The organism is Siccirubricoccus deserti, from assembly GCF_014283215.1.
GTDB lineage: Bacteria > Pseudomonadota > Alphaproteobacteria > Acetobacterales > Acetobacteraceae > Siccirubricoccus > Siccirubricoccus deserti.
In genome coordinates this window covers 1-55,546 of sequence record NZ_JACOMF010000030.1, presented here as the reverse complement: position 1 = coordinate 55,546, position 55,546 = coordinate 1, and the positions used below count along the sequence as shown (strand labels likewise).

At 69.5% G+C, this 55,546-nt stretch carries 52 protein-coding genes and 1 tRNA gene (1 of these 53 cut by a window edge); 25 read left to right on the top strand and 28 right to left on the bottom strand.

The features are described 5' to 3' along the window. Positions 1-673 carry the 3' portion of a PP2C family protein-serine/threonine phosphatase gene (locus H7965_RS19810; RefSeq protein ID WP_229682707.1) on the top strand. The gene continues 56 nt to the left of window position 1, outside the view, so 673 of the gene's 729 nt are visible here — the last part of the coding sequence; its start codon lies beyond the left edge, outside the window; it ends in the stop codon at positions 671-673. A gap of 33 nt (positions 674-706) precedes the next feature. On the opposite strand, the gene tagF is transcribed toward H7965_RS19810, so the two are convergent. Continuing rightward, the gene (gene tagF, locus H7965_RS19805; RefSeq protein WP_186772317.1) at positions 707-1,330 is read right to left on the bottom strand and encodes a type VI secretion system-associated protein TagF; all 624 of its coding nucleotides are present in this window, start codon (positions 1,328-1,330) and stop codon (positions 707-709) included. 181 nt (positions 1,331-1,511) lie between these two features. On the opposite strand from tagF, the gene tssA reads away from it, so the two are divergent. The 9 genes from tssA (at position 1,512) to tssH (ending at position 12,343) form a co-directional block, all read left to right on the top strand. Further along, on the top strand, positions 1,512-2,579 hold the full coding sequence (gene tssA, locus H7965_RS19800) for a type VI secretion system protein TssA (RefSeq protein ID WP_186772316.1): 1,068 nt from the start codon (positions 1,512-1,514) through the stop codon (positions 2,577-2,579). A gap of 73 nt (positions 2,580-2,652) precedes the next feature. Beyond that, a complete protein-coding gene (tssB, locus tag H7965_RS19795) occupies positions 2,653-3,174 on the top strand; it encodes a type VI secretion system contractile sheath small subunit (protein ID WP_186772315.1) in 522 nt (173 codons plus the stop codon). A gap of 3 nt (positions 3,175-3,177) precedes the next feature. Beyond that, the gene (gene tssC, locus H7965_RS19790) at positions 3,178-4,662 is read left to right on the top strand and encodes a type VI secretion system contractile sheath large subunit (protein WP_186772314.1); all 1,485 of its coding nucleotides are present in this window, start codon (positions 3,178-3,180) and stop codon (positions 4,660-4,662) included. Positions 4,663-4,724: 62 nt separating this feature from the next. Continuing rightward, positions 4,725-5,276: an Hcp family type VI secretion system effector gene (locus H7965_RS19785; RefSeq protein WP_186772313.1), complete on the top strand. Its 552-nt coding sequence runs from the start codon at positions 4,725-4,727 to the stop codon at positions 5,274-5,276. A gap of 35 nt (positions 5,277-5,311) precedes the next feature. Beyond that, positions 5,312-6,142: a type VI secretion system accessory protein TagJ gene (locus H7965_RS19780; RefSeq protein ID WP_186772312.1), complete on the top strand. Its 831-nt coding sequence runs from the start codon at positions 5,312-5,314 to the stop codon at positions 6,140-6,142. A gap of 3 nt (positions 6,143-6,145) precedes the next feature. Further along, positions 6,146-6,655 carry a type VI secretion system baseplate subunit TssE gene (tssE, locus tag H7965_RS19775; protein WP_186772311.1) on the top strand — a complete coding sequence of 170 codons (510 nt, stop codon included), beginning with the start codon at positions 6,146-6,148 and terminating at the stop codon, positions 6,653-6,655. Further along, complete coding sequence (gene tssF / locus H7965_RS19770; protein ID WP_186772310.1) at positions 6,655-8,532, top strand: type VI secretion system baseplate subunit TssF; 1,878 nt, start codon at positions 6,655-6,657, stop codon at positions 8,530-8,532. The genes tssE and tssF overlap by 1 nt, the downstream gene beginning before the upstream one ends. Further along, positions 8,496-9,674 carry a type VI secretion system baseplate subunit TssG gene (gene tssG / locus H7965_RS19765; protein WP_186772309.1) on the top strand — a complete coding sequence of 393 codons (1,179 nt, stop codon included), beginning with the start codon at positions 8,496-8,498 and terminating at the stop codon, positions 9,672-9,674. The genes tssF and tssG overlap by 37 nt, the downstream gene beginning before the upstream one ends. Next, on the top strand, positions 9,671-12,343 hold the full coding sequence (gene tssH, locus H7965_RS19760; RefSeq protein ID WP_186772308.1) for a type VI secretion system ATPase TssH: 2,673 nt from the start codon (positions 9,671-9,673) through the stop codon (positions 12,341-12,343). Before tssG ends, tssH begins: the two co-directional genes overlap by 4 nt. A gap of 86 nt (positions 12,344-12,429) precedes the next feature. Here tssH and H7965_RS19755 read toward each other — a convergent pair whose 3' ends face one another. Further along, on the bottom strand, positions 12,430-13,497 hold the full coding sequence (locus H7965_RS19755; protein WP_186772307.1) for an alcohol dehydrogenase: 1,068 nt from the start codon (positions 13,495-13,497) through the stop codon (positions 12,430-12,432). A 56-nt stretch (positions 13,498-13,553) separates the two neighbouring features. Next, positions 13,554-13,784 (bottom strand): hypothetical protein, encoded by a 231-nt coding sequence (locus H7965_RS19750; RefSeq protein ID WP_186772306.1) that lies wholly within the window; start codon positions 13,782-13,784, stop codon positions 13,554-13,556. 312 nt (positions 13,785-14,096) lie between these two features. Here H7965_RS19750 and H7965_RS19745 point away from each other — a divergent pair, with 312 nt between their 5' ends. Beyond that, positions 14,097-15,695, top strand: coding sequence for a hypothetical protein (locus tag H7965_RS19745; RefSeq protein WP_186772305.1), 1,599 nt, complete (start codon positions 14,097-14,099; stop codon positions 15,693-15,695). A 164-nt stretch (positions 15,696-15,859) separates the two neighbouring features. Here H7965_RS19745 and H7965_RS19740 read toward each other — a convergent pair whose 3' ends face one another. The 3 genes from H7965_RS19740 to H7965_RS19730 are packed head-to-tail and all read right to left on the bottom strand — an operon-like array spanning position 15,860 to position 17,900. Then, positions 15,860-17,002, bottom strand: a complete 1,143-nt coding sequence (locus H7965_RS19740; RefSeq protein WP_186772304.1) for a toxic anion resistance protein — start codon at positions 17,000-17,002, stop codon at positions 15,860-15,862. Then, positions 16,999-17,748 carry a hypothetical protein gene (locus H7965_RS19735; RefSeq protein WP_186772303.1) on the bottom strand — a complete coding sequence of 250 codons (750 nt, stop codon included), beginning with the start codon at positions 17,746-17,748 and terminating at the stop codon, positions 16,999-17,001. Before H7965_RS19735 ends, H7965_RS19740 begins: the two co-directional genes overlap by 4 nt. Next, positions 17,748-17,900, bottom strand: coding sequence for a hypothetical protein (locus H7965_RS19730; protein ID WP_186772302.1), 153 nt, complete (start codon positions 17,898-17,900; stop codon positions 17,748-17,750). The genes H7965_RS19735 and H7965_RS19730 overlap by 1 nt, the downstream gene beginning before the upstream one ends. A gap of 82 nt (positions 17,901-17,982) precedes the next feature. Here H7965_RS19730 and H7965_RS19725 point away from each other — a divergent pair, with 82 nt between their 5' ends. Continuing rightward, entirely contained in the window at positions 17,983-18,912 is a 930-nt protein-coding gene (locus H7965_RS19725) for a 3-hydroxyacyl-CoA dehydrogenase (RefSeq protein ID WP_186772301.1), read from the top strand. A 70-nt stretch (positions 18,913-18,982) separates the two neighbouring features. Here the strand turns inward: H7965_RS19725 and H7965_RS19720 are convergent, their stop codons facing one another. The 4 genes from H7965_RS19720 to H7965_RS19705 all read right to left on the bottom strand — a co-directional run bounded on the left by H7965_RS19720 (position 18,983) and on the right by H7965_RS19705 (position 22,435). Beyond that, positions 18,983-19,696: a DUF1028 domain-containing protein gene (locus H7965_RS19720; RefSeq protein WP_186772300.1), complete on the bottom strand. Its 714-nt coding sequence runs from the start codon at positions 19,694-19,696 to the stop codon at positions 18,983-18,985. A 76-nt stretch (positions 19,697-19,772) separates the two neighbouring features. Beyond that, positions 19,773-20,516, bottom strand: coding sequence for a CHAP domain-containing protein (locus H7965_RS19715; protein WP_229682708.1), 744 nt, complete (start codon positions 20,514-20,516; stop codon positions 19,773-19,775). Positions 20,517-21,031: 515 nt separating this feature from the next. Continuing rightward, entirely contained in the window at positions 21,032-21,382 is a 351-nt protein-coding gene (locus H7965_RS19710; RefSeq protein WP_186772299.1) for a RidA family protein, read from the bottom strand. Positions 21,383-21,460: 78 nt separating this feature from the next. Then, positions 21,461-22,435 carry a Gfo/Idh/MocA family protein gene (locus H7965_RS19705; protein ID WP_186772298.1) on the bottom strand — a complete coding sequence of 325 codons (975 nt, stop codon included), beginning with the start codon at positions 22,433-22,435 and terminating at the stop codon, positions 21,461-21,463. Positions 22,436-22,662: 227 nt separating this feature from the next. Here H7965_RS19705 and H7965_RS19700 point away from each other — a divergent pair, with 227 nt between their 5' ends. Continuing rightward, positions 22,663-23,826 carry a glycosyltransferase family 61 protein gene (locus H7965_RS19700; protein WP_186772297.1) on the top strand — a complete coding sequence of 388 codons (1,164 nt, stop codon included), beginning with the start codon at positions 22,663-22,665 and terminating at the stop codon, positions 23,824-23,826. A 342-nt stretch (positions 23,827-24,168) separates the two neighbouring features. Here the strand turns inward: H7965_RS19700 and H7965_RS19695 are convergent, their stop codons facing one another. The 5 genes from H7965_RS19695 to H7965_RS19675 all read right to left on the bottom strand — a co-directional run bounded on the left by H7965_RS19695 (position 24,169) and on the right by H7965_RS19675 (position 29,934). Beyond that, positions 24,169-25,431, bottom strand: coding sequence for an MFS transporter (locus tag H7965_RS19695; RefSeq protein ID WP_229682709.1), 1,263 nt, complete (start codon positions 25,429-25,431; stop codon positions 24,169-24,171). Positions 25,432-25,446: 15 nt separating this feature from the next. Then, entirely contained in the window at positions 25,447-25,872 is a 426-nt protein-coding gene (locus tag H7965_RS19690) for a hypothetical protein (protein WP_186772296.1), read from the bottom strand. Positions 25,873-25,956: 84 nt separating this feature from the next. Beyond that, entirely contained in the window at positions 25,957-26,463 is a 507-nt protein-coding gene (locus H7965_RS19685; RefSeq protein ID WP_229682710.1) for a hypothetical protein, read from the bottom strand. A gap of 173 nt (positions 26,464-26,636) precedes the next feature. Beyond that, complete coding sequence (locus tag H7965_RS19680; RefSeq protein WP_186772295.1) at positions 26,637-27,416, bottom strand: arginyltransferase; 780 nt, start codon at positions 27,414-27,416, stop codon at positions 26,637-26,639. 70 nt (positions 27,417-27,486) lie between these two features. After that, positions 27,487-29,934 carry a penicillin acylase family protein gene (locus H7965_RS19675; protein ID WP_186772294.1) on the bottom strand — a complete coding sequence of 816 codons (2,448 nt, stop codon included), beginning with the start codon at positions 29,932-29,934 and terminating at the stop codon, positions 27,487-27,489. Between the two features lie 120 nt (positions 29,935-30,054). On the opposite strand from H7965_RS19675, the gene H7965_RS19670 reads away from it, so the two are divergent. Then, positions 30,055-31,104, top strand: coding sequence for a zinc-dependent alcohol dehydrogenase family protein (locus H7965_RS19670; protein WP_186772293.1), 1,050 nt, complete (start codon positions 30,055-30,057; stop codon positions 31,102-31,104). A gap of 201 nt (positions 31,105-31,305) precedes the next feature. On the opposite strand, the gene H7965_RS19665 is transcribed toward H7965_RS19670, so the two are convergent. After that, positions 31,306-31,557, bottom strand: coding sequence for a hypothetical protein (locus H7965_RS19665; protein WP_186772292.1), 252 nt, complete (start codon positions 31,555-31,557; stop codon positions 31,306-31,308). 234 nt (positions 31,558-31,791) lie between these two features. Beyond that, positions 31,792-33,303 (bottom strand): aldehyde dehydrogenase family protein, encoded by a 1,512-nt coding sequence (locus H7965_RS19660; RefSeq protein WP_186772291.1) that lies wholly within the window; start codon positions 33,301-33,303, stop codon positions 31,792-31,794. A 122-nt stretch (positions 33,304-33,425) separates the two neighbouring features. On the opposite strand from H7965_RS19660, the gene H7965_RS19655 reads away from it, so the two are divergent. The 3 genes from H7965_RS19655 (at position 33,426) to H7965_RS19645 (ending at position 37,580) form a co-directional block, all read left to right on the top strand. Beyond that, positions 33,426-34,904 carry a malonyl-CoA decarboxylase gene (locus H7965_RS19655; RefSeq protein WP_186772290.1) on the top strand — a complete coding sequence of 493 codons (1,479 nt, stop codon included), beginning with the start codon at positions 33,426-33,428 and terminating at the stop codon, positions 34,902-34,904. 198 nt (positions 34,905-35,102) lie between these two features. Continuing rightward, positions 35,103-36,311 carry a CaiB/BaiF CoA transferase family protein gene (locus H7965_RS19650; protein ID WP_456308180.1) on the top strand — a complete coding sequence of 403 codons (1,209 nt, stop codon included), beginning with the start codon at positions 35,103-35,105 and terminating at the stop codon, positions 36,309-36,311. A 195-nt stretch (positions 36,312-36,506) separates the two neighbouring features. After that, positions 36,507-37,580 (top strand): alpha/beta fold hydrolase, encoded by a 1,074-nt coding sequence (locus H7965_RS19645; RefSeq protein WP_186772288.1) that lies wholly within the window; start codon positions 36,507-36,509, stop codon positions 37,578-37,580. On the opposite strand, the gene gltX is transcribed toward H7965_RS19645, so the two are convergent. Then, positions 37,510-38,844: a glutamate--tRNA ligase gene (gltX, locus tag H7965_RS19640; RefSeq protein WP_186772287.1), complete on the bottom strand. Its 1,335-nt coding sequence runs from the start codon at positions 38,842-38,844 to the stop codon at positions 37,510-37,512. The two genes, H7965_RS19645 and gltX, sit on opposite strands and share 71 nt — an antisense overlap. 68 nt (positions 38,845-38,912) lie before the next feature. Here gltX and H7965_RS19635 point away from each other — a divergent pair, with 68 nt between their 5' ends. Then, the gene (locus tag H7965_RS19635) at positions 38,913-39,245 is read left to right on the top strand and encodes a TM2 domain-containing protein (protein ID WP_186772286.1); all 333 of its coding nucleotides are present in this window, start codon (positions 38,913-38,915) and stop codon (positions 39,243-39,245) included. Between the two features lie 137 nt (positions 39,246-39,382). Here the strand turns inward: H7965_RS19635 and H7965_RS19630 are convergent, their stop codons facing one another. From H7965_RS19630 to H7965_RS19585, 10 genes are all read right to left on the bottom strand, one after another. Then, positions 39,383-39,751, bottom strand: a complete 369-nt coding sequence (locus H7965_RS19630) for a hypothetical protein (RefSeq protein ID WP_186772285.1) — start codon at positions 39,749-39,751, stop codon at positions 39,383-39,385. Beyond that, entirely contained in the window at positions 39,748-40,125 is a 378-nt protein-coding gene (locus tag H7965_RS19625; RefSeq protein ID WP_186772327.1) for a hypothetical protein, read from the bottom strand. Before H7965_RS19625 ends, H7965_RS19630 begins: the two co-directional genes overlap by 4 nt. Before the next feature lie 92 nt (positions 40,126-40,217). After that, the gene (locus H7965_RS19620) at positions 40,218-41,873 is read right to left on the bottom strand and encodes an NAD+ synthase (RefSeq protein ID WP_186772284.1); all 1,656 of its coding nucleotides are present in this window, start codon (positions 41,871-41,873) and stop codon (positions 40,218-40,220) included. A gap of 34 nt (positions 41,874-41,907) precedes the next feature. Beyond that, complete coding sequence (locus H7965_RS19615) at positions 41,908-42,492, bottom strand: hypothetical protein (protein ID WP_229682711.1); 585 nt, start codon at positions 42,490-42,492, stop codon at positions 41,908-41,910. A 20-nt stretch (positions 42,493-42,512) separates the two neighbouring features. Next, positions 42,513-43,691 carry a beta/alpha barrel domain-containing protein gene (locus tag H7965_RS19610; RefSeq protein ID WP_186772283.1) on the bottom strand — a complete coding sequence of 393 codons (1,179 nt, stop codon included), beginning with the start codon at positions 43,689-43,691 and terminating at the stop codon, positions 42,513-42,515. Continuing rightward, entirely contained in the window at positions 43,691-45,064 is a 1,374-nt protein-coding gene (locus H7965_RS19605; RefSeq protein ID WP_186772282.1) for a class II 3-deoxy-7-phosphoheptulonate synthase, read from the bottom strand. The genes H7965_RS19610 and H7965_RS19605 overlap by 1 nt, the downstream gene beginning before the upstream one ends. 201 nt (positions 45,065-45,265) lie before the next feature. Continuing rightward, entirely contained in the window at positions 45,266-46,642 is a 1,377-nt protein-coding gene (gene gorA / locus H7965_RS19600; protein WP_186772281.1) for a glutathione-disulfide reductase, read from the bottom strand. A gap of 82 nt (positions 46,643-46,724) precedes the next feature. Beyond that, positions 46,725-47,957, bottom strand: coding sequence for a YeeE/YedE family protein (locus tag H7965_RS19595; protein WP_186772280.1), 1,233 nt, complete (start codon positions 47,955-47,957; stop codon positions 46,725-46,727). A gap of 278 nt (positions 47,958-48,235) precedes the next feature. Continuing rightward, positions 48,236-48,724, bottom strand: coding sequence for a MaoC family dehydratase (locus tag H7965_RS19590; protein WP_229682713.1), 489 nt, complete (start codon positions 48,722-48,724; stop codon positions 48,236-48,238). After that, positions 48,721-50,199: an NAD-dependent succinate-semialdehyde dehydrogenase gene (locus H7965_RS19585; RefSeq protein ID WP_186772279.1), complete on the bottom strand. Its 1,479-nt coding sequence runs from the start codon at positions 50,197-50,199 to the stop codon at positions 48,721-48,723. The genes H7965_RS19590 and H7965_RS19585 overlap by 4 nt, the downstream gene beginning before the upstream one ends. A gap of 118 nt (positions 50,200-50,317) precedes the next feature. Here H7965_RS19585 and H7965_RS19580 point away from each other — a divergent pair, with 118 nt between their 5' ends. From H7965_RS19580 to H7965_RS19555, 7 genes are all read left to right on the top strand, one after another. Continuing rightward, the gene (locus H7965_RS19580; protein ID WP_186772278.1) at positions 50,318-51,265 is read left to right on the top strand and encodes a tripartite tricarboxylate transporter substrate binding protein; all 948 of its coding nucleotides are present in this window, start codon (positions 50,318-50,320) and stop codon (positions 51,263-51,265) included. Next, a complete protein-coding gene (locus H7965_RS19575; protein ID WP_186772277.1) occupies positions 51,262-52,197 on the top strand; it encodes a tripartite tricarboxylate transporter substrate binding protein in 936 nt (311 codons plus the stop codon). Before H7965_RS19580 ends, H7965_RS19575 begins: the two co-directional genes overlap by 4 nt. A gap of 12 nt (positions 52,198-52,209) precedes the next feature. Next, the gene (locus H7965_RS31105; RefSeq protein ID WP_261394313.1) at positions 52,210-52,338 is read left to right on the top strand and encodes a hypothetical protein; all 129 of its coding nucleotides are present in this window, start codon (positions 52,210-52,212) and stop codon (positions 52,336-52,338) included. A gap of 55 nt (positions 52,339-52,393) precedes the next feature. Next, positions 52,394-53,182, top strand: a complete 789-nt coding sequence (locus H7965_RS19570) for a cyclase family protein (RefSeq protein ID WP_186772276.1) — start codon at positions 52,394-52,396, stop codon at positions 53,180-53,182. 68 nt (positions 53,183-53,250) lie between these two features. Beyond that, positions 53,251-53,341: transfer RNA gene (locus H7965_RS19565), tRNA-Ser, on the top strand. 582 nt (positions 53,342-53,923) lie between these two features. Continuing rightward, positions 53,924-54,556: a HupE/UreJ family protein gene (locus H7965_RS19560; RefSeq protein ID WP_186772275.1), complete on the top strand. Its 633-nt coding sequence runs from the start codon at positions 53,924-53,926 to the stop codon at positions 54,554-54,556. Positions 54,557-55,047: 491 nt separating this feature from the next. Continuing rightward, positions 55,048-55,326 carry a hypothetical protein gene (locus H7965_RS19555; protein WP_186772274.1) on the top strand — a complete coding sequence of 93 codons (279 nt, stop codon included), beginning with the start codon at positions 55,048-55,050 and terminating at the stop codon, positions 55,324-55,326. Positions 55,327-55,546 lie beyond the last annotated feature (220 nt).

The window sequence follows — 55,546 nt, the reverse complement described above, 5'->3', positions numbered from 1 at the left end:
CAACGAGGATGCCTTCATCGACCGCTCCGACATCGGCCTCTGGGCGGTGGCGGACGGGGCTGGCGGGCATGGCGCCGGCGATGTCGCCTCGGCCGCGGTGATCGCGGCGCTGGCGGCGCTGCCGGCCGATCTCGCCCCGGCCGAGAAGCTCGCCGAGGTCCGCTCCCGCCTTGCCGAGGTGCATGCCGTGCTGCAGCAGCGGGCCGAGGATTCGGAGAGCGGCATCATCGCCACCACCGTCGTCGTCATGCTGGCGCATGGTGAGCATTTCGCCTGCCTTTGGGCCGGCGATTCCCGTGCCTACCTGCTGCGGGATGGCGCCCTCTCCCGCATCACCCGCGACCACAGCCTGGTGCAGGAGCTGGTGGACCAGGGGACGCTGGCCGAGGAGGAGGCTGAGAAGCACCCTCAGGCGAACGTCATCACCCGCGCTGTTGGCGGCAGCGGCGAGCTGGAGCTGGACAAGGTGTCCGGGCGCTTCGCCGTTGGCGATCTGGTGCTGCTTTGCACCGACGGGTTGTTCAAGGCGCTGGCGGAGGAGGAGATCGGCGCGTTGCTGCGGGACGGGGCGGGGCCCGAGGAACTCCTTGCCAGGGCCATCGAGAAGCATGCACGCGATAATGTTACCGTGGTAACGCTTCGGGCTATGGCCGAGGTACCAGCGGGCGGCTGAGCCGCTGGGCGACCGCCTTCGAACGCCCGCTAGCTACTTCAAGTTGTGATTCTCACCCGCCTCGGCGTCGAGCATGGCGGCGAAGCGCCTGCCGTCCGGCATGGCAGGCAGCACCAGCACCGTGGCCGGCACCAGCGGTGCGCCGGCGGTCCACCAGACCCCCGCGCCGCTGGCGGCGGCGGCGCATTCGGCCGGCGGCGCCGCGGCGGCCTTGGGCGGCTCGGCATCGAGCCGCGCCGCCAGGCCGGCCGGTCCGAGCGCCTCGTCCAGCGCGGCGAAGCCTGCCAGTTCCGCCACCTCTAGCCAGCCCGCGGCGCGGCTGGCGAAGGCTTCCGGGGCGCCTTCGGCCGGGCGGGCGAAAGTCAGCGGGAAGTGCCTTCCGGCGCGGTCGACGCTCGGCATCCAGAGGCCGAGCATGCCGACAGGCCCGCACATCCCGGCGGGCAGCAGGAAGCGCCAGATCGGCGCCTGCATCCAGGCCGGATCCCAGCGCGCCCCGAGCTGCTGCCGGGCGCCGGTCATCGCCACCTGCAGCCAGTCGTCCCAAGGCCGGATGAAGCTGGCCGAGAGGCCGTGGCCAACGAAATCACCCCGCCCGGGCAGCTTGCCGTAAAAACCTGCGGTTGCAACAAACGATGGTGGCACGGGTCCGATCAAGACTCCCCTCCAGGTTGAGAGTGCTGGACAATGTCGCAATGTTCAGCAACGATCCAGCCGGATCGGGGAACCTGTCCGCCAGGAGAAAGACACGCATATGTCCGAGATGGCGCAGCCAAACACGGAGTGCGGCCTGGCGCTGTGCGTTGACCCATGCCCAGGCCGCGGCGGGCAACGCTAGATGGCGGAGTTCGACGCCTACCTCGCCGATTCCGAAACCGGCGACGACCTGGAATTCGACCGCGCCTATGGCGCGCTCCAGGCCGCGGCGCAGGGCAAGCCGGAGCAGCAATTCGGCGACACCATCGTCCCGGCCGAGGATCCCGACTGGCGCGATGTGGAGGCGCAGGCGCTGGCGCTGCTGGAGCGGTCGCGCGACATCCGCATCATTGCCCAGTTGTCCGTGGCCCGGCTGCACACCCAGGGGCTGGTTGCCTTCGCCGCCGGCGTCGGCCTGATCGCCAACCTGCTCGACAGCCATTGGGACACCGTCCATCCGCGGCTCGACCCGGAGGATGACAACGACCCGACGATGCGGGCGAATGCGGTGCTCGGCATCGGCCACCCGGGCCGGGTGCTGAAGCTGCTGCGCGAGGTGCCGCTGGCGCGTTCACGGCGGGCCGGGGCGTTCGGCTGGCGCGAGATCGCCCTGGCGCTCAATCTGATCGAGTCCGACCCCGAGGCGGAGGCGCCGCCGACCGAGGCGGCAGTGACCGCCGCCTTCGCCGACAGCGACCCCGAATGGCTGCAGGCGGTGCGGGACGCTGTCGCCGGGCTGGGTCGCGACCTCAAGGCGATCAACACCGCCTTCGAGGAAAAGGCCGGCTACGGCACCAGCCCCGACCTGAGCCGGCTGGAGAAGCAGGTCGCCGACATGCAGCGGGTGATGGACCGCTTCAAGGCGGTGCCGGCGGAGGCGCCGCTGCTCGAGGAGATGCCGGAGGAGGGTGACGAGGAGGCACCGGCGGATGGCGGGCCCTTCGCGGCGCCGGCCGCCGGCGTGCGCCGCGCCGGCGCTGGCGGCTTCGCCTCGGTGATGGCGCTGCGCGAGGTCGGTACGCGGGAGGAAGCTCTTCACCTGCTGGAAATCGTGTGCGGCTACTACGAGCGCTACGAACCGTCGAGCCCGCTGCCGATGCTGATCCGCCGCGCGCAGCGCCTGGCCGACAAGAACTTCCTCGACATTCTGCGCGACCTGGCGCCCGACGGTGTGCACCAGGCGCAAATGATCGTGGGAATGAACGAGTGACAGACGACATGCCGTCGGACGCCGGCTGGCTGCCGACCCGTGCGAGCAACCAGAGACGATAGCGAGGTAGACTGTGGCCAAAGCGAGCAGCCAGAAGTTCATCGCCCGGAACCGCGCGCCGCGGGTCCAGATCGAATACGACGTCGAGACCTATGGCGCGGAGAAGAAGGTTCAGCTGCCCTTCGTCGCCGGCGTGATGGCCGACCTTTCCGGTAACCCGGCCGAGCCGCTGCCGCCGGTCGCCGACCGCAAGATGCTGGAGATCGACGTCGACAATTTCGACAGCCGGATGAAGGCGATGAAGCCGCGCGTCGCCTTCATGGTGCCCAACACCCTGACCGGCGAAGGCAGCATGGCGGTCGACATCACTTTCGAGAGCATGGAGGATTTCTCCCCCGCCGCGGTGGCGAAGAAGGTCGATGCGCTGAACACGCTGCTGACCGCGCGCACCGAACTTTCCAACCTGCTGACCTACATGGACGGCAAGAGCGGCGCCGAGGAGCTGATCGGCAAGGTCCTGCAGGACCCCGCGCTGCTGCAGGCGCTCGCCTCCGCGCCCAAGGCGGATGGCGGCAACGGCTCTTCGGAGGGTTAGTCGATGTCCGAGCAACTGCAATCCGCCGGCGCCCTCGGCGTCGCCACCGCCGAGCAGAGCGACTTCGCCGCTCTGCTCACCAAGGAGTTCCGCCCGAAATCGGATGCCGCGCGCGACGCGGTCGCGAATGCGGTGCAGACCCTGGCGCAGCAGGCGCTGGCCAATACCGCGCTGATCGGCGGCGAGGCACTGAAGACGATCGAGGGCATCATCGCCGCGATCGACGCCAAGCTGACCGAGCAGGTGAACCAGATCATCCACCAGGAGGATTTCCAGCAGCTGGAATCCGCCTGGCGCGGGCTGCACTACCTGGTCAGCAACACCGAGACCGATGAATTCCTGAAGATCAAGGTGTTCAACGTCTCGAAGAAGGAGCTGTCGCGGACGCTGAAGAAGTTCCGCGGCACCGCCTGGGACCAGAGCCCGGTCTTCAAGAAGCTGTACGAGGAGGAGTTCGGCCAGTTCGGCGGCGAGCCCTTCGGCATGCTGGTGGGCGACTACTACTTCGACCACAGCCCGCAGGATGTGGCGCTGCTCGGCGACATCGCCGCCATCGCCTCGGCGATGCATGCGCCCTTCATCTCGGCGACGGCGCCGACGGTGATGCAGATGGACAGCTGGAGCGAACTGGCCAATCCCCGCGATCTGACCAAGATCTTCCAGACCCCGGAATACGCCGCCTGGCGCTCGCTGCGCGAGAGCGAGGATGCGCGCTACATCGGCCTGACCATGCCGCGTTTCCTGGCGCGGCTGCCCTACGGCGCCAAGACCGAGCCGGTTGAGGAATTCGCCTTCGAGGAGGAGGTCGAGGGCGCCGACAGCAGCAAGTACACCTGGGCCAATTCGGCCTATGCGATGGCGACCAACATCACCCGTTCCTTCAAGATGTACGGCTGGTGCACCCGTATCCGTGGTATCGAGACCGGCGGCGCGGTGGAGGGCCTGCCGGCGCATACCTTCCCGACCGACGACGGCGGCGTCGACATGAAGTGCCCGACCGAGATCGCGATCAGCGACCGCCGCGAGGCGGAGCTGGCGAAGAACGGCTTCATGCCGCTCATCCACAAGAAGAACTCCGACTTCGCCGCCTTCATCGGCGCGCAGTCGCTGCAGAAGCCGCAGGAATACCAGGACCCGGCGGCGACCGCGAATGCGAACCTCTCGGCCCGTCTGCCCTATCTCTTCGCCAGCTGCCGTTTCGCGCACTACCTGAAGTGCATGGTGCGCGACAAGATCGGCAGCACGATGAGCAAGGCGCAACTGACCGAGTGGCTCGACAAGTGGCTCGGCCAGTATGTGGACGGCTCTCCCGACAGCTCCACCGAGGAGTACAAGGCGACCCATCCGCTGGCCGAAGGCAAGGTGGTGGTGGAGGAGAACGAGGAGAACCCGGGCTACTACAGCGCCAAATTCTTCCTCAAGCCGCACTACCAGCTGGAAGGTCTGACCGTGTCGCTGCGCCTTGTCTCGCGGCTGCCCTCGGGCTGAGCAACGGGCGACCCGACGGACCGAAGATCACTGGAACGCTGGATTCCTAGCAGGAGAAGACCATGGCTTTCGACGCCTTCATGCTGTTCACCCCCGCCGATACCGGCAAGGCGCTGGAGGGTGAGACCCAGACCGACTTCACCGTCGGCAGCGACCCGTTCATCAGCGAGTTCAAGGGCACGAAGCCCTTCGAGATCGACGACTTCAGCTTCGATCTTGAGAACGTGCTGAACATCGGCAGCTCCTCCTCCGGCGTCGGCGCCGGCAAGCCGACCTTCAACCCCTTCCAGTTCAGCCGGAAGATCGACAAGTCCTCACCCGACTTCTTCCGCATGTGCTGCAGCGGCAAGCACTTCAAGGATGTCGTGCTGGCGCTGCGCAAGTCGACCGGCGGCGCGACCTCGGGCGAGGTGTTCCTGCGCTTCAACTTCAAGCTCTGCGGCATCAAGACGGTCGCCTGGTCCGGCGCCGACGGCGATGAGGCGGTGAAGGAGGAAGTGACCTTCGAATACGGTTCCGTGCAGCTGCAGTACAAGCCGCAGAAGCCGGACGGTTCGCTCGAGGCATCCTCGAAGGATGCCGGCTGGGATCGCATCCGCAACGTGCAGATCTGAGCCATGCGGGCGGCGCGCGGGGAAAGGGGCAGGGCATGACCACGGATGCAGCCGTGTCGGATGCGCGTGGGCTGCTCCGCTCGGGTGATCCCCGCGCGGCGCTCGAGAGGCTGAAGCAGGAAGTGCGGAAGGCGCCACGCGACCCGCGCCTCCGCACCTTCCTGTTCCAATTGTTCTGCGTCACCGGGGAATGGGACCGGGCGCTGACCCAGCTGACCGTGGTCGGGGGGCTCGACAAGCTCGCGCTGCCCATGGTCACCACCTACCGTGCCGCCATCCGCTGCGAGGTGCTGCGCGCCAAGGTCTTCGCCGGCGAACGCCAGCCGACCTTCTTCGGCGAGCCGGAACCCTGGATGTCGCTGCTGCTTGAGGCCAATCGACGGCTCGTCGCCGGGGCCACCCGGGATGCCTCGGCGCTGCGCGACCAGGCCTTCGACGCCGCGCCGGCCAGCAGCGGCAAGGTCGACGGCACCGAGTTCGACTGGATCGCCGATGCCGACCCGCGGCTCGGGCCGGTGCTCGAAGCCATCATCGACGGCAAGTATTTCTGGCTGCCGCTGCACCGGCTGCGTGGGCTTGAGGTCGAGCCGCCCGCAGACCTGCGCGATTCGGTCTGGCTGCCGGCGCAGCTCACCTTCAGCAACGGCGGTGCCACCGTGGCCCTGTTGCCGGCCCGCTATCCCGGCTCCGAAGCCTCGGCCGATCCGGCCATCCTGCTCGGCCGTCGCACCGAGTGGCGGGACCAGGGGGATTGGTTCCTGGGTCTTGGCCAGCGGATGCTGACCATCGGCGCCGAGGCGGATGTGCCGCTGCTCGACCTGCGGCGGCTCGAGATCACCACGCCGGCCGAACCGGCCACCGATTGAGCCATGGTGGAGTTCACCAGCCGCGAGCATCTGCAGCCGTCGCTCCTCGACCGGCTCACCGACAATGCGCCGGACCGGCTGCAGGACCCGCCGGACCAGCAGAGCCTCACCATCACCCAGTTGCGCCAGGGCGTGCTGCGTGACCTCGGCTGGCTGTTCGCCACCACCAGGCTGGAGGCGCTGGAATCCTTGGACCTCGCACCGGAAGCGGCGCGTTCGGTGATCAACTACGGCCTGCCGGGCTTCACCGGCCTGACCCATTCGGGCGGCCGCGCCGCCGGCCTCGAAGCTGCCATCACCGAGGCGATCCGGGTGTTCGAGCCACGCATCCTGCCGGAGACACTGAGGGTAAGACTGCGCGGAATGCAGGCGGACAACCCGGATGGCGCGCTGGTCTTCGAGATCCATGGCGAGCTCTGGGCGCAGCCGGTGCCGCTCCGCATCCTGCTGGAGACCTCGATCGAGCCAGAGACGCAGAACGTCTCCGTGGTGGAATCGCGGAAGCGCGGCTGATGGACCCGCGGCTGCTGCGCCACTACGAGGCCGAGCTTCGCCACGTCCGGGAGATGGGCGCCGAATTCGCCCGTGAATACCCAAAGATCGCCGGCCGCCTTGCGCTGGCCAATACCGAGGTCGCCGACCCCTACGTGGAGCGGCTGCTGGAAGGCTTCGCCTTCCTCACCGCGCGGATCCAGCTGAAGCTGGAAGCGGAATATCCGACCTTCACCCAGTCGCTGCTGCAGATGGTCTACCCCCACTACCTGGCGCCGACCCCGGCCATGGCGGTGGTGCAATTCAACCCCGATGCGGCGATCCGCGGCACGCCGCTCGGTGTCGATCTGCCGCGTGGCACGGTACTGCGCAGCATCCTCGGCGCCGATGACGACACCAACTGCGAGTTCCGCACCGCCCATCCGGTGCAGCTGCTGCCGATCGAGATCGCCGAGGCGGAGTACCTGCCCGCGGCGGCGGCGGTCTCGGCGCTGAATCTGCCGGATCAGCGTGGTGCCAAGGCCGCCATCCGGCTGCGCCTGCGCACCTTGGGCAACATCCCCTTCGCCGAGATCGGCCTGGCGCGGCTGCCGCTGTTTCTCGCCGGCGCCGAAAGCACCCGCTTCCGGCTGCATGAGCAGCTGGTGGCGGATCTCCTTGGTATCGTCATTCGCCCGACCGCCCGGCCGCTGCCCTGGCAGGAGCTGTTGCCGAAGACCGCGCTGGAGGCGCAGGGCTTCGAGGATGATGAAGCCCTGTTGCCGGCGACTCCGCTGACCTTCCAGGGGTACCGGCTGCTGCAGGAATATTTCGCCATGCCGGAGCGCTTCCTCTCGGTGCGGCTGAACGGCCTCGACAGCGCCGTCACCCGCACCACCGGCACCGAGCTCGACGTCATCTTCCTGCTCGGCCGCAGCGACACACTGTTGGCGAATGGCTTCGGCGGTGACCAGTTCCGGCTGTTCTGCACCCCGGCGATCAACCTCTTCCCGAAGCGCGGCGACCGGCTGAATCTCAGCGAGCGGGAGGTGGAGCACCAGATCGTCGCCGATCGAATGCGGCCGGTGGATTTCGAGATTTTCGGCGTGCAGGAGGTCGAGGGCTTCGCCGCGGACGGTGGCGAGCCGCAGCCCTTCCTGCCCTTCTATGCTGCCAATGACCTGACCCGGCATGCCGACCACCGCAGCTACTACATCCTGCGGCGACGGCCGCGGCAGCTCTCGGCACGCTCCCGCCAGCGCGGCCCGCGCAGCAGCTACATCGGCCACGAGGTCTACATCTCCCTCGTCGACCCCGAGCACGCGCCGTTCCGCACGGAGCTGCGCCAGCTTGGCTTCGACCTGCTCTGCACCAACCGTGACCTGCCGCTGTTCATGTCGGTCGGCAAGGGCCGTACCGATTTCACCATGGAAGCCAGCGCGCCGGTCGCCTCGGTGCGCTGCCTGGTCGGGCCGACCGCGCCAAGGCCCTGCCGATCGGATGGCGAGTATGCCTGGCGCTTCATCAGCCACCTCGGGCTGAACTACCTGAGCCTCGTCGACAATGACGCGATCCATGGCGCGACGGCGCTGCGCGAACTGCTCAGCCTTTATGTGCCCTCGGCCAGTTCGCACCAGGCGCGGCAGTTGGAAGGGCTGCTTTCCACCGCGTCGCAGCCCATCATCCGGCGCATCCCCGGTGCCGGGCCGCTCACCGCCGGGCGCGGGCTGCAGGTCACGCTGAAGGTGGATGAGGCGGCCTTCGGCGGTGCCGGGGCGGTGGTGCTGGGCTCGGTGCTCGACCGCTTCTTCGCCAAATACGTCTCCATCAACGCCTTCACCGAGACGGTGCTGACTACCACCGAACGCGGCGAGATTGCCCGATGGCCGATCCGGACAGGCCGGCAGCCGACGCTCTAGCCGAGCCCGTTGCCGGCGAGCTCCCCGAAGGGGAAGCCTCGGCGGGTGACGGTCGGCCTGCCGCACCGCCGCTGCACCAGCGGCTGGAGGCAGCGCCGTGGAGCTTCGGCTTCTACCAGGCGATGCGCCGGCTGGAAGCGCTGCACCGCGATAGCCCGCGCTTCGGCCGCAGCATCCGGCCGATGCAGGATCCGGTGCGGTTGGGGCAGGAGCCCTCGCTGGTCTTCGCGCCCTCGACCCTGGCAGATTTCGACATCGCCACCGAGCAGCGCGCAGCGCGGCTGATCGTGCATTTCTTCGGGTTGTTCGGCCCCGGCGGGCCGCTGCCGCTGCACTTGACCGAATACGCCCGCGACCGCGAGCGCAATGCGCGCGACCAAACCTTCCGCCGCTTCGCCGATGTCTTCCACCACCGCGCGCTGTCGCTGTTCTACCGCGCCTGGGCGGAAGCCCAGCCGACCGTCAGCTTCGACCGGCCGGAGGATGATCATTACGGCCGCTTCGTCGCCTCCCTCGTCGGCATCGGCATGCCCGGGCTGCGCGACCGGGATGCGATGCCCGACCTCGCCAAGCAGCATTACGCCGGGCATCTGGTGGGACGGACGCGGCATGCCGAGGGGCTCGCCTCCATCCTCACCGACTTCTTCAAGATGCCTGCGCGGATTGAGAACTTCATCGGCGATTGGTTGGTGCTGCCGGATGACGGGCTGTCACGGCTCGGCGGCGGGGCGACCGTCGCGGCCCTCGGGCAGTCGGCGGCGATCGGCCGGCGGGTGTGGAGCCGGCAGCACAAATTCCGCATCGTCTTCGGCCCGCTGAGCCTCAGCGACTACCAGCGCATGCTGCCGGGCGGCGCCAGCTTCCGGCGGCTGGTGCCGATCGTCCGCAACTACGTGGGCGATACGCTGGCCTTTGACGTGAACCTGATCCTGAAGCGCACGGAGGTGCCGCCGATCCGGCTGGGCCACCAGGGCCAGCTCGGCTGGACCTCCTGGTTGACGCCGCGTCGCGGCCTGGCGGATGCCGGCGATCTGTTCCTGCAAGCGGGGGCCGACAGCGGTGCCCGCGACATCGATTCCCGCATGACGCCGCAAGAGGAGTCAGCGGCTCCGCAACCCCATTCCCTGGAAGACGTGCCATGACCGAGATCAGTCGATCCGCCCTGTTCGGGAAGCTCAACCCGGTGGGCTACCGGGCGCTGGAGAGCGCCACCGTCTTCTGCAAGCTGCGCGGCAACCCGTATGTGGAACTGGTGCACTGGCTGCACCAGCTGCTGCAACTGCAGGACAGCGACATGCATCGCATCATCCGGCACTTTGGCCTGGATGCGGCACGGCTGGCTGCTGACATCACCGCGAGCCTCGACAAGCTGCCGCGCGGCGCCACCGCCATCTCCGATTTCTCGCCACTGATCGAGGAGGCGGTGGAGCGCGGCTGGGTCTATGGCACGCTGCTGTTCGGCGAGAATCAGGTGCGCACCGGCCATCTCGTCGTCGGCATGCTGAAGACCAAGGCGCTGGCCAATGCCCTCACCGGCATCAGCCGTGAATTCGCGAAGCTGCGGGCCGAGGCGCTGGCCGATGAGTTCCGCAAGCTGCTGGACGGCTCGCCGGAGGCGGCGCTGGCCTCGGCCGATGGATCGAAGGTCGGCGCGCCGGGCGAGGCCAGCGGCGCGGTGGCGCCGGCGCAGATGGGCAAGCAGGATGCGCTGAAGCAGTTCAGCGTCGACCTCACCGAGAAGGCCCGCAACGGCGAGATCGACCCGATCGTCGGCCGCGACCAGGAGATCCGCCAGGTCGTCGACGTGCTGATGCGGCGGCGGCAGAACAACCCGATCCTGATCGGCGAGGCCGGTGTCGGCAAGACCGCGGTGGTGGAGGGCTTCGCGCTGCGCATCGTTGCCGGCGACGTGCCGCCGCAGCTGAAGGATGTGACGCTGCGCACCCTGGATGTCGGCCTGCTGCAGGCTGGCGCCAGCATGAAGGGCGAGTTCGAGCAGCGGCTGCGCCAGGTGATCGAGGAGGTGCAGGCCTCGCCCAGGCCGATCATCCTGTTCATCGACGAAGCGCACACGCTGGTGGGTGCCGGTGGCGCGGCGGGCACCGGCGACGCGGCGAACCTGCTGAAGCCGGCACTGGCGCGCGGCACCTTGCGCACCGTCGCCGCGACCACCTTCGCCGAATACAAGAAGTATTTCGAGAAGGATCCGGCGCTGACCCGCCGCTTCCAGCCGGTGCAGGTGGATGAGCCTTCCGAGGAGAAGGCGATCCTGATGATGCGCGGCATCACCTCCTCGCTCGAGAAGCACCACCGGGTGCAGATCCTCGATGAGGCGATTGACGCGGCCGTGCGGCTCTCACACCGCTACATCCCGGCGCGGCAGCTGCCGGACAAGTCGATCAGCCTGCTGGACACCGCTTCGGCCCGGGTCGCGGTCAGCCAGCATGCGGTGCCGGCCGAGGTGGATGACTGCCGCCGCCGCATCCAGGCACTGGAGACGGAGCTGGAGATCATCGGCCGTGAGGCCGCCGTCGGCATCGACGCCGCCGACCGCGAGGCGTCCGCCCGTGAGGCGCTGGCGGCGCAGCAGGAGGCGCTGGTGGGCCTGGAGGCGCGCTGGCAACAGGAGAAGCTGCTGGTGGACAAGGTGCTGGCGCTGCGCGCGACCCTGCGCGAGGGCGCCGCGGCGGTGGACCAGCCGGAAGCACCGGTCTCGGCGGAACGCGCGGCGATGGTCGCCGAGCTCCGCGGGCTGCAGGCGGAGTTGGCGGAGCATCAGGGCGAATCGCCGTTGATCATGCCGGCGGTGGATGCCCAGGCGGTGGCCGCGGTGGTCGGCGACTGGACCGGCATCCCGGTGGGCCGGATGGTGAAGAACGAGGTCCAGGCGGTACTGCAGCTTGCCGGCACGCTGTCGAAGCGCGTCATCGGCCAGGACCATGCGATGGAGATGATCGCCAAGCGGGTGCAGACCAGCCGCGCCAAGCTGGACAATCCGAACAAGCCGATCGGCGTGTTCATGCTCTGTGGTCCCTCCGGCGTCGGCAAGACCGAGACAGCGCTGGCGCTGGCGGAAAGCCTCTACGGCGGCGAGCAGAACCTCATCACCATCAACATGAGCGAGTTCCAGGAGGCGCACACTGTCTCCACCCTGAAAGGCGCACCACCCGGCTATGTCGGCTACGGCGAGGGCGGCATCCTGACCGAGGCGGTGCGCCGCAAACCCTATTCCGTGGTGCTGCTGGACGAGGTGGAGAAGGCGCACAGCGATGTGCACGAGATATTCTTCCAGGTCTTCGACAAGGGGATCATGGAGGATGGCGAGGGCAGGCTGATCGACTTCAAGAACACGCTGATCCTTTTGACGTCGAATGCCGGCACCGACCTCATCATGTCGCTCTGCGCTGACCCCGAGCTGATCCCGGAGCCGGACGACATCGCCAAGGCCCTGCAGGAACCACTCCTGAAAATCTTCCCGCCGGCCCTGCTGGGGCGGCTGATCACCATCCCCTACTACCCGCTGAGCGAGGCGATGCTGGGCGAGATCATCCGGCTTCAGCTCGGCCGCATCGTCCGGCGGCTGAAGGAACAGCACAAGGTGCCCTTCACCTACTCCGATGAGGTGGTCTCGCTCATCACCAGCCGCTGCAATGAGCCGGAGAGCGGTGGCCGGATGATCGACGCCATCCTGACCAACACAATGCTGCCGGCGATCAGCACCGCCTTCCTCAACCGCATGTTGGACGGCCAGGCGGTGAGCCGCGTGCATGTCGGCGTCGAGGGCGGCGAGTTCACCTACGCCATCGAATGACGCCGGACATGAAAACGCCGTTCAGCGGGCCCGCTGAACGGCGCAACCATTGAGCGGCGCGGCCATCCATCACGCCGCACTTCGCCTCAGGCCGCCGCGCCGACCAGCACCACCCGCCCGGTGATCTGGCCGTTCTTCAGCCGGTTCAGCACCGCATCCGCCTGGTTCTGCGGCTGGGTCTCCACCGGGATGCCGGGGATCTTGCCCTGCTTGGCGATGTCGATCAGCGCCCGCAGCTCCTTCACATTGCCGACGTAGCTGCCCTGGATGGTCAGGGCGCGGATCGGCATCAGCGGCAGCGGGATGTTCATCTCGCCACCGAATAGTCCGACCTGCACCAGCTTCCCGCCCTTGCGCAGCGCGTCGAAGGCGAAGCGCGCGGTTTCCGTGCCGTTCACCAGGTCGATGACACCGGCGGCCGGACCGCCGGCTGCCTCGACGATGCGCTGGGCGGTGCCTTCCTTGGATGCCAGCACCGTCTGCGTCGCGCCCTGCTCCTTCGCCGCGGCAAGCTTCTTCTCGTCGACGTCGACGACGACGATGTTGCGGTGGCCGAGCGCCTTCAGGATGGCGATGGCATTGAGCCCCAGCCCGCCGGCGCCGACCAGCACGATCGCCTCATTCGGGTCGAGCGGCATCAGCTTGTTGATCGCCGAATAGACGGTCACGCCAGAGCAGGCGTAGGTTGCCGCCAGCGCCGGGTCGACACCCTCGATGTCGATCAGGTGCTTCACATGCGTCGCCAGCACATGCGTCGCATAGCCGCCATTCTGGTAGACGCCGAGCGAGCGCGGCGTCAGGCACATGTTCTCCTCGTCGCGCTGGCAGGTGGCGCATTTGCCGCAACCGACCCAAGGGTAGACCACGCGCAGGTCGCCGACCTTGCTGCCCTGGTTCGCCGCATCCGGGCCCAGCTTGACGACGCGGCCGACGATCTCATGCCCCATCGCCAGCGGCAGCACCACGCCACGGTCGGTCAGCCGCATCTTGCCGCGGCTGCCGAGGTCGTACTCGCCCTCCCAGATATGCAGGTCGGAATGGCAGACACCGGCATGGGTGACTTCGAGCAGGACCTGCGCACCGGTCGGCTCCGGCGTCGGCATCTCGAGTTCCTGCAGGGGCTTGCCGGTCTCGACGACGGCCCAGGCGCGCATGGCTTCCTCCTCACGGATCAATCGGGTCCGCATGGGACAGCGGCGGGCGACGCGGGTCAAGCGGGGTGCGGTGGCCATCCAGCGCGAATCCCCGCGGATGTTCCGCTCGCGCTCGACCTGCCCCGTATCGCCGCCTGCGCCGCCGGGAAGTCGCCGATGGCGGTGGGCGAGGAGGCGAAGATGTCGGCGCCCTGGCCGGTGTCCAGCCGCTGATTCATGGCGGGATCGGCCAGCGCGGCATGGAAGCGTGCGATGACCGGTGCCGGCACCGCGGCTGGTCCGAGCATCCTCCCGAGGGCCTCCGCCGACACGCCAGGAAGGCCGGATGCCGTGAAGCGCGGCAGTCCCGGTTGGGCAGGGGAGGGCCGAGCGCGCCGATGGTGGCGCTGAGGATGCTGCGGCGGGCCGGGCAGGTGCGGGTCCTCCTGGTGGGTTGTTGCGGAGGTGGACGGGCCGGCACCGCGGCGCCGGGCAATGGGATCGGACCGGCTGTACCCCAGGCGTTGCGGCGGGCGGGAACATGCGCCTAGTCTTCGGTCTGCCCTGAACAGCGGCCACGAACCCGTCCAGGATCGAAGCAAGGGAGGAAGCTCGGCACCATGCCCACGCACAGCCAGGCTCGCACCAACAACGCCGCAGCGCCGCTGTACGACCGGATGGAGGAGCGCATGCTCGCGCGCGACCAGGTCGGCGCCAGCCAGGCCTTCTACGAGGTGGTGAAGGCGGGCCGTCCGCTGAACGAGATCCTCGCCGAGGCAGTGCGCATCCACGCGCCCTATACCCATGTGCCGTATCACGAGCGCATCGACGATGGCTATGTGAACTTCGTCAACAACGACCATTGCCTGCTCAGCGCCCGGGCCACCATCAACCTGACGCGGATGGTGCCGGAGACCTTGGCGATGCTGCCGATGGCGCAGACCATCTGGTACATCCCGACCGGGCTTGATGTCTGGAACCAGAAGATCGGCAAGGCGCCGGGCCACTATACCCGCGCGTATGAGGGCAAGATCGAGAACCCGCCGGCGCCGGCGATCTACTGGCCGGACAGCGAGCCGCTGCGCGAGGCAGGGCCGCTGAAGGAGCGGCTGGGCCACTGGATGACCCAGGTACATCGCGGGCAGGTGATGGAAGCCTACCGGAGCTTCCTCGGGCTGATGGAAGACAAGGCGAACCGGCGCGAGGTGCTGGCCGAGCTGGTCTTCGCCGGCATGATCGATGTGCAGGACCGGATGTACCTCAACCGCTCCTACACCACCGGGCACAAGGGCTATCGCGCCCGCGCGACGGTCGAGCTTGGCGATGCGCTGGGCTGGGACAATGCGCATCAGGTGATCTACGCCGGGGCGCTCGACATCGCGGTCGGGCCGCGCTGGTACTCGGTCTATGAGATGGCGTGCAACACCATCAAGACCGACATCGAAGGCCAGACCCTGCGCGCCATCCCCTATGGCGGCGTCTCCGAGGCCGAGAGCGCGATGCTGCGCAACGCCGCGCCGCTAAGCCGCGAGGAGGAGGAGGCGCTGATCCGCACGCTGCTGCATGGCGCGGAGCCGGAGAACACCAGGGCGGTCACCCTGCTGCTGCGAGCCGGCAAGGATCCCCGCCGGATCATCGATGCGATGCAGATCGCCGCGGCGCAGCTCACCATCGACACGCACGATCCGAATAATTTCTCCATGCCGATGCACTGCTACGAGTACTGCAACGCGCTCGGCTGGTTCTTCGACAATTTCGATCACCCGCGGCGGCTGCGGCTGCTGTATGTCGCGGCGGAGTTCATCTCGATGACCGCGCACCATCAAAAGCACACCGGGGAGATGATCCCGCGCCCGGTGCCGGCACCCGCCGGCGCCGACCGGCTGAGCAAACCGGAGCTGTTGGCGCGCATCGACCAGGCGATCTGCCTGCAGCAGACCGACGAGGCGCAAGGCTGGGTGCAGGCCTATCTGGACAACATCGCCGATCGGGCACCGCTGGTGCAGGCGCTGGCCGTCGCCTCCTGCAAGATCGGTAACGACCCGCACAACCAGGAAATCCCGCAGAACATGCTGGAGGATTTCGCCAAGAACCGCAGCCCACAACGCGACCGGCTGCTCCTGGCCTGTACCCAGCATTGCGCCGGACACAGGAAATACGGCGATATCCTGGAAGCCGCGCGGCGGTTCGGCGAAGGGGTCGGGGTGGCGTTGCAGTAGGCGGGAAGACGAGACCAGGGGCTTTGCCCCCGAACCCCCACCGGGGACGAAGCTCGTCCCCGGACCCCGCCGTGGGTCGGCGGGTTGAACCGCTGGAACCCTGCCTCAAGCCGGGCCCGAGGAGACGCTTGTCTCCCTGTTGGGGTGCAGGGGCAAAGCCCCTGCTACATAGGCCGCCGTTCCACCGGCCGCGTCGCCCGCGCCGCCGTCAACGCCCGGCGGATTTCCGCCTCGGCCTTCTCCAGTTCCTTGGTCGCGCTGGCGCGCTGGGCCTGGGCGTCGGTGGCGATGCGCAGGCTGTCCTCGATGGTCGCCACCAGCGATGCATTGGCCTTCTTCACCGCCTCGATGTCGAAGACGCCGCGTTCCAGCTGGGTGCGCGCTTCCAGATTGCCCTGGCGCAGCCGCTCGGCATTGGCGGTCAGCAGCTCGTTGGTCAGGTCGGTCGCTTCCTTCAGCGTCCGCCCGGCATCCCGCATGCGGGAGATCGCCAGCGCCTGGGCCAGCTGCTGGCGCCAGAGCGGCACGGTGTTGGCGATGACGCTCTGGATCTTCGCCGCCAGCGCCTTGTCGTTCTCCTGGATCAGCCGGATGGAGGGCAGCGCCTGCATCGCCACCTGCCGGGTCAGGCGCAGATCGTGCACCCGCCGTTCCAGCTCGTCGCGGGCGCTGCGCAGGTCGCGCAGCCGCTGCGCCGCGACGCTGTCGCCGCCTTCCACCTCGCGCGCCAGCGCCGGGATCGCCTGCTGTTCCACACGTTGCAGCACCACGTCGCCGGCGGCGATGTGGTCGCCGAGGGCGTGGAACCACTCCAGCGTGGCGCCGTAGAGGCGTTCCAGCTTCTCGACATCCTCCAGCAGCCGGGTGCGGTGGGTGTCGAGCCGGTCGCCGACCGCCTCCACCTGGCCCTTGATGGTTTCGTAGCGCTGGACGACCTTCGCCACCTCGGCGCCGGAACGGCTGAAGATGCGGGCGAAGAAACTGGGCTTCTCGCCGAGCCCCGACATGTCGAAGCCGCGCAAGGTGCCGATGAGCGAGGAGAGGGTGACGCCGGCCTCCCCCGCCTCCCGGTTGCGGGCGCCTTCCAGCATCGCGTCGGCGGCGGCGGTGGCGCGGTTCTGCGCATCCTGGCCGAAGCGGAGGATGTTGCCGGGGTCACTGATGTCGAGCCGCGCCGCCAGCGCCTCGACCTCGGCGCGGCGGGTTTCCGGCAGCTGCTCCACCGCGGCTTCCAGGCTGGCGGCGGTGGCGTCGCGCACCGCGGCGGCGTTCTCGGTGGCCGGGGTCACGTTGGTCGTCGTGCTCATTGGAAGCCTTCCTCGCGCAGCCGGTCCGACAGGACCTTCACCTGGATCTCCAGCGCCTCGCTCTCCTCACGCCGCAGCCGTTCGCGGAGTTCCCCCGCGGTGCGGGACAGCTCCTCGAGCAGCGGGGTCAGCGTAGCGGGCGGGGTGGCGCCGGCTTCCAGCCGCCCGGCGATGCGCTCCAAACCGTCCAGATGCACGGCGAGAAAGCGGCGGGCGCGGGGCAGCCGGTCGGGATGGGCGTCGAGATCGTCCAGCACCGCCTCCATGGATGCGGCGACGCCCTGCAGGCGTGGGTCGGCCAGCCGCTGCGCCGTCGCCTCGATGCGGGCAAGACGGGCGCGGCTCTCCTCGATCGGGCCGGGCGGCGGCGGCGGAGGTGCGGGCGGCGGGGGCAGGGCGGCCTCGGGCAGCGCCCGGTACATCATACGGGTGCCGAACAAGGCACCGAGGGCGAGGACGAAGGGGAACCAGATGCCGAGCTTCGCGGCGAAATGCGCCGCCAGCCAGGTTGCCGCCGCCACCAGCCAGGCGGCCCGGTCGATGTCGCCGCGGCGCCCGCGGCGCAGCACCCGGGCGGCCAGCAGTGTCAGCCCGAAGCCGAGGCAACTGCCGAGAACGATGCGGTCCTCCCCACCGATCGCCCCGATCAGCGCGGAGAGCAGCAAGGGCGAGGCGAAGATCGGCAGGCCGTAGCCGCGCCAGCGGCCCCGCAGGCCGATCCAGGCACCGAGGATGCGCTGCGGCATCAGTTGAACCAGCTAATGAAGCTTTGCACGACCGCGATCATGCCGGTGAGCCACAGTGTCGCGGTCAACAGCGCGCCGCCCCAGGCCCAGACCAGCGGGGTATGGAGTGGCGGCGGCTCGGCGGCAGGGGTCACGTTGCGTTGCTCGGTCACGCACCGTTAGATCGCCGCCCGGACGGCCCCGATCAAGCGGGGGGCATGCAACGGAACGTGACAATCGGGGGAGGGAGCGGGAATGGAGCGCATCGCGGTAGTAGGGGCGGGGCTGATCGGCCGGGCCTGGTCGATGGTCTTTGCCCGGGCCGGGCTTGCCGTCGCCCTGTGGGACAAGGTGCCGGGGGTGGCGGAGGGCGCCTTGGGCATCATCCGCGACCGGCTGGCCGATTTGCACGCCGCAGGGCTGGTGAGCGAGGCGCCGGCGGCGATCCTTGCCCGCATCACCCCGGCCGCCACCCTGGCGGAATGCGTCGCCGGCGCCATCCATGTGCAGGAGAACGGGCCGGAGCGCCTGGCCCCGAAGCAGGAGCTGTTCGCCGAGCTGGACCGGCTTTGCCCGCCGGAGGTGGTGCTGGCCAGCAGCACCAGCGGCATCCCGGCCAGCGAGTTCACCGGCAACCTGCCCGGCCGCGGCCGCTGCCTCGTCGCCCATCCTGTGAATCCGCCCTATCTGGTGCCGCTGGTGGAGCTGGTCGGCGCACCCTGGACCGATCCCGCGGTGGTGGCGCGCACCCGCGCGCTGATGGAGCGGGTCGGCCAGGTGCCGGTGACCGCCTTCAAGGAAACCAGGGGCTTCGTGCTCAACCGGTTGCAGGCGGCGCTGGTGGCGGAAGCCTTCCGCATGGTGCGGGACGGGGTGATGTCGGCCGAGGATGTCGACCGCTGCGTGAAGGACGGGCTCGGCCTGCGCTGGTCCTTCATGGGGCCGTTCGAGACCATCGACCTCAACGCCCCCGGCGGCGTCGCGGATTACGTCGGCCGCTTCGGCCCGCTGATGGGCGGCATCACCGAGGAGCAGACGCCCTACGACTACGACGCCCCGACGGTGGAGGCGGTGACCGCCGAGCGCCGCGCGGCGCTGCCGCTGGCCGGCATCGAGGACCGCAGCGGCTGGCGCGACCGCCGGTTGATGGCGTTGGTGGCGCATAAGAAGGGCCAGCCGGGGTAGGGCGGAGATGGACCGGCGCTGCGGCACCGGCTGGGCGTGGCGTTGGCGATCGGCTTGCCGGTCGGGACGCTCAAGGCGCCTTCGCCTCCGTCATGGCGGCTTCGACCAGCCGCTCCAGCACCACCCGGTCGAACACGCCCGGGTGGTCGCGGCCGGGCAGGAAGCGGCGGAAATGCACGAAATGCCGTTGTGCCACCGCGTGCAGCCGGCGCAGCTCGGCCAGCGGGTCCGGGTGGTCGTCGGTGCGGATGTCGAGGTCGGGGTATGGGTCGCGGCTGGCCACCTGCAAGGCTGCGGCCTGCTTGCCGCGCCTGTCGCCACCCGCCGCCTCGCCCGCCTCGAGCGCGCTGATGAGCCGGAGGGCGAGGGGCTGGCCGGCGCTGGCGAGGAAGGCATCCCGCGTCGCCACGACCACCTCCGGCCCGGCCAGCATGTTGCCGGCGACCGAGACATCCGGGCCCTGCACCGCGCCGCACCACTCGACGCAGGCGGCGCCGGTGTGCTGGGCGATGCGGCCATCGGCCGAGAGCAGGTGAAGCTGCCGGTGGTCGCGCCCGGCATCGGTGGCGAGCACCGCCTCCAGCGCCGCCTGTGGTGCCTCCCCGGCCCGCAGAAGGTCGAGACCGCGGGGGGCGAGCAGCGGGTTGACGAGCGCCTGGGTGGCGACGGCGCCGACCTCGCCCTCGACCCTTGGGCAGATCGCGCCGACCGCGAAGAAGCAGGTGGCGACGGCGACGCCAAGCTCGCCGGTGGTGGCATCGCGCGCCAGGATGGACCAGGTCATGGTGCAAGGCTGCCATGCCGGCAGCCTGACGCAAGCCCTGACGCTGTGCCGTAGCGCGATGCGCTGCGGCGCCGGATCAGCGGAGGCGGGCCGCCTCGGCGCGCGCTGTCCGCGGCGCCGCATCCGGCATCTCCGCCACCTGCTCGAAGCGGTCGGTGCGGCGGGAGGGCAGGCCGGCGAAGACCGTCTCGGTGTCGGGGCGATTGTGGATGAAGCCGTAGATCGGGTAGGTGCGGCCGAAGCTGCTCTGGTCGTGACCGACCTGCACCTTCACCGCAGTCCAGTCATTGCGGTCGGAGACGTCCACCACCATGACATTCTGCATGATGCTGCCGCGGCGGATGCCGGGGCCGGCCCAATTCGCATGATCGATCAGCAGCTCGCGCGGGCCGAGGATCTGGCGCACCACCGCGACATGACCGCGCGACATGCCGCCGGAGGAGCGGAAGGCCATCACCGCGCCGGGTTCCGGCCGCTGACTACGGGCATAGAGGCCGGCGGCATTGTGCCACCATTGCCCCCCATTGCCGGTGACCTGGATGCCAGAGACGGCGCGGGCGTAGGGCACGCAGGAGATGCCGGCGTAGGTGGCCGTGGTGTGCGGCGGGCGGTGGGAGACCCGATGCAGCATGGCCCGGGCCGCCGGACGGGCGGCGGTCCGTGGCGTCGTGGCGCGGTGCTGCCGCTGGGCCGCGGCGCGTTCTGCTTTGGTGGAACCGGATTGCTCTGGGGCGGCTTTGGCGCCGGGCGCCGTGGCGCCGATCAGGACACAGAATGCCAGGGCTGCTCCCTTCACCCGCATGGTGTCGCCATCCTTCATGCCACCCTTCGCGGCGTCGTGAGCGCGCCGCTGAAATCCGGCGTAACAAGCCGGTGCGGGAGGCGGCAATCCTGGGCGGTGAAACAAGCGGCAACGGCGCGTGATTCGTTGGTTCGGCCTGGGGTTGCAGACTAGGGAGCCGACTATACTCCTAGGGTCTGTCGCAAAATTGAACGAAGCCACGGTGTGCTTGCAGGAATGTCACACTGGAGATCGATCTGTACACGCAACCGTGAGGATTCGCCGGTCCAAGTTGATGCAACCTGCGAGAAAAGCATTAACGCAGTATTTCTCGCAGGAGTTCACATCGGAAGCTTGGCGGCGCCTCACCTGGGTTGGCGATGCCATGGCCGGTCCCTCGACGGGCGCAGGCGGCGGGCGCCTTCGCCAGAGCGGGATTGCGGACGGTTCCGGGCGCCGCAGCCTTCAGCCTGGCCCGCGCGGCTCAGACCGTGCCGCAAGGCCGCGGCGCATCGCATCCGGATGCGGGCGCCACCCGCCGCGGCGGCAGGCGATCAACGGCAGGCGTTGACCATGATCTCGACCCGATGGCGAGGGTCGGCCATGTTGGCCTCGACGCAGGCGCGCGCCGGGCGGCCGGCATCGCCCAGCCATTCCACCCATACCTTGTTCATGGCGTCACGGTCGCGGATGTCCTTCAGCCAGATCTGCGCGCTCAGCAGCCTTGTGTTGTCGGTGCCATTGGCCTCCAGCGCGGCGCTGATCTTCTCGAGCACCTGCCTGGTCTGGCCGGTGATGTCGAGGCTGAGGTCGTCGGCCGTCATCCCGGCCAGGAAGACGAAGTTGTGGTACTCGACCGCGCTCGAAAGAATGGCGTTGCTGCCCTGGCGGGTGATCTTGGCCATCGTTGGAACTCCTCCATTGCGGATCGACGCTTCTAGCCCGCGATTGCCCGGGGTGGAAACACCCGCGGGCCTTGGTGATCACGGCACCGCATAGCGGCTGCCCGCCGCGGCGGCGCCGATCATCGTCTCGAACACCGTGATGCCGTGGACCGCCTGCTCCAGCGGCAGCGGGTAGGCCGGGCCGCCGGCCGCCGCGGCGGCGAAGGCGGCAAGCTCCGCCGCCTCGATGTCGGTCTTCGGGAAATCCTTCGTCCAGCCTTGGCCGGTGACCGGGGTGAAGACCAGCCGCTCCTGCCCCTGCATCTCCACCAGCGCCTTGGTGCCGAACAGCGCCACACGCCAGTAGCGCGGCGCGAGCGACAGGGTGGCGAAGCTGCAGGTGGCGCCGGAGGCGAAGCGTGCCAGCATCGCCGTGGTGTCGTCCACATGGGTCGAGACCCGGGCGAAGGACTGCACCGAAACCTCCGCGATTGGCCCCATCAGGTTGATCAGCATGTCGATCATGTGGATGCCCATGGCACCCATGCCGCCGAGCGGGCTTTCCTCACGGTCCGCGCGCCACATGCCGGGCTGCCATTCGAAGGCGCCGGGGCCGCTGATATGGCCCTCCGCATGCAGCACGGTGCCGAGCGCATCCTCCGCCAGCAGCCGCTTCATCGCGAGCGTCGCCGGCAGGAAGCGGCGGTTGTGGCCGAGCGCCAGCACCACTCCGGCGGCGCGGCAGGCGGTGACCGCGGCTTCGGCGCTGGCGCGGTTCAGGGTGAAGGGTTTCTCGACGAAGACATGTTTTCCCAGTTTCGCCGCGGCGATGATCTGCTCGGCGTGCTGGGAATGCGGGGTGGCGAGGACCACGGCCTGCACCTCGGGGTTCGCCAGCACCGCCTCGTAATCCGGCAGCAGGCGGATGCCCTGCTCGGCGGCCCAGCCCTCGGCCTTGGCCAGGGTGCGGGTGGTGCCGGCGACGAAGCGCAGCCCGGCGTCGTTCCTGCGTTGCACGCTCTCGACCAGCACGCGGCCCCAGCGGCCCATGCCTATGATTGCCGCGTTCAGCATCCTGATTGGTTCCTGGGTATGTGGGGGAAGCATGCTGTGCGGCGGAGGGGTGGTCCAGGGGGGCTTTACCCCCGGAACCCTCCCACTGAGGAGGCAGGCGCCTCCCCGGGCCCAGGCGTCAGTTCACCGGGCAGCGGGTCCATGCGTTGAAGTGTATGCCGTTAGCCGCGGAATTTTCCGGATAACAAATTAGTGCGATAGCCGAAGGAAATCGATATCATGCCTATATGGGACATATCCATCCTGGAACTTTGCCTGTTCAGCTCGTCACTGCGAATGATTCGATCATCGCTGACGACAAAATCCTCCTCCATCCGGCTGGGGATGTCATGGTAAAGCCCATATTGGGGCACGTAAGTAATGCTAAAAATTCCAATATTCGCAGAGTCGACAGAGAAATATTTTCTAAATTCGATCCAATTCAAATGTGCATTGTAAAGAATGTCATTCTCCATAACGAAAAAATTGTGATAAAAGATGGTCGATTCATCGTCGATAATTTTATCTCCACGGCAAATGATCTTGTCGCAATATCCGGCTTGGCGGACCGGCTTCGCACCGCCGCCTCAAGATTTGCGGGGAAGCCCGACGAGGCCGACTTTACAGTAGCCGATGACGAATGCGTCCTACTCGCGAACAACTTTGGTAGTGGCACCTGGGGGCATTGGTTGGCTCAGATACTGCCGAAATGCCTGATATTCGTGAAGGCGGTTCCGAATGGTAAGGTGGCGCTGCCAAGATCCTATTTTGGATCCGGACGATTCCGCAATTTCGGCCAGGCCGCCTTCGCACTTGGCCTGCGACCGGAACAGGTCATCCAGATCGACCGCGAGAAGAATTACCTAATCAAAAACGCCGTCTTTATCAATGCGATACATCGCGGTCCAATTCTTCATCCCGCCGCCTTGGAGGTCTTTGATGCGCCGGACAAGGAGTACAAAAGTATCTCATGTTCTGAAGAAAATGAAAATAAATGCTCCTTGAATCGAATCTATATTGATCGTCCAGAACAATATGGCAGGGGTATGGTCAACGCGGATTCGATACGAAATTTAATTCATTCTAACGGATTTACTTTAAAAAAGCTTGCTGAAGAGGATTTCATTTCCCAGGTTGCGCATTGGAGGAGGGGTGGTGTCTTTTGTGGGGTTCTTGGAAGTGATTTCACCAATATTCTATTTGGTTCGAAAGGTTCATCGGTAATTTCCATTACACCGCATTGGTTTGGGGATAGTTTTTTCTTTGGTCTATGCGCAATGCGTGGCCTAGTTTGGAATGAATTGTTCTGCGGTGATATCGTCAAGGAAGCGAAGGCGCGTCATCGTTCTGATTTCAAGGTCGATGAAAAGCAGCTTGATCATTTTCTATCGGTGGTCCTGCGTGGTCTTTAGATGAACTACCTCAACCTCTGCCCTATACAGCGTGGATGACAATGCCAGTGATGCCCGGACGGCTTTGAGGTAGTGATCCACCTGCCGCTCCAGCCCACCGGCCAGGGCTGAACCCGGTCCGACGCCTGCGGGCACACCTACTTCAGCTATCCCGTCTCGGGTAGTCACGCCCGAGGGAATCAGTCGCCAGATCAAACTGTGGCCAGAGCGGCAGCATCCATGGCACCCACAAAGCGGTCATCCGCATCTTCTTCCAAGATTAGAATGAAAATTCAACCTGCGGGGCGCGATACTCCGTCTTCATCTGATCCTCGGCCACTGTCTCGAAACAGAATATCGATGCTACTCTTGCCCTCGCCTTCGCGCGGGCGCCGCCCCCTCCAGCTCCCGCACCATCACCGGCATCCGGGTGATCCCCCAGCCCACTACCAACAGCGCCAGGCACATCGCCACGATCGTCGGCCCCTTCAGCCCGAAGGCTTCCCCCGCCGCGCCCAGCGCCAGCGCCCCGGTCGCCGGGCAGGCCCGCACGATCAGGCCCCAGAGGCTCAGTACCCGCCCGCGCATCGCCGGATCCGCCGCGCTCTGCACCAGGGTCTGTGCCGAGATGCCGTGCATCGAGGTCGAAGCCCCCATCAGCACCGCGCAGGCCAGCGCCAGCGGGAACCACGGTGAGGTCACGAAGGCCACAGTGAACACCGCCTGCGCCGCGATCGCCCCGACCGCCAGCCGCGTTACCCCGGTCAGCCGCCCGCGATTCGCCACCCACAGCCCGGAGATCAGGGCACCGATGCCGATCGCCGCCGTCAGCATCGCCAGCCCATCGGGGCCGCGGCTGAACAGCCGGTCGACATAAGGCGGTAGGATCTCCTGCACGCCGCGCACCAGCAGGTTGGCGACGGCGGCAAAGATCAGCAGCGGGCCGATCCCCGGATGCCGTCCGGCGTAGCGGAAGCCGGCCACCGTATCGGCCAGCACGCTTGCCTCCGGCGCATGGCCGCGGCGCTCCGCCGGCGGCACCCGCAGCAGCGGCATGGTGAAGGTCGCCATCAGATAGGCCAGGCAGTTGAAGGCGACCGCCGGCACCACCCCGCCCCAGGCGATCATCGGTCCGGCCATCGCCGGCCCGATGAAGCGCGCGACGTTGAAGCACAGCGAATTGCAGGCCACCGCCGCCGGCAGGTCGGCCCGCGGCACCAGCGCCGGCATCAGGCTCTGCCGCGCCGGCTGGGCGAAGCTGGCGGCGATGCCGGAGCACACCTCCAGCACCAGCAGCAGGCCGATGGTCAGCTCGCCGGCGGCCAGCAGCAGCCCGACCGTCGCCGCCTGGGCGGCGATGGCCATCTGCGAGACCATGGTCAGCCGCACCCGGTCCACCCGGTCGGCGATGGCCCCGGCAAAGGGGCTGAACACCACGGCCGGCGCCAGGTCGCAGAACGCCACCATGCCGACCCAGAAGGCGCTGCCGGTCATCTGCCAGGCCAGCCAGGTCACCGCGATGCGGTGGACCCAGAGCCCGGTCCAGGAGACGACCGATGCGACGAAAAACAGACGGGCGTCGCGATGCGACAGCGCGCGCCCGAGCGCGCCGAAGCCGAGGGCCACGCGGGGGCCCCGGCCCTAGCGCTGCGGTGCGGTGCGGGTGTTCTCCTGCACGCAGTCGGCGGCGATCCGGTCACGCTCGAAGATCCGGCCGAGCCGGTCGGTCTCGGTGCGCTGGGCGTAGATGCTGGCCTGGGAGCCGATGCGGCTGTCGCGCTCATCCTCCCGCATCAGTTGGCCGCGGTCGCGGGTGGTGATGATGCGGTCGGCATCCCGCCGGCAGGCGGCGGCCAGCGCCGCCTGGTCGCGCACTGCTTGGTCCGGGGCCGGGGCGACGTAGGGCCGGGCAGGCGCGGCCGGTGTGGCAACGCCCGGGCGCGGCTCGGCGAAGGTCGGAGAGGCGGGAACGACCGCCGGGTCCCGGCCACCGCAGGCGACGAGACCGAGCAGCGCGACCACCGCGAGGCAGACAGGGGGAAGCGGGCGGGGTGTCGGGCGGGTCATGCGCGGTTCTTCTTGGCAGGTGTGAAGGTCGGGTCGCCAGGAGAGGTCCGTCCGCGGCAGCGGCCGGGATAGCCTGCGCCGACCTCAGGCGATGCGGTGACGGGCACCGCCATCGGCCAGCGTTCGCGACAATAGCCGGGTCACCCTGGATTCGTCGAACCGCGCCGCGGCGTTGAGCGGCACCGTCGCCGCCGCCGCCAGCAGGGAGGGGTGCAGGTCGATGCCCTCGGCCGTCACGTCGAAGAACCCGGCCAGGGCCCGCGCGCGGGTCAGCAACTCGATCAATGCCAGCAGCCTGAGGCAGAGCGCGAGGCCGGGCAGGGAGTCCAGCCCGGTGGCGCGGTCTATCGCCTCCGCCCAGCAGCCGGCGTCGGGGTCGGCGATGGCGATCTCGGTGCGGGCGCCATCCGGGCGGGGGAAGACCAGCACCCGCCGTGGTCCCCATTGCCGCAGCGCCGCCGCCCGCCGGGCCAGGGTCCAGGCGGAGAGCAGTTCGCCGGGCGGGACGTCGGGCAGCGCCTCGGGCGGCACGGGGATGGCGTAGGTAAGGGCGCCATCGGGCGCCGCCGCCACGCGGATACGGAAAGCCATGGCCGCAATGTGCCGCCGCGGCGCCGGTGGCGCCACCCGGCGGAGGGAAAAGTTTAATATTTGTTCCGTTTCGGTCTGGCCCCGACAGGCTGCGCCGCCAGCGCGCCGCCATGCCGTATCGCTAGCGGAATGCCCCTGGGCGCGGCCTGCAATCCGGCGGCGCCGCTTTCCGTCTAGCCTGCGGATTCCTTCACCGCCACGGCGGCTGCCTCCGCGGCCGGGGGGGCCTCCGGATCCTGCAGCACCCGCCAGGTGCCGCCGATCAACACCTCGCTGGGGCGGAAGCGGCTCTTGTAGGCCATCTTGTTGCTCTCCGGCACCCAGTAGCCAAGGTAGACATAGGGCAGGGCCAGCGCCCGCGCCCGCTGGATCAGCCAAAGGATCGCCCAGGAGCCGAGCGAGCGCCGCGCCGCCACCGGCTCGAAGAAGGAGTAGACCGCTGAGAGCCCGTCGCTCAGCCAATCGGTGAGGCAGGCGCCAAGCAGCCGGTCCTCGGGGTCGCGGAATTCGATCATGCCGGTGGTGATCGGCGTGTCCTCGACCATGGCGCGGTAGTCGTAGAAGCCCATCGCCGCCATGTCGCCGTCGCCGTGGCGGGCTTGCTGGTAGCGCTGGAACAGGGCGAACTGCTCGGCTGTGGCGCGGGCCGGCATCTCGAAACCGCCGACATCGGCGTTGATCCGGGCAAGCTTCCGCTGTGCCCGGTTGGGCTCGAATTGCGGCACCATGATGCGGATCGGGATGCAGGCGGTGCAGCCGGGGCAGACCGGCGAATAGGCGATGTTGTGGCTACGCCGGAAGCCGGCGCGGGACAGCCGGTCGTGCAGCGGCTCGGCCTCGGGGCCGGTCAACTCGGTCACGATCTTCCGTTCCGTCCGGCCAGCCAGGTAGGGGCAGGGCAGCGGCGCGGTGGTGTAGAAGAATTGTGGCCGGCGGTTGGGGCGATGGAGCATTGGTGTCTTCAGTCTCGGGGCGTCTGGCGCAGGAATCAACCGCCGGATTGCCGCCGGGTTCAGCAAACCCTCATGGAACCAGCGCGAGATGGCCGCCCGCCCCCTCCGGCAGCCGTCCCAGCCGGGTCGGCCGTCCGTCGCGCCAGCCCGCCAGCAGATCCCCCCAATGGGCCGAAAGCGGGTTGCCCGACTGGCCGGTGGCGATGCTGGCGAGCGTGGCGTCCGGGTCGGCGAGGTCGGCCACCAGCCGCAGCCCGGCGCCATGAACATGCGCCCAGCCGTTCGGGCCGACTCCACCGCGCGAGACGGTCCATTCATCGCCGCCGGTCGCCGCCTCCAGCCGCGCCCAGTCGGCGAGCCAGGGGATCAGCCGCAGCAGCGGGTGCTCGAATCGCGCCACATGCACCTTCCCCCAGCGCCAGGCCGCCGGATCGGGGCCGAGGTCGGCGGCCAGCCCCGCCACCGCCTCCTCCAGCGCCCGGCCGGCAAGGCCGCGGCAATCGCCGTCGCACCACGGCGCACCGCGGCCATCCGGGGCGAGCACCAGACGGAGGAAGCCGCTCCGTGCGGTCCAGGCCCCGGCCGGCACGCCCCCCGCCGCCAACGCCCGCCGGCCAAGCTGGCGCAGGAAGGCGTTCAGGATCAGCGGCTCCGGCCGCTCTGCCCTGATGTCGCCGTCCCAGCCCAGCAGCAGGTCGAGCGCGGTGCCGGCGGTGCCGGCCGGCCGCGGCAGGCTGCGCAGCATCCCGTCGGGGGCCAGCACATCCCGCGCCAGCAGGGAGACGGTGTCGCGCTGCATGGCGGCGAAGCCGGCGGCGTCGTGCGTCGGCGCGGCGCCGAGCATCTCGCCGATCCGGCGGAACCGCCAATCCTCGAACCAGTCGCGGCCGAGGAAGGCCGGGTGGTCCGCCGGCGCCACCCGGTTGTTGGCATTGGCCAGCGCGCCGCTGGCCGGGTCCTCGACATGCGGCAGCGTGTCGAAGGGCAGCCAGCCGGTCCAGTCATGCCCGCCATCCCAGCCGGGGGCGGGCAGGGTGCCGTCGCCGGCCCGCCGCAGCGGCGTGCGGCCGGTGAGATAGAGGGCGATCCGCCCCGCCGTATCCGCCACCGTCAGGTTCTGCGACGGGCTGGTGATCAGCGCCGCCGCAGCCCGCGCCTCGGCGGCCGATTGCGCCCGGTTCAGCGCATGCAGCCCGGCGGCGGCGGTGTCGCCGGCGGCGAGGTTGGCCATGGCGACCGCCAGCACCGCGTCGCGCGGTGGATCGGCATCGAGGTCGGAGACCACCGGCCCGTGCCGCGTCTCCCGTACCCGCAGCACCACCGGATCGGCGCCGCGCACCGCGATGACCTCTTCCCGTATTGTGAAGGGGCGGGGGCCATCGGGAGTCTCGTAGGCATCCGGCCCGGCCAGCCGCTCCACGAAGACGTCCTGGGTGTCGGAATGGGTGGTGGTGAAGCCCCAGGCGAGGTGGCGGTTGCGGCCGATCACCAGCAGCGGCACGCCAGGGCTGGTGGCGCCGGCCAGCATGGCGCCATCGGCCAGGTCGATCCGCGCCAGGTACCACAGGATCGGCGCCTGGAAGCCGAGATGCGGGTCGCTCGCCAGCAGCGGCGCGCCGGAGGCGGAGCGCCGCGCCGCCACCGCCCAGGCGTTGCTGGCGGAGGCGGGCAGGGTGCCTTGCTCCGGGAAGCGCGGCAGGGCGGCGGCCAGCCGGACCAGATGCCCGGGGTCGAGCGCCGCGCCCTGGTCCGGGATGACGGCACCGGGCTGGCCGGGGCTGGTGTCCTCCGGCCAGAGCTCGGCCAGCCGCTCCGGCGGCAGCAGGGTGGCGAGCCGGGCGCGGTCCAGTTCCTGCCGCCAGTTGCCCGAGAGCCAGAGGCCCATCACCTTGCCCCAGAGCAGGCTGTGCTCCGGCCGCCAGGGCTCCGGCGCGCCGAGCAGCAGGAACTCCGGCGCGACGAAGCGGCCGCGCGCGGCGATCCAGGCGTTCACCCCCTCGGCATAGGCCTCCAGCAGGTCGTGGGTCTCGGCCGGCAGCGTGGCGAGGTCGGCCGTCGCCCGCTGTGCCAGGCCGAGGGTGCGGGTGAAGCGGTCGCTGCGCAGCGCGCTGCCACCGGCGATCTCCGCCAGCCGGCCGGTGGCGCCGCGGCGCATCATCTCCATCTGGAACATCCGGTCCCGCGCATGCAGCAGGCCAAGCGCCATGGCGGCGTCGCGCTCGATGGCGGCGGCGATGCGAGGGATGCCCGCGGCATCGAAGCCGATCTGGACCGGAGCCGAGAGGCCGGGCAGGCGCAGCGTTTCCTGCGTCGCCGGCAGGGTCCACCACAGCGCCGCGGCGCCGCCGGCCAGGGCCAGCAGCGGCAGCAACAGCAGCACGGCGAGCCCGCGCTTCAGCCAGCGCAGCACCGGCCGCGGCCGGCGGTGGCGATGCCGCGGCCGGCGTGCGCGGGGTGTGCTGCTGCCAGGCCGGCGCGGCGGGCCGGAGGGCGGCGGTGCGGTGAGGCGTCCATCCATGTGACGCACCATGCGCATCCTCCGGCGGCTTCGTCCATCGGGTGACGCCGGCGGTCCCCGGGCTTCACGCGCGGTGCCGGCTCGGCCTAGCATGGCGGCAAGACCATTGGAGGAAGCGCGATGCGTGGCGTGGTGTTCACCGGCGACCGGCAGCTCGAGATCATGACCTTTCCCGACCCGACGCCGGGCGCGGGCGAGGTGGTGCTGGAGATGAAGGCCTCCGGCATGTGCGGCAGCGACCTGAAGCATTACCGCCGGCCGCGCGGCGTGCGGCAGAACAACGGCCTCGCCGCCGCCGAGGGCCCGGTGATCGCCGGGCACGAGCCCTGCGGCGTGGTCGCCGCCATCGGCCCCGGCGTCGATCCGCGCCAGGCGCAGGTCGGGCAGCGGGTGATGGTGCACCACTACCAGGGCTGCACCACCTGCGGCCATTGCCGCACCGGCTGGCAGCAGCTCTGCCAGAAGACCAGCGTGAAGGTCTACGGCAACAACAACCACGGCGGCCACGCCAACTACATGTGCGTCCCGGCCAATACGCTGGTGCCGCTGCCCGAGGAACTGAGCTTCACCGCGGGCGCCGCCATCTCCTGCGGCACCGGCACCGCTTATGGCGCGCTGCGGCGGATGAATGTCTCGGGCAACGACACCCTCGCCATCTTCGGCCAGGGGCCGGTGGGCCTGTCCGCCACGCAGCTGGCGACCGCCATGGGCGCGCGGGTGATCGCCCTCGACATCTCGCCGCAGCGGCTGGAACGCGCCCGGGCCTTCGGCGCGGCGGAGACGATCAACCCCTCGAACGTCGATCCCGTCGCGGCGATCCGCGAGCTGACCCACGGACTCGGTGCCGATCTGACGCTCGACACCTCCTCCTCGCCGCAGGCGCGCATCCAGGCGATCCGTGCGCTGAAGGTCTGGGGCACCTGCTGCTTCGTCGGCGAGGGCGGCGAGGTGACGATCGACGTCTCGCCCGACATGCTGCGGCGGCAGGCGACCGTCATCGCCTCCTGGACCTTCTCCAATGTCGGCCAGGCGGAGTGCGCGCAGTTCATCATCGACCGGAAGCTGAACGTCGACAGCCTGTTCACCGACCAGTGGAAGCTGGACCAGGCAGAGGAGGCCTATAAGCTGTTCGACCAGCAGAATACCGGGAAGGGCGTGTTCCTGATATAGCAGGCTGCGGAAGAACCCGCGGCCGGGCGCAAGCGCACTCAGTCCCCTCATGGCCGGGCGTGACCCGGCCATGCAACCCCTTGCTTTCGAGCCGGAAACCGGAGGCGCGGGTCAAGTCCGCGCATGACGGGGACGCTGCGCTTCGGCGTTCTTCTGCGTCCTGCCGGAGACGCATGGGGCCTGTGCCCGGCGCGGCCGGGTTCAGGCTGCGCCGCATTCCGTCATCGGCAGCGAATGAGGCGGCGGCGGAGCCGTCTTGCCACTGCCGATCCAGCGGGCGGCCATCGAGAACCAGAGGCTCGGGGTGGCTGAGGCGCCCTGCGCCGGGTGCGAGATATCGGCATGCTCGACGGTGTGCTGGGCGTGGGGAGGTTGGGATGTCATGGCGGCCTCGGCTGCGGCAAGGCCCGCACCATGACGACGCCATGCCGTCTGGTCGGTGTCCTGGCGCACAGCCGGTCGCCGGATGCGATTGCCGGCAGGACGCGTGGACACCCGCCTGGACCGGCCCCTCCGCCCCATACTGGCGACGGTTGATCGCGCCCGACCAACCGGCCCCCGATGCCGGACGTCGCGCCACCAGGCGCGACCCCCTGGAAACCGTCTGCGCGGCACCCGCCACGGCCTCGGCATGAATGGAACATCCATGCCGCAAGTATCGCTCCAGCGGGATGCCGCGGCGGCAGGTCAGTCCATGTTCACCATGATGGTCTTCTTGTGGGTGAAGTGCTCCAGCATCGCCTCCAGCGAGGCCTCCTTGCCGAGGCCGCTGCTCTTCACCCCGCCGTAGGACAGGTTGGCCTGCACCACGAGGTTCTGGTTGATCTGCACCAGCCCCGCCTCCAGCCGATGCGCGAGGTCCAGCCCCACCTTCAGGTTGTTGGTCCAGAGGCTGGCAGCCAAGCCGTATTCGCTGTCATTCGCCTCGGCCAGCACCGCCTCGGGGTCGTCGAAGGGCGCCATGACGGTGACCGGGCCGAAGATCTCCTCCCGCACCAGACGGCTGTCGGCGCCGAGGCCGGTGAAGATGACCGGCTGGATGAACAGCCCCTTCTTCAGCGCAGGGTCGCTCGGCATGGCAGAGCAGACCAGGGCGGTGGCGCCGGGCGTCCTCGTGCCCTCCTCGATGAAGCCGCGCACCTTCTCCAGCTGGCCCTGGCTGACGATAGTGCCGATGTCGGTCTTCTCATCCAGCGGGTCGCCCATCACCATCCGGTCGACCGCATCCTTCATCGCCTTGACGAAGCGGTCGAAGATCGGCCGCTCGACATAGATGCGCGAGGCCGCGGTGCAGCTCTGCCCCTGGCGGGTGAAACGCATCGAGGTCAGCGCGCCGGCGACGGTCTTGTCGAAGTCACAATCGGCGAAGACGATCATCGGCGACTTGCCGCCGAGTTCCAGGGTCACCGGGATCAGCTTCTCGGCCGCCGCCTTGGCGACGATCTTGCCGGTCTCGACGCTGCCGGTGAAGGTCACCTTGCGGACCAGCGGGTGGGAAACGAGCGGCGCGCCGCATTCCGGGCCGAAGCCGGAGACCATGTTGAACACGCCGGGCGGAAGGATGCGGTTCATCAGCTCGCAGATGCGGAGCACCGCGAGCGGCGCTTCCTCGGCCGATTTCACCACCACGCTGTTGCCCGCGACCAGGGCCGGCGCAACCTTCAGCGCCATCAGCAGCATCGGCACGTTCCAGGGGATGATGGCGCCGACCACGCCGAGCGGCTCGCGCACCGTCACGCTGAGGACGTTCGGCGCGAAGGGCACGCTCTCGCCCTTCAGCTCGGAGCCGAGACCGCCGAAGAACTCGAAGATGTCGGCGACCACACCGGCCTCGACCCGGCTCTCGGTGCGCAGCGCCTTGCCGGTTTCGAGCGCGATGAGCTTCGCCAGCTCCTCGACATGCTCCTTCAGCAGGGCGGCGCAGGCATGCACCATGGCGCCGCGCTTGCGGGCCGGAACCTTGGCCCATTCCTTCTGCGCGCGGGCGGCATTCTGCACCGCGGCATCGACATCCGCCGCATCGCCCTCGGCGGCCTGGGCCACCTCGGCGCCGGTCGCCGGATTGACCACGGCGAAGGATTTGCCGTTGCGGCCGGGGACATAGCCGCCGCCGATGAAATGAAAGCCCGACATCGACTTCGCCAGCGCGAAGGGATCAAGCGTCGGGGGGGCCGGGGTGGGGTGGGGCCGGTCGAGCATGGGTTCTCCTCCCGGGGAGCATTCAGGGGCGGCGACCATGGGCCGCCGGGCTGCGATCGGCAAGGTGGGCCGTACCGCCGGGGCCGGGCTAGACTATCGGCTGAACAGGAGCATTTCAGCGCATGGCGTCCATTGCCCCCGGTCTTGTCGATCCCCGTGGCTGGCTCGAACGCATCTGGTCCTCCGTCGCCGACCGTGGCCGCGCCTATGCCGATGTGCCGGCCGCCTCGCTGCCGCCGCTCGACCGCGCCCGCCGGCTGGCAGAGACCCTGCTGTCGGAGCGCGGCGAGGCCTCCGGCGCCGCCGTCGCCCGGGCCTTGCAGGATACCCTCGCCAGCCTCGGCGCCGAGGAACGGCTGGGCTTCTACCGGTTCATCGCCGAGGGCTTCACCCCGGATGTGGAGCGGTTGCGCGCCGCCGCCGAGGCTTGGCTGGCCAGCCCCGACGCCGCCACCGCCGCCCGCCTGGCCGATGCCGCCGAGCCGCCGCGGCAGGAGTTGCTGCGGCGGATGAACCACTGTCCCGGCGGTACCGCGGCGCTGGTCGGGATGCGCAAGGAACTGCTTGGCCTGCTCCGCGCCCAATGCGACCTGCGCCCGCTGGACGCGGATCTCAGGCACCTCTTCGCCTCCTGGTTCAATCGCGGCTTCCTGGAGCTGCGGCGGATCGACTGGCAGACGCCGGCGGCGGTGCTGGAAAAGCTGATCGACTACGAGGCGGTGCACGAGATCCAGGGCTGGGACGACCTCCGCCGCCGCCTCGCCGCCGACCGCCGCTGCTTCGCCTTCTTCCATCCGGCACTGCCAGGGGAGCCGCTGATCTTCGTCGAGGTGGCGCTGGTGGAGGGCATGGCCGCCGCGGTGCAGCCGTTGCTCAGCCGCGATAGCCGGAATGGGGGCCGGGGCGGCGATGCGGCGCGGGCGGATACCGCAATCTTCTATTCCATTTCCAACTGCCAGGAGGGGCTGCGCGGCATCTCCTTCGGCAATTTCCTGATCAAGCAGGTGGTGGAGGAGCTGAAGGCGGAGCTGCCGCAGCTGACCCGCTTCGCCACCCTCTCCCCGGTGCCGGGCTTTCGCCGCTGGCTGGAACGGTGCCTCGCCGCGCCGCCGGAGGAGGGTGCCTTCCTGCCCGAGGAAGCGGCGGCCCTGACCGCCGCCGCGGGGGTGGCGGAGCCGGTCGAGGCCTTCCAGGCGCTGACCGCCGAGGGCTGGCCGGACGACCCGGCGCGGGAGGCGGCGCTGCGCCCGGTGCTGCTGCGGCTGGCTGCCGCCTACCTCACCCGGCCGAATGCCGGCATGGGCGGGATCGACCCGGTCGCGCGCTTCCACCTTGGCAACGGCGCCCAGCTGGAACGGGTGAACTGGCTCGGCAACCGCGCCGCCCGCGGGCTGCAGGAGAGCTACGGCATCATGGTCAACTACCTCTATGACCGGGAGGCGATCGAGGCGAACCACGAGGCCTTCATCCGCTCCGGCCAAGTGGCGCGCTCGCCGGCGGTGGAGGTGCTGCTGACGCCGCCGCGGCCAGCCCCGGCCGGGCGCTTCGCCCTCGGCCGGCTGCTGGGCGGCGAGGAGCGGGGGGCGGCGAAAGCGGGTTGAGCCGGGCTGTAGGGGGCCGTCATTTTCCGCTGTCCTTCCGTGGCTTTGCTGCGGAAGGCTGAGCCGGGGCGCGGATCGTGTGGCAAGCCGGGCCTCCAGGAAATTGCGCAGCGGTTTTGCGGGGAACGCCGACCGGCCTATGCCGCACGCCGCATCTGGGGCATGACAGCGGCGATCCGGAGTGCCGGGAAGGAGATGATGATGCCTGAGCCGAGCGGCCCCCTGAAGGGTCTTCGAGTCCTCGACCTCACCCGGGTGCTGGCCGGCCCCACCTGCACCCAGATGCTGGGCGACCTCGGCGCCGAGGTGATCAAGGTCGAGCGGCCGGAGGCCGGCGACGACACCCGCGGCTTCGCCCCGCCCTTCGTGCCGAACACGAAGGAAAGCGCCTATTTCGTCGGGGTGAACCGCAACAAGAAATCGGTCACCCTCGACATCGCCAAGCCCGAGGGCCAGGCAATCATCCACAAGCTGCTCGCCCAGTGCGATATCCTCGTCGAGAATTTCAAGGTCGGCGCGCTGGCGAAATACGGCCTCGGCTGGGAGCAGCTGAGCAAGCAGTATCCGCGGCTGATCTACTGCTCGATCACCGGCTTCGGCCAGACCGGCCCCTATGCGCCGCGGCCGGGCTATGACGCGCTGATCCAGGCCATGGGCGGCGTCATGTCGCTGACCGGGGAGCCCAAGGGCTCGCCGCAGAAGGTCGGCGTGCCGGTCGCCGATCTCTTCGCCGGGCTCTACGGCTGCATCGGCATCCTGGCGGCGGTGAACCACCGGCACGCGACCGGGCAGGGGCAGCAGATCGACATCGGCATGCTGGACACCCATGTCGCCTGGCTGGCCAACCAGGGGATGAACTACCTGGCGACCGGCGAGAATCCGCCGCGGCTCGGCAACCAGCATCCGAACATCGCACCCTACCAGGAATTCCCGACCAAGGATGGCTACATCATCCTGGCGGTCGGCAATGACCCGACCTTCGAGCGCTTCTGCAGGGCTTTCGGCCAGGAACACCTGCTGGGCGACCCGCGCTTCGCCACCAACCCGATCCGCGTCGCCAACCGCGACCTGGTGACCGAGACGCTGACACCGGTGATGAAGTCGAAGACCACCGCCGAATGGATCGGGCTGCTGGAGGCGCAGAAGATCGGCTGCGGCCCGATCAACACGCTGAAGGAGGTCTTCGCCGACCCGCATGTGGTGGCGCGGAACATGGTGGTCGAGATGCCGCATGCCTCGGGCGAGACGGTGAAGGTCATCGCCAACCCGGTGAAGCTCTCGGCGACGCCGCCCGACTATCGCAGCCCGCCGCCGGTGCTCGGCCAGCACACGGAGGAAGTGCTGGGCGGGATGCTGGGGCTTTCGGCGGCGGAGATCGCCGCGCTGCGGGAGAAGGGCATCCTTTAGGCGGCGCAGCTCGGCGCCACCGCGTTGTCATGGCCGGGCTTGACCCGGCCATCCATCCGCCGGGTTCCCCTACCTTCCGCCGGATGCACGGCTCATGTGCGTGCATGACGGAAACGAGCGCTTCTCCCTTTGTGGGCAGCGTCCGCGACCGCCTGCGCCGGATGATCCCGGCGGCGTGCCGCGCGTTGGCGCTGGATGGTCCCGCCGCTCACGCCCTTCACCGCCCGCCCGCCCTGGATCGGCGGCACGCTGCAGACGTTGCGCGCGCTGCGCTACCCGTTCCGCGCGGCGCTGTCGCCGGGCCACCGGCTATGGCTGCCTCTGCCGGATGGCGATGCGCTCGCTGCCATGCTGCACCTGCCGGGGGCGCGTGGTGACCAGCCGCTGGCGGTACTGGTGCACGGCCTCGCCGGCACCGAGGATGACCCCTACCTGCGAGAGGCGGCGCAGGCCCTGCTGTGGCGGGGGTTCCCGGTACTGCGGCTCAACCTGCGCGGCAGTGCCCGGTCGCTGCCGCGCAGCACCAGCCACTACCACCTCGGCCGCAGCGAGGATCTGGCCGCGGCGCTGCAGGCGCTGCCCGGGGCGCTGACCCGGCAAGGGGTGGTGCTGGCGGGCTGGTCGCTCGGCGGCGCCCTGGCACTGCTGCTGCTGGATCGCCATGCGGCGGCGCCCGGCATGCCCCGCATCCTGGCCGCGGCCGCCATCTGCCCGCCGCTGCAGCCGGAGCTGGCGCATGCGGCGATCGACACCAACCCGATCCTCGGCCGCGCCCTGCTGGCCCTCTACCGGCGCGAGGTGCTGGCGGTGCCGGCCAAGGACCTGCCGGAGCCGCTGCGCCGCGCCGCCCGCGCCGCCCGCAGCCTGGAGGAGTTCGAGGCGGAGGTGACCGCGCCGCGCTTCGGCTACCCCTCCTACGCCGTGTTCTGCGAGCTGAACCGCCCGGCCGCGGTGCTGCCGAGGCTGCGCATCCCGACCCTGGTGATGCTGGCCGCCGACGACCCGCTGGTGCCCCTGGCCAGCATGGAGGGCATCGACTGGACCGATTGCCCCGCCGTGCTGCCGCTGGCCATCGCCGGCGGCGGGCATTGCGGCTTCTACGACTGGCGGGCGGGGAGCCTTTCGGTGCGAGTGCTGGGCAGCTTTTTCGAGGGCGCCGCCAAGATGGCGCCAGCAGGGGCGGCGGAGGAGGTCCCGCTCAACCCTCCGCCGCAACCCGCAACCGCAGCGCCGCCTTCTCCCGCCCGATCAGCGGCAGCAGGGTCTTGAGGTCCGGGCCATGCTCCTCGCCGGTCAGGGCGAGGCGCAGCGGCAGGAACAGCGGCTTGCCCTTGCGGCCGGTGGCGGATTTCAGTGCCTCGGTCCAGGCGCCCCAGGTGGTGGCATCCCAGGGCTCGGGCGGCAGGGCGGCGAGGGCGGCGCGGAGGTATTCCGCCTCGCCGGGCTGCGGCGGCGGCACCAGCGTGCCGCGCACCACCTCGAACCACAGCTTCGCCTCGCCAAGCAGGTCGAGGTTGTCGCGCACCACCAGCCAGAATTCCTCGTCCGCACCCTCCGGCAGCTGTGCCCGCACGCTGTCGAAGGAGGCGGTGTGGAGGTGGCGCCGGTTCAGCGCCAATAGCTGCTGCACATCGAAGCGCGCGGGGGATTTCGAGATGGCGGTCAGGTCGAAGCCGGTAACCAGCGCGGCGGGCATGGCCGGCACCGGATCATGCGAGGTGCCGAGCGCCGCCAGATAGCCCGCCAGCGCCGCCGGCTCCACCCCGTCCCGCCTGAGCTGCCGGAGCGAGAGCGAGCCAAGCCGCTTCGACAGAGGCCCGCCATCCGCATCGGTCAGCAGCGGCAGATGGGCGAAGGACAGCGCCCGCGGATCGCCGCCGAGCGCCGCCCAGATGTCGAGCTGCACGCCGGTGTTGGTGACATGGTCCTCGCCGCGGATGATGTGGGTGACGCCGCCCTCCAGGTCGTCGACCACGCTGGTGAAGGTGTAGAGCGGCGAGCCATCGGCGCGGACCAGCACCGGATCGGACAGGCTGGGCAGCTTCACCGCGCGGCGGCCGAGCACGCCATCCTGCCATTCCGGGCTGCGGTTCGAGAGCCTGAAGCGCCAATAGGGCACCTTGCCGTTGGCGAGCGCGCGGGCGAGCTGGTCCGGCGTCATCTTCAGCGCGCCACGATCGTAGATCGGCGGCCTGCCCTGGCGGAGCTGCTGCTCGCGCTTGGAGCGCAGCTCCTCCTCGCTCTCGAAGCAGGGGTAGAGATGGCCGCTGGCCTTCAGCCGTTCGGCGGCGGCGGCGTAGCGCGGCAGCCGGTCGGACTGGCGGAAGCTCTCGTCCCAGTCGAGGCCGAGCCAGCGCAGATCCTCCTCCAGCGCCACGGCGTATTCCGCCTTGCTGCGTTCGAGGTCGGTGTCGTCCAGCCGCAGCAGCACGGTGCCGCCGCGCTGCCGGGCGAAGAGCCAATTCACCAGGGCCGCTCGGGCATTGCCGACATGCAGCAGGCCGGTGGGCGAGGGGGCAAAGCGAAGCTTCATGGTGTTCCAATGCTTGACGGCATGATTCGGTCCGGCTTCTGCTGGCCCGACCAGACGGAGCACCGCCGATGCCGACCAGACTTCCCCCGGGTTCCACCGGGCCGGTGTCCGCCGATGCGCTGGCGATGATGCGCTACGACGCGGCCAAGAAATCGGCGCTGGTGGGCTATCTGCTGTGGTTCTTCCTCGGCTTCGCCGGCATCCATCGCTTCTACCTCGGCGCGACCGGCAGCGGCATCCTCATGCTGCTGGTCTTCCTGGCGTCCACCCTGCTGACGGTGGTGGCGGTTGGCTTCCTGGGGTATCTGGTGCTCGGACTCTGGTGGCTGGTGGATGGGCTGCTGATTCCTAGGCTGGCGGAGCGGTATAACACGCGGCTGATCCAGACCCTGCAGGTGTAGGAACGCCCCGTGAAGCCGCTTCGCCGCTTCACGGGGGTTCCGATGATTCCTCCCGGTCGACGCTTCGGCACGCCTTCCGCGGCAAAGCCGCGGAAGGACGGCAGAGGGCACGCGGAAGGAAAGAAGGGCGTCCCGGCTCACCGCTGCGGATCCAGCGCCTGGTAGTCGGTGTCCTGCTTCCGCGTCGCCGGGGTGGCGATGCAATGCGCGACCCAGGCCACGTGGTCGAGGCCCTCGGCCCGGGCGTATTCGCCGAAGCGGTAGTAGGCGGCGCGCAGGGCCTCGGCCGAGGCCGCATCCTGCCGCAGATCCTCGATCTGGGCGCGGATGAAGCGGCGGGCGTAGTCCTGCGCCGCCTCGGCGCTGGCGAAGCCCTCAACCAGCCAGGCGTCATCGGGGTCCGCCCCGTCATCGCCATGCTCGCCGCATCGCACGCTGAAGCTAGCGGCATGGCGCGGCGCGGGAAGATCCTGGCGCGGCTGCCGCCGCCCGCCGGCGCGGGTCATTCCTCCTCCTCCGCGGCATCCTCGTCGCGGCGGGGGTCGAGGGCGCGCCAGCTGCGGTCCTCAGGATCCAACGCCGGGCGCGCGACGAAATCATTCAGCTCCGCGGCGCTGTGCCAGGCGTGCTCGGCGCCGCCCATCACCTCGGCGTCCTCGCCGAAGGCGAACCAGGCGGCCAGCACCTCCTCCGGCGCCATGCCAGACGTCCGGCAGCGTTCGATACTGTCCCGCACATAGCGCCGGGCGAAAGCGTTGGCATGCTCCAGGGTGCCGAAGCCGCGGATGACCTCCACCGGGTCGGCGCCATTGCCCCCCGAGAGGTCCATGATGCGGACGGCATAGCCGCCCTCCGCCCCGAACTGCGACCGGTCGAACATCGGATCTTCGTTGCTGGCCACGCTGCGCTCCCCGCCATCGCGGCGGAATCCCCCTGGCCGCACGGCCATCGTGATCCCGCTATCGCAACGGCTCATGCGATGAGGTTGGTGTATCCGTTGGTGATCGGGTAACGCCGGTCACGGCCGAAGGCACGCGGGCCGATCTTCACGCCCGGCGGCGCCTGGCGGCGCTTGTACTCCGCCCGGTCCAGCATCCGCCAGACCCGCAGCACCGTCGCCCGGTCATGCCCCTCGGCGACCAGCGCATCGATGTCGCGCTCGTGCTCCACCAGCCCTTCGAGGATGGCGTCCAGCACCACATGGGGCGGCAGGCTGTCCTGGCCGGGCCTGGACCCGGCGGAGGGCGGCCTCGTGATCACCCGCTCCGGCACCACCGGCCCCCGCGGCCCGCGCGCGCCGGCCGGGACATGGGCGTTGCGCCAGCGGCCAAGCGCGACGACCTGGGTCTTGTAGAGGTCCTTCAGCACCGAATAGCCGCCGCACATGTCGCCGTGGAGCGTGGCATAGCCAAGCGAGATCTCCGACTTGTTGCCGGTGGTCAGCACCATCTCGCCGGACGTGTTCGACAGCGCCATGAGGGTCAGGCCGCGGACGCGGGACTGGATGTTCTCCCCGGTGGCATCGGCCGGGCGGTCGGCGAAGGCGGGCGCCAGCATCGCCTGGAAGGCCGCCATCGCCGGGCCGATGTCGATCGTCTCGTAGCGGATGCCGAGCTGCGCGGCGCAGGCGGCGGCGTCCTCCAGGCTTGTCCGGTTGGTGCCGGGGGAGGGCATCATCACCGCCCGTACCCGCTCCGGCCCCAGCGCATCGGCGGCGACGGCGGCGGAGACGGCGCTTTCGATGCCGCCCGAGAGCCCCAGTACCACGCCAGGGAAGCGGTTCTTCTCCACATGGTCGCGCAGCCCGAGCATCATCGCCTGCCAGATCTGCTCCTCACGGGAAGGAAGCTTCGCCAGTGCCTGTGGCGCGCAGACCAGCCGCCCCTCGGCGCGATGCCATTCGGTCAGGATCACCGCCGGCTCGAACAGCGGCATCTGCACCGCCAGGCTGCGGTCGGGGTTGAGCACGAAGCTCGCGCCGTCGAACACCAGCTCGTCCTGGCCACCAAGCTGGCCCAGGAAGACGAGGCCGAGGCCGGTTTCGACCACCCGCGGCACCGCCAGGTCGACGCGCCGCTCCGGCCTGCCGATCTCGAAGGGCGAGGCGTTGATACTGATCAGCACCTCGGCACCGGTTTCGGCCAGGGTCTCGGAAACCGCCGGGAACCACCCATCCTCGCCGATCATCAGGCCCAAGCGGAAGCCGCGGAAGGCGACGGGGCCGGGGGCGGGGCCGGCGTCGAAGAGGCGCCTGTCGTCGAACACGCCGCAATTCGGCAGCTCATGCTTGGCGCGGCGGGCGATGATCCGGCCGCCGTCCGCGACGAACAAGGCATTGTACCGCCGGCCGCCCTCGACCCAGGGGCCGCCGAGCACCAGGCCCGGCCCGCCGTCCGCCGTTTCCGCCGCCAGCGTCTCGATCGCCGCGGCGGCGGCGGCGTTGAATGCCGGCCTGAGGACGAGATCCTCCGGCGGGTAGCCGGCGATGGAGAATTCCGCGGTGACAAGGAGATCGGCGCCGAGCCGCGCCGCCTCCGCCCGTGCCACGCGGATGCGCTCGGCATTGCCGCGCAGATCGCCGAGATGCGGGTTGAGCTGGGCGAGGGCGATGCGGATCGTGTCGGACATGTCGGGACGAAGCTAGGGCCGCATCGCGAGCGGATCAACGCGACCGGGCCGGCCACAGCACCCCGAGCAGCATCCCGGCCGAGACCAGCAGCACCGCCACCAGCCCGAGCGGCGGCAGCGCCTCGCCCAGCAACGGCCATGCGATCAGCGCCGCCAGGGCCGGCACCACCGCCCCCACCATGGTGGTCGGCCCGGGTCCGATCGCCGCCACCGCCCTGGTACAGAGCAGCATGGCGATGACCGAGGCGCCGAGGCCATGGAACAGCCCCTGGATCAGCACCACCCGCCAGGGCGCCTCCGCCATGGCGGAGGGTAGTGCCAGCCACCACACCGGCAGGTAGAGCGGCGCGGCGCCGGCCATCAGCGGAAAGCCGAAGCCGGCCGAAACCAGCAGCACCGGCAGCCGCGCCGGGGCGATGCGCGGCAGCCCGCGCCAGGCGAGCAGCGGCAGCACCGCGACAAAGGAGCCGCCGTAGCGCAGCGCCGCCACATCCCAGGGCGTCAGCGCTTGGCTGGCGGTCAGCCGCGACATCAGGTGGAAGCCGACCCAGATCACCAGCAGCAGCCCGGCGCAGAGCCAGCCGACGAGGCGTTCCCGCCGCATCGGCACGAGCCCCACGGCCGCCGGGCCCTCGTCGCTCAGGCGGGAGAGGGCCCGTTGCGCTTCCGCTTGCCGTTCCGCCGCAGCAGGAACTCGCGGCCGACCTTCACCCGCGGCTCGCCGTCATAGGCGACGATATCCGCGGTGGCGTAGGTCTCGGACCAGATATCGGGCAGGAAGCTGCCGGTGCCGACCACGTCGATCGGCGCCTTGGCATCCGCCATCACCCGGCATTTCTGCACCCCGAAGCCGGAGGAGGCGACGATCCGCACCCGCGGGAAGCCGGCGGCGTCCAGCGCCTCCCGCATCCGCCAGATGGCGGCCGCGGAGACGCCGGTGCCGACCAGGTGGCGCAGCTCGGTCTCAGAGCGGTAGCGGCGGATGGCGCCCGGGGCGTGGCGTTCCAGCACGGCGTAGCTCTCGGCGGGGTCCAGCCCCTCCAGGAAGCGGCCGCCATGGGTATCCAGCCGAAAGGCAAGCTGCCCGGCGGCGGCCAATTCGGGGAAGCGGTGGCAGACGGCGAGGCCATCTGTCACCTCCCGGCCGAAATAATCGACCAGGACGGTCAGCGCCTCATCCGGGAAGGTCTCGTGGAACATCTCCGCGGCGCGCAGGGTGGAACCGGCATAGCCGATCAGCGCATGCGGCATTGTGCCGAAGCCACGCGGCGCGCCGAACCAGCGTGCGGTGGCGTCGGTGGCGTTGCCGATGAAGCCCTTGGCGCCTTCCTTGCGTGCCGCCTCGCTGCCGACGCTGGCGGCATAGGCCATCATTTCCTGCATCTCGGCGCCGGCGCAGTGGCGGGCATCCATCGCCAGGAAGGCGACCTGCGGCAGTTCCAGGCACATCTGATAGGCATTGTGGGCGGCGACGCAGGGCGGCCCCAGCTTCTGCAGATAGAGGGTTTCCAGATCCGACAGCTCGACCAGCGAGCCGGAGAGATAGAGGATCGGATCGCCGGCGCCGACCCAGGTGCCTTCCGGGTGCATCACCTCGATGTCGAAGCGGGTGCCGCGGGACCGCGCCACCCCCTCCAGCCATTCCAGCATCAGGCGCGGCGCGCTGACCACCGGGCGGCGGAGGAAGACCGCGTAGGTGACATGGCAATCGCCGAAGCGCCGGACGATGGCCCGGGTCCGGTTAAAATAGGCATCGGTCCGTGCGGTGATCGCCGCATCGCCCGGCGCCTCCCCGCTCGGCGGCGGCCGCTGGTCCATTACTGCGCGGCCTGGGCCGGCTGGACCGGGGTGCGGCGCGCCTTCAGCTCCGCCGCGATCAGGAAGGCCAGCTCCAGCGATTGTTCGGCGTTCAGCCGCGGGTCGCAGAAGGTCTGGTAGCGCAGCGCCAGATCGGCTTCGGAGAGGCGGTGCGCGCCGCCGAGGCATTCGGTGACCTCCTGGCCGGTCATTTCGACATGCACGCCGCCGGGCTGGGTACCCTCCGCCGCGTGGCAGTCGAAGAAGCGGCGGACCTCGGTCAGCACCGCATCGAAGGGTCGGGTCTTGTAGCTGCCGACGGTGGTGGTGTTGCCGTGCATCGGGTCCGACAGCCAGACCACGTTGCGGCCGGCCCGCTTCACCGCCCGCAGCAGCGGCGGCAGCTTGGCCTCCACCTTGTCGGCGCCCATGCGGGAGATCAGGGTCAGCCGGCCCTTGGCATTGGCCGGGTTGAGGATCTCGGTCAGCCGCACCAGCTCGTCCGGCGCCATGCTCGGGCCGACCTTCATGCCGATGGGGTTCTTCACCCCGCGCAGGAATTCGACATGCGCGCCATCCGGCTGCCGGGTGCGGTCGCCGATCCAGAGGAAATGCGCCGAGCAGGCGTAGCTGTCGCCGGTGGTGGAGTCGACGCGGGTCAGCGCCTGCTCGTAAGGCAGCAGCAGGCTTTCGTGCGAGGTGTAGAAATCCGTCTCCCGCACCTGCGGCAGGTCGGACATGCCGCAGGCCTGCATGAAGCCCAAGGTCTCGTCGATCCGGTGCGCCAGATCCTGGTAGCGGTCGGCCAGCGGGCTGCGCTCGACGAAGCCGAGGTTCCAGCGGTGCACCTGGTGCAGGTCGGCGTAGCCGCCGGTGGCGAAGGCGCGCAGCAGATTGAGCGTGCCAGCCGACTGCATATAGGCGAATTCCATCCGCGACGGGTCGGGGATGCGGGCCTCCGGGGTGAAGTCGGGGCCGTTGATGATATCGCCGCGGTAGGAGGGCAGGGTGATGCCGTCCTTGGTCTCGGTGTCCGAGGAACGCGGCTTGGCGAATTGCCCGGCCATGCGGCCGAGCTTCACCACCGGCGTGCCGCCGCCAAAGGTCAGCACCACCGCCATCTGCAGCAGCACCCGGAAGGTGTCGCGGATGACGTTGGCAGTGAAGTCGGAGAAGCTCTCGGCGCAGTCGCCGCCCTGCAGGACGAAGCCCTGGCCGTCGCCGGCCTTGGCCAGTGCGGCCTGCAGACGCCGCGCCTCGCCGGCAAAGACCAGCGGCGGCCAGCGGGAGATGCGGGCTTCCGCTTCGGCGAGTTTCGCCGCGTCCGGGTATTCCGGAACCTGCCGTATCGGCATGTCCCGCCAGCTTCCCGGGTGCCAGGCGCGCGCAACCATACTCTGCTTTCTCCCTTGGAATTCCCGACCATAGCCGAGGTGGGCAGGCAGGTGAACCCGGTGGGTTCAACCCGTCGCAACAGATGAACCGGAGCGCCGCCGACCGAAACGGATCGCTGTCCTAGCCGGAGTGCGATCCGCTCCAGCCTTCTTTCAGAGCAGCGTCATGCCTTCAGGCTTCCAGCATTCCGGCGATCTGCTCTATTCCGCTGCCGCACGCAGCCCGGCCTCGCGGGTGCGGGTCCGCATGGTGACGAATTCCTCGGCCGCGGTCGGGTGGATGCCGATGGTGCGGTCGAAATCCTCCTTGGTCAGCCCGGCGGCGACGGCGATGCCGATGCCCTGCATGATCTCCGCCGCATCCTCGCCCAGCATATGGGCGCCGAGCACCTTCCGGGTCTCCTGGCAGACGATGAGCTTCATCAGGGTCTTCCGCCCCTGCCGCTGGCTCAGCGTATGGCGCATGGGGGTGAAGCTCGCCAGGTAGATGTCGACCGGGCCGCAGGCCGCGGCATCCGCCTCGGTCAGCCCCACCGTGCCGATCGGCGGCGAGGTGAAGACCGCGGTCGGCACGTTCAGGTAGCTGGCGCGGCGGGGAGTCTTCCCGAACAGCGTATCGGCCAGCGCATGCCCCACCGCGGTCGCCATCGGCGTCAGGTTCAGCTTGTCGGTCACGTCGCCGATTGCCCAGATGTTGGGCGCGGTGGTGCGGTGGTCCTCATCCACCTCGATGGCACCGCCGGCGGTGCAGGCCACGCCGGCGGCGTCGAGGTGAAGCCCCTGGGTGTTCGGCTCCCGCCCGGTGGCGAAGAGCACCGCATCGCCTTCCACCGCGCCGCCGCCCAGCAGGCTGAGCCGCAGATGGTCGCCCTGGCGGTCGAGCCGGGCAGGGTGGTGACCGACATGCTGGTGGATGCCCTGGGCGTCCAGCGCCGCCTTCAGCGCCACGCGGATGTCCTGGTCAAAGCCGCGCAGCGGCATGTCGGCGCGGTAGACCAGCTCCACTTGGCTGCCCAGCGCCTGGAAGACGCAGGCGAATTCCAGGGCGATATAGCCGCCGCCGACGACGATCAGCCGCTTCGGCAGGGTCTTCAGGGTGAAGACATCATCCGAGAGCATGCCGAGTTCGGCACCCGGTAGTTCCGGCCGCACCGCCCGGCCGCCGACGGCAATGACGATCTTCTCCGCGGTCACCCGCCTGCCGCCGACATCCAGGGTATGGGCGTCGATGAAGCTGGCGCGGGCGTCGAAGCTGGTGACGCCGGCATTGGCCAGCAGCCGGCCGTAGATGCCGGACAGGCGCGCCACCTCGGCATCCCGCGCCGCGGCGAGCTTCGCCAGGTCGAAGCCGCGCACCTCCATGTCCCAGCCGAAGCCGGCGGCTTCCTCAGCCCAACCGGCGTACTCGGCGGCATTGACCATCAGCTTCTTCGGCACGCAGCCGACATTGACGCAGGTGCCGCCCCAGAACCGCTCCTCGGCGACGCCGACGCGGGCGCCATGCCCGGCGGCGATGCGGGCGCAGCGCACCCCGCCGCTGCCGCCGCCGATCACGAAGAGGTCGAAGTCATAGGCCATGGTCCGCCCTTCCTTGCGCCGGCCGGAGCCGGAATCTTCCGCAGTATATGCGTCCGCCCGGGCCGGAAGGTAAACCGGGGCATCAGCAGCCGGTCTGCCGCGGCAGCCGCTCCACCTCCAGCCCGAAGGCCGGGCGCAGCCAGGTGCCGAGGACATTGCCGAAGAACGCCGCCACCATCCAGGCCCAGCCATGCAGGCTGCCGGAGGCGATGCCGGAGAAATAGGCGCCGATGTTGCAGCCATAGGCCAGCCGCGCCCCATAGCCGAGCAGCAGCCCGCCCGCCACCGCCGCCAGGGCGGAGCGCAGCGGCACCCCCCAGCGCGGGGCGAAGCGCCCGGCCAGCGCGGCCGCCAGCAGCGCACCGAGAATGATGCCGAAATCCATTACCGAAGTGATGTCGGCGAGCACGCTGCCCTCCAGCGCCGCGCGCTGCGCCGGGCTGGACCAGAAGGGCCAGCTTGCCGGGTCGAAGCCGATCAGCGCCGCCGCCTTGGAGCCCCAGAGGGCGAAGGCGGAGGTGATGCCCCAGGGCCGCCCGGCCAGAGCCAGGGTGGCGAAGTTCAGCAGCGCCAGCGCCACCGCGCCGGCGACCAGCGGCCAGGGCCCGCGCAGCAGCCGGGCGAGGCCGGCCCGCGGTGCGGCCTCCGGCGCCACCAGCCGGCCGTGCCGCCGCCGCTCCAGCACCAGGGTCAGCCCGGCGATGCCGGCGAAGACGGTGAGGTTGGCGGCCAGCGCCGGCCAGGGGCCCCATGTCTTCACCAGCGAGATCGGCGGCAGATGCGGCAGCGCCGCCCACCAGTGAAGATGCGCGGCACCCAGTGCCGAGCCGGCGATGAAGGCAGCCAGGGTCAGCAGCATCCGGGTCGAACCGCCGCCCACGGTATAGAGCGTGCCGGAGGCGCAGCCACCGCCGAGTTGCATGCCGATGCCGAAGATGAAGGCGCCGAACAGCACCGAGACGCCGAGCGGCGCCACCAGCCCCTGCACCGGCTGGCCGAACAGCGTCCCCGCTGCCAGCACCGGGAAGAATAGCAGGGTGGCCACCGCCAGCATGACCATCTGCGCCCGGAGGCCGGCGCCGCGCCGGTCGGCGATGAACACCCGCCAGGCGGAGGTGAAGCCGAAGGCGGCATGGTAGAGCACCAGGCCGAGCGCCGCGCCAAGCAGGTAGAGCGCCGCCTGACGCGGGCTGACCGCCTGGCCGATAGCCAGCGCACCGAGCAGCAGCAGGGCGCCGGCGCCGAGTGCGGCAGGGGTGTTGATGGCGATGCGCCGCGTTGGCAGCGGCGCAGCAGCAAGGGTCGTTGCGGACATGGCTTTCCCGGTCACCGAACTATAGCGCGGGACATGGCCGTGCGGGCCGGCAGTTTCACCATGACAGGACGGGCGAAGGCTGAAACCCCGACCTGCCGCTGTTGCATGGCTCAGGCGCCCAGCCGCAGCTGACGGCAGCTGACCGTGGAACTGTACCTTGTCCGCCGCGCCCGGGCTGGACCCGCGTGCCGAAGAGTAAGCTAAAATCAATGCCTCGGGTGGCCGGGTCGAGTCCGGCCAAGACGGTGGAGCGGTGCTGTCGAGCCGCGCCCGGCGCCTCAGCCCGGGGTCGTCTCTGGCCGCCGCGGCACCATCAGGCGGACGGTGAAGACCTGCACCTCCTCGCCCGCCGCGTTCAGCGTGCGGTTGCGCACCAGCGCGGTGCCGCGGTCGGGCTTAGAGCGGGAGGGCGTCACCTCCAGCACCTCGATCTCAAGGCGGAGCGAGTTGCCCGGCCGCACCGGCTTCGTCCATTGCAGGTCACCGCCACCGCCGACGATGCCCCAGGGCAGCCCGGCCAGCGCCTGCACCACCATGCGCATGGTCAGCGCCGCGGTATGCCAGCCGCTGGCGGCAAGGCCACCGAAGATGTGCTGTTTCGCCGCTGCATCATCGAGATGGAAGGGCTGGGGGTCGTATTGCCGGGCGAAGTCGATGATCTCCTCCGCCGAGACGGTGACCGGGCCGGCGGTGAAGCGCCGGCCCGGGATGAGGTCCTCAAGGTAGATCGGCGCCGCCTGCTGCGCCGGGACGGCGCCGCCGCTCACGTCCCGATGCCGCCGAGGGCGAGGTACTTCACCTCAAGGTATTCCTCGATGCCATGATGGCTGCCTTCGCGGCCGAGGCCGCTTTCCTTGACGCCGCCGAAGGGCGCCACCTCGGTCGAGATCAGCCCCTCGTTGATGCCGATCATCCCGCTCTCGATCGCCTCGGCGACGCGGAAGATGCGGCCGACGTCGCGGGCGTAGAAATAGGCGGCGAGGCCGAAGGGCGTGTCATTCGCCAGGGCGATCGCCTCCTCCTCCGTCTTGAAGCGGAACAGTGGCGCGACCGGGCCGAAGGTCTCCTCGCGGAACATCAGCGCGTCATGCGGGACATTCGCCAGGACTGTCGGCTCGTAGAAATTGCCGCCGCGCGTGTGCCGCTTGCCGCCGGTGACCACCTTGGCGCCCTTCGAGAGCGCGTCGGAGACATGCTCCTCGACCTTCGCCACGGCATCGCCATTGATGAGCGGGCCTTGGGTGACGCCGGGCTCCATCCCGTCGCCGACCTTCAGCGCCTCGACGGCGGCTTTGAGCTTCGCGGCGAAGGCATCATAGACGCCGTCCTGCACCAGGATGCGGTTGGCGCAGACGCAGGTCTGGCCGGTATTGCGGTACTTGCTCGCCATGGCGCCCTGCACCGCGGCATCCAGGTCGGCGTCGTCGAAGACGATGAAGGGCGCGTTGCCGCCGAGCTCCATGCTGGTCTTCTTGATGGTCGGCGCGCATTGCGCCAGCAGCAGGCGCCCGACATCGGTGGAGCCGGTGAAGGTCAGCTTGCGCACCAGCGGGTTGGAGGTCAGCTCCTTGCCGGTCTCGCCTGAGGGGCCGGTGATGACGTTGCAGACGCCGGGCGGCATGCCCGCGCGCTCCGCCAGCACGGCGATCGCCAGCGCCGAGAAGGGGGTCTGCGAAGCCGGGCGGATGACGCCGGTGCAGCCGGCGGCCCAGCCGGGGCCGGTCTTCCGGGTGATCATCGCCGCCGGGAAATTCCACGGCGTGATGGCGGCGAAGACGCCGATCGGCTCCTTCGTCACGATGATCCGGCGGCCCTTGGCGTTCTGCGGGATGGTGTCGCCGTAGACCCGCTTCCCCTCCTCGGCGAACCATTCGATGAAGCTGGCAGCATAGGCGATCTCGCCCTTGCTCTCGGCGAGCGGTTTGCCTTGTTCGGCGGTCATGATCGCCGCCAGGTCATCGGTATTCGCCAGCATCAGCTCGAACAGCCGGCGCAGGATGGCGCTGCGGTCCTTGGCCAGCATGGCGCGCCAGGCCGGCTGGGCCTTGTGCGCTGCCTCGATGGCGCGGCGGGTCTCGGCGGCACCCATGGCGGGAACCTGGCCGACCGCCTCTCCGGTGGAAGGATTGCGCACGGTGAGGGTCTTGCCGCTGTCCGCCTGCACCCATTGCCCGCCGATGCAATTCGCCTGGCGGAACAGCTCCGGATCCTTGAGCGGCAGTTTGGCGAGGGCATCGAGCATCGGTGTTGTCTCCTTCCCAAGGCGCGGAAGATAGGCCCCCATCGGTGCTTTGTCAGCGGCGGGGGGGGATGTAGGCTGGCCGCAACGATGCCGGCACGGCCGGCGAGGGAGGAGACCGATGCGCCCGATCATCCTGGCGTTGGGGCTGCTCGCATGCGCCGGCGTGCCGGCGAGGGCCGAATACCCCGACCGGCCCGTCACCGTGATCCATAATTATGGCCCCGGCACCGCCTCGGACGCCACCGCGCGCTCGATCGCCGAGGCCTTCGCCGCGCATTTCGGACGGCCCTTCCCGGTGGTGAACCGCGACGGCGCCGCCGGCGTGGTCGGCGCCCGGGCGCTCGCCGCCAGCCCGGCGGATGGCTACACGCTGCTGATCGGGCCGATGACCGCGCTGACCTCGCAGCCGCATCTGGTGCGCGACACCGGTCTTGGACCGGAGGCGGTGGCGCCGGTGTGCAATGTCTCGGCCAACATGCTCGGCATCGTGGTGCGGGCTGACAGCCCGTGGCGGACCGGTCCGGACATCGTCGCCGCGGCGAAGCAGCGCACCCTGCTGTATGGCGCGACCGGCGTGGTCTCGCTCACCGCGCTCGGCGTGCACCGGATGCGGGCGGCGGCGGGCGGGGAGTACCAGTCGGTGGCGTTCCGCAGCGACGGCGCCTCGCTGACCGAGGTGCTGGCCGGGCGGCTGGATTTCGCGGCGACGCTGATTGCCAATGCGACGCCGCAGATCCGCGCCGGCGAGATGCGGCTGATCGGCGCCTTCGCCGACCGGCGCTACCCGGAATTCGCCGACGTTCCGACATTGCCGGAACAGGGTATCGCCGCCGAGCAAATGAGCTACGCCGGCATCATCATGCCACGCGGCACGCCGGAGCCGATCCTCGCCCGCATGGAAGCGGCCTGTGCCGCGGCGATGAACTCCGAACCCTTCCGCCGCGCGGTGGCGCAATTCGGCATTGTCGTCGACCATCGCGGCCGCGCCGAGTTCGGCCGGCTGCTGGCGCAGGAGTTCCAGAGCCTCGGCTCGGTGCTGCGCGACCTGCGGGTGCAGCCAGAATGAGGCGACTGCTGCTGGCCCTGGCTGTGCTGTTGGCGCCCGGCGCCGCCGGCGCCCATCCGGACCGGCCGATCACCCTGATCAGCCCCTATGCGCTCTCGGTCAATGCGACCATCAGGGCGCTGGGCGATGCCATGGGTCGGGCGCTGGGGCAGCGGGTGGTGGTGGTGGCGCGGGACGGCGGTTCCGGCGTCGTCGGCATGCAGGTGCTGGCGGCGAGCATGCCGGATGGCCACACCTTGGCCTATACCGCGGTGACGCCGCTGGTGGTGCAGCCGCATCTGCTGCCCAGCATCGGCTACACCCGGGCCAGCTTCGCCAGCGTCTGCAACGTGGCGGAGAATGTGCTGGGGCTGGTGGTGGCGCCGGACAGCCCATACCGCGACGTGCCGGAACTGGTGGCGGCGGCGCGGCGGAAGGCGCTGCGCTTCGGCTCGCCCGGGCCGAATTCGGCGCCGCAGATCGTGGTGGAGCGGATCCGTGCCGCCGCCGGCGGCGATTACGAGCACGTGCCCTTCCGCGGCGATCAGCAACCGATCCTGGAGACCCTGGCGGGACGGCTGGATTTCGCCGCCGTCGTCGTCGCCTCGGCCGGGGAGATGCTGCGGACCGGGCGGCTGCGGCTGCTCGGCGTGGTCTCGGCGTGGCGGCATCCGGAATTCCCGGAGACGCCTACGGTTCAGGAACAGGGGGTGGCGGTGGTGCAGCGCAGCTTCGCCGGGGTGCACGCCCCGGCCGGCACGCCGGCGCCGGTGCTGGACCGGCTGGAGGCGGCCTGCCGGGTCGCGGTGGATGATCCGCTGTTCCGCCGGGTGGCGTGGGCGAATGGCGTGGTGGTGGATTTCCGTGGCCGGGACGAACAGGATGCGCTGCTGGCCGAGCTTTCCGCCGGCTTCGCCAGCCTGCTGCACGGTCTGGGCGTGCGGCGGCAATAGGGGAGGGGGTTGATGCCGCGACTGCTGGCCGCGCTGCTGCTGCCGGAATACCTGGGCCGCGCCGATTTCGCCCGTCGCATCGCGCTGGATTTCGAGAGTCACGGCCAGCTGCTGCAATCGCTCGGCGTGCAGCCGGAGTAGGTTTGACCGCCCCTTGGGGCGCTCCTACCGTGCCGGCGAACCATAGGGGATGCCCATGCCGCGCCGTATCGTCGACCTTTCCGTACCGCTCAGGGCGGGGATCAAATCCGACCCGCCCTGGGCGCTGCCGAAGATCGACTACCACGACCACAAGATGACGGCGCCGCCGATCGCGGAGTACTTCGGCATCTCGCTCGACCAGCTGCCGGAGGGGAATTACGCGGCGCGCGAGCAGGTGCAGATCTCGACCCATGCGGGGACGCATCTGGACAGCCCCTATCATTTCTTTCCGCGCCAGGACGAGCGGTTGGTGCCGGGCGGGCGGCTTTCGATGCGGATTGACGAGGTGCCGCTCGACTGGTGCTTCCAGCCCGGGGTGAAGCTGGATTTCCGCCATCTGCCGGATGGCTACACGGTGCAGCCCGAGGATGTGCAGCGGGAGCTGGCACGGATCGGCCACACCTTGCAGCCGCTGGAGATCGTGGTGGTGAACACCGCGGCCGGCGCCCGCTATGGCGAGGATGATTACGTCGACGTCGGCTGCGGCATGGGCAAGGCGGCGACGCTGTGGCTGCTGGAGCAGGGGGTGCGGCTGACCGGCACCGATGCCTGGTCCTGGGACGTTCCGTTCAGCGTGACGAAGCAGCGCCTGGCCGAGGGCGCCTCGCCTGAAATCATCTGGGAAGGACATCGGGCCGGGCGCGAGATCGGCTACTGCCACATCGAGAAGCTGCACAACCTGGAGGCGCTGCCGCCGGATGGCTTCATGGTGGCCTGCTTCCCGGTCAAGGTGCACCAGGGCTCGGCCGGCTGGACCCGGGCGGTGGCAATTTTCCAGGATTAGGCCGGGTTGCCGGGACGGGGCGGTTTGACTATGGTCCGCCGCCCTGCGCCCCTGGATGGCGTGGCGATGGATGGGTGGCCGAGCGGTCGAAGGCGCGCGCCTGGAAAGTGCGTATACGTCAAAAGCGTATCGTGGGTTCGAATCCCACCCCATCCGCCAGTTCCCATAAAGCACAACTAATAAAACGCGAGCATGGTGGCGTTAAAAAGAATGCCGCCGACCGCCGTGATGCCGGCTTGTACCCCGAGGCGGGCTTAGACCGCATCACGAGACAGGGGCAGAGCCTGCGGGGAGGCCTGGATGATTTGCCGCCATCTTCCACTCCTGCTCAGTGAGGCAAGGGCTGTCTTTGCACCAGGTGCATCGCCAGCTTGCTGGTTGCGTGGCTGCCGGGAACGGCGTCCGTCACTATCGATGTGTCAGATAGCCTCCTCATCTCAATGTCTCGGCAGTATCGGGACAGCGGAGGTCGAAACCGCGCGGTCGAGCTGGAAGTATCGGGCGGATCCGCAGTGATGCCTCGCCATGACGGATCATCCTTGTCGGCTGGCACTTTCCGGGCAGTCTGAAGACGGGTGCCGACTTTTGCCTCGGGACCTGACAGAGCCTCGCGCACTCTGCGTGGGGCGGGCCAAGTGGATGCCGGTCCGGGCGCGCCCATGCCCCGGGCGTCGGGCATGCACTTGCTGGGGCGCTGGGAAGGCGCGAACATCGGACAAAACCCAGTGCCAGGAATGCCGCATGCCTCGACGCCTGCTCCCCGCAATCGCCGCCTTGGCCACTGTCCTGCCGGTCCGAGGCTTCGCCCATCACCCGATGGACGGGGCGGTCCCCGCGACAGCCTGGGAAGGCATCGCGTCCGGGATCGCCCACCCGGTGATCGGGCTCGACCATCTCGCCTTTCTCCTGGCTGCCGGCACCCTGGCCGCGACCGCCCCGCGCCTCGGCGGACTTTGGGCGCTCGCCGCGTTTCTCGGTGCCGGTCTGGTCGGGGCGCTTCTCCACCTCGCCGGGGCAGGCCTGGGGCCAGTCGAAGCCGCGGTCGCGCTCTCGGTCTTGCTCGCGGGCATGGCGCTGCTGGCCCCGGTGTCCCGCCGCCGGGGGAAGGCTCTGGTGTGGCTCGCCGCGGCATTCGGGGCAGCCGGCCTCTTCCACGGCCAAGCCTATGCCGAGGCCGTCGTGGGCGCCGGGCCGGTGCCCGTCATGGCGTATCTTGCCACTCTGGTTGCGGTCCAGGTTGCGATCGGCCTGGCCGCCATGGCGGCGGCGCGACGCTTCGGACTGCTGGATGGAGCAACGCGGCACCGTCGCCTGGCCGGAATGGGCGTGACCGTCGTAGGTGCAGTGGCCCTTGTCGCAGCTGTCCTGGCCTGAACTGCCCGATACCCGGTGCGCGTGGCCGGGCGCGTTGGTGAACACCAGCCGCATCCCGGCTGCCGGCCTGCACCATCACCCGGTCGGAGGTGCCAGTGCCGGAAAGCAGCGGGGTAGAGCGGATCGTGGAGGGCGTGAACGCCCCGGAGCGTGAATCCGCTGTAGCGCGAGACCAGCGGATAACGGCGTCATCAGCACCGGCGCAATGCGCTCCTCGCCGCCGTGCAGGATCAGCCACCGCCTCGGTGCCCGCTCTCGTGCAGGACGCAGGCAGGGTGTGGCTGACCTCCAGGCTTCCATTGCGTGCGCTGATGCCGGCCGGCGTGATGAAGCCGACCATGGCCCTGGCACCGGAAGCGGGCTGCCGCGTTCTACCCGCGCAATCGAACAGGCGAGGGTGTCGCATGAGTGGCCAGATCGAGGGTACGGCAGCATCGGCGGTAGGCGCTCACAGCAAGGACGCCATGCAGTCACGCGCGGATGAACGGCCCATGGACAAGGACCGCTCCGTCAAATCGGAGGAGAGCGATGGCGGCGCCCGCACGGTGGCGGAGGACGCGATGGCCACGGCGAGCGAGGCCGCCGCATCCGCCTCGGACATGGCCAGGAATGCCGGGGCGAGTCTCTCGCGTGCGGGTAGTCAGGTGTATCGGCAAGGCGCTCAGACGGGGGAGTATGTCGGCGGACTGGTCAGGTCGGATCCGCTGCTCGCGCTGCTGGGCGCCGGCGCCCTGGGCTTTGCCCTGGGCCTGCTGGTCGGCCGGCGCTAGGGCAGATCGGACAGGACCTCACTTGGAGCGGAAAACAAAACCGGCGCACGCTGAACAAAATCAGGGGCTTGGGCTTAACGAAGGTAAGAGGGGCAAAACCTGTGGCGAGGGTGCAGTTTGCCCTTCCCAGGTGGCGGCTGGTCTGATTCGCTCGGGCGCATGGTCCCGCCCGCCGATCCTGACGCGCTGTCGCCGGCCGAGCTGAAGGCGCTGGTCAGCG

What these genes read in the sequence shown, in the direction of transcription:
- tssA (WP_186772316.1), top strand. Translation starts at nt 1,512, where the DNA reads ATGGCGGAGTTCGACGCCTACCTCGCCGATTCCGAAACCGGCGACGAC.
- tssC (WP_186772314.1), top strand. Translation starts at nt 3,178, where the DNA reads ATGTCCGAGCAACTGCAATCCGCCGGCGCCCTCGGCGTCGCCACCGCC.
- H7965_RS19785 (WP_186772313.1), top strand. Translation starts at nt 4,725, where the DNA reads ATGGCTTTCGACGCCTTCATGCTGTTCACCCCCGCCGATACCGGCAAG.
- H7965_RS19780 (WP_186772312.1), top strand. Translation starts at nt 5,312, where the DNA reads ATGACCACGGATGCAGCCGTGTCGGATGCGCGTGGGCTGCTCCGCTCG.
- tssE (WP_186772311.1), top strand. Translation starts at nt 6,146, where the DNA reads ATGGTGGAGTTCACCAGCCGCGAGCATCTGCAGCCGTCGCTCCTCGAC.
- tssF (WP_186772310.1), top strand. Translation starts at nt 6,655, where the DNA reads ATGGACCCGCGGCTGCTGCGCCACTACGAGGCCGAGCTTCGCCACGTC.
- tssG (WP_186772309.1), top strand. Translation starts at nt 8,496, where the DNA reads ATGGCCGATCCGGACAGGCCGGCAGCCGACGCTCTAGCCGAGCCCGTT.
- tssH (WP_186772308.1), top strand. Translation starts at nt 9,671, where the DNA reads ATGACCGAGATCAGTCGATCCGCCCTGTTCGGGAAGCTCAACCCGGTG.
- H7965_RS19755 (WP_186772307.1), bottom strand. Translation starts at nt 13,497, where the DNA reads ATGCGCGCCTGGGCCGTCGTCGAGACCGGCAAGCCCCTGCAGGAACTC.
- H7965_RS19750 (WP_186772306.1), bottom strand. Translation starts at nt 13,784, where the DNA reads ATGCTCGGACCAGCCGCGGTGCCGGCACCGGTCATCGCACGCTTCCAT.
- H7965_RS19745 (WP_186772305.1), top strand. Translation starts at nt 14,097, where the DNA reads ATGCCCACGCACAGCCAGGCTCGCACCAACAACGCCGCAGCGCCGCTG.
- H7965_RS19740 (WP_186772304.1), bottom strand. Translation starts at nt 17,002, where the DNA reads ATGAGCACGACGACCAACGTGACCCCGGCCACCGAGAACGCCGCCGCG.
- H7965_RS19735 (WP_186772303.1), bottom strand. Translation starts at nt 17,748, where the DNA reads ATGCCGCAGCGCATCCTCGGTGCCTGGATCGGCCTGCGGGGCCGCTGG.
- H7965_RS19725 (WP_186772301.1), top strand. Translation starts at nt 17,983, where the DNA reads ATGGAGCGCATCGCGGTAGTAGGGGCGGGGCTGATCGGCCGGGCCTGG.
- H7965_RS19720 (WP_186772300.1), bottom strand. Translation starts at nt 19,696, where the DNA reads ATGACCTGGTCCATCCTGGCGCGCGATGCCACCACCGGCGAGCTTGGC.
- H7965_RS19715 (WP_229682708.1), bottom strand. Translation starts at nt 20,516, where the DNA reads ATGAAGGATGGCGACACCATGCGGGTGAAGGGAGCAGCCCTGGCATTC.
- H7965_RS19710 (WP_186772299.1), bottom strand. Translation starts at nt 21,382, where the DNA reads ATGGCCAAGATCACCCGCCAGGGCAGCAACGCCATTCTTTCGAGCGCG.
- H7965_RS19705 (WP_186772298.1), bottom strand. Translation starts at nt 22,435, where the DNA reads ATGCTGAACGCGGCAATCATAGGCATGGGCCGCTGGGGCCGCGTGCTG.
- H7965_RS19700 (WP_186772297.1), top strand. Translation starts at nt 22,663, where the DNA reads ATGGGACATATCCATCCTGGAACTTTGCCTGTTCAGCTCGTCACTGCG.
- H7965_RS19690 (WP_186772296.1), bottom strand. Translation starts at nt 25,872, where the DNA reads ATGACCCGCCCGACACCCCGCCCGCTTCCCCCTGTCTGCCTCGCGGTG.
- H7965_RS19685 (WP_229682710.1), bottom strand. Translation starts at nt 26,463, where the DNA reads ATGGCTTTCCGTATCCGCGTGGCGGCGGCGCCCGATGGCGCCCTTACC.
- H7965_RS19680 (WP_186772295.1), bottom strand. Translation starts at nt 27,416, where the DNA reads ATGCTCCATCGCCCCAACCGCCGGCCACAATTCTTCTACACCACCGCG.
- H7965_RS19675 (WP_186772294.1), bottom strand. Translation starts at nt 29,934, where the DNA reads ATGGATGGACGCCTCACCGCACCGCCGCCCTCCGGCCCGCCGCGCCGG.
- H7965_RS19670 (WP_186772293.1), top strand. Translation starts at nt 30,055, where the DNA reads ATGCGTGGCGTGGTGTTCACCGGCGACCGGCAGCTCGAGATCATGACC.
- H7965_RS19660 (WP_186772291.1), bottom strand. Translation starts at nt 33,303, where the DNA reads ATGCTCGACCGGCCCCACCCCACCCCGGCCCCCCCGACGCTTGATCCC.
- H7965_RS19655 (WP_186772290.1), top strand. Translation starts at nt 33,426, where the DNA reads ATGGCGTCCATTGCCCCCGGTCTTGTCGATCCCCGTGGCTGGCTCGAA.
- H7965_RS19650 (WP_456308180.1), top strand. Translation starts at nt 35,103, where the DNA reads ATGATGCCTGAGCCGAGCGGCCCCCTGAAGGGTCTTCGAGTCCTCGAC.
- H7965_RS19645 (WP_186772288.1), top strand. Translation starts at nt 36,507, where the DNA reads ATGGTCCCGCCGCTCACGCCCTTCACCGCCCGCCCGCCCTGGATCGGC.
- gltX (WP_186772287.1), bottom strand. Translation starts at nt 38,844, where the DNA reads ATGAAGCTTCGCTTTGCCCCCTCGCCCACCGGCCTGCTGCATGTCGGC.
- H7965_RS19635 (WP_186772286.1), top strand. Translation starts at nt 38,913, where the DNA reads ATGCCGACCAGACTTCCCCCGGGTTCCACCGGGCCGGTGTCCGCCGAT.
- H7965_RS19630 (WP_186772285.1), bottom strand. Translation starts at nt 39,751, where the DNA reads ATGACCCGCGCCGGCGGGCGGCGGCAGCCGCGCCAGGATCTTCCCGCG.
- H7965_RS19625 (WP_186772327.1), bottom strand. Translation starts at nt 40,125, where the DNA reads ATGTTCGACCGGTCGCAGTTCGGGGCGGAGGGCGGCTATGCCGTCCGC.
- H7965_RS19620 (WP_186772284.1), bottom strand. Translation starts at nt 41,873, where the DNA reads ATGTCCGACACGATCCGCATCGCCCTCGCCCAGCTCAACCCGCATCTC.
- H7965_RS19610 (WP_186772283.1), bottom strand. Translation starts at nt 43,691, where the DNA reads ATGGACCAGCGGCCGCCGCCGAGCGGGGAGGCGCCGGGCGATGCGGCG.
- H7965_RS19605 (WP_186772282.1), bottom strand. Translation starts at nt 45,064, where the DNA reads ATGGTTGCGCGCGCCTGGCACCCGGGAAGCTGGCGGGACATGCCGATA.
- gorA (WP_186772281.1), bottom strand. Translation starts at nt 46,642, where the DNA reads ATGGCCTATGACTTCGACCTCTTCGTGATCGGCGGCGGCAGCGGCGGG.
- H7965_RS19595 (WP_186772280.1), bottom strand. Translation starts at nt 47,957, where the DNA reads ATGTCCGCAACGACCCTTGCTGCTGCGCCGCTGCCAACGCGGCGCATC.
- H7965_RS19585 (WP_186772279.1), bottom strand. Translation starts at nt 50,199, where the DNA reads ATGCTCGATGCCCTCGCCAAACTGCCGCTCAAGGATCCGGAGCTGTTC.
- H7965_RS19580 (WP_186772278.1), top strand. Translation starts at nt 50,318, where the DNA reads ATGCGCCCGATCATCCTGGCGTTGGGGCTGCTCGCATGCGCCGGCGTG.
- H7965_RS19575 (WP_186772277.1), top strand. Translation starts at nt 51,262, where the DNA reads ATGAGGCGACTGCTGCTGGCCCTGGCTGTGCTGTTGGCGCCCGGCGCC.
- H7965_RS31105 (WP_261394313.1), top strand. Translation starts at nt 52,210, where the DNA reads ATGCCGCGACTGCTGGCCGCGCTGCTGCTGCCGGAATACCTGGGCCGC.
- H7965_RS19570 (WP_186772276.1), top strand. Translation starts at nt 52,394, where the DNA reads ATGCCGCGCCGTATCGTCGACCTTTCCGTACCGCTCAGGGCGGGGATC.
- H7965_RS19560 (WP_186772275.1), top strand. Translation starts at nt 53,924, where the DNA reads ATGCCTCGACGCCTGCTCCCCGCAATCGCCGCCTTGGCCACTGTCCTG.
- H7965_RS19555 (WP_186772274.1), top strand. Translation starts at nt 55,048, where the DNA reads ATGGACAAGGACCGCTCCGTCAAATCGGAGGAGAGCGATGGCGGCGCC.